Annotated in this window: 38 protein-coding genes; 13 read left to right on the forward strand and 25 right to left on the reverse strand. The window is 71.7% G+C overall.

Going from position 1 to position 42,322, the window contains the following annotated elements; genetic code table 11:
* The 3 genes from MHW47_RS06635 to MHW47_RS06645 all read left to right on the forward strand — a co-directional run.
* The coding region (locus tag MHW47_RS06635) for a molybdopterin-dependent oxidoreductase (RefSeq protein WP_239221698.1) at window positions 1–996 on the forward strand (996 nt) is incomplete at its 5' end.
* A gap of 137 nt (window positions 997–1,133) precedes the next feature.
* Window positions 1,134–1,781: a fasciclin domain-containing protein gene (locus MHW47_RS06640; protein WP_239221699.1), complete on the forward strand. Its 648-nt coding sequence runs from the start codon at window positions 1,134–1,136 to the stop codon at window positions 1,779–1,781.
* A 179-nt stretch (window positions 1,782–1,960) separates the two neighbouring features.
* Window positions 1,961–2,407, forward strand: a complete 447-nt coding sequence (locus tag MHW47_RS06645; RefSeq protein ID WP_239221700.1) for an SPW repeat protein — start codon at window positions 1,961–1,963, stop codon at window positions 2,405–2,407.
* 118 nt (window positions 2,408–2,525) lie between these two features.
* Here the strand turns inward: MHW47_RS06645 and MHW47_RS06650 are convergent, their stop codons facing one another.
* The 12 genes from MHW47_RS06650 to MHW47_RS06705 form a co-directional block, all read right to left on the reverse strand.
* Window positions 2,526–5,360, reverse strand: coding sequence for an RNA helicase (locus MHW47_RS06650; protein ID WP_239221701.1), 2,835 nt, complete (start codon window positions 5,358–5,360; stop codon window positions 2,526–2,528).
* 44 nt (window positions 5,361–5,404) lie between these two features.
* Window positions 5,405–6,325: a diacylglycerol kinase gene (locus MHW47_RS06655; RefSeq protein WP_239221702.1), complete on the reverse strand. Its 921-nt coding sequence runs from the start codon at window positions 6,323–6,325 to the stop codon at window positions 5,405–5,407.
* Between the two features lie 17 nt (window positions 6,326–6,342).
* Window positions 6,343–7,281: a twin-arginine translocase subunit TatC gene (gene tatC, locus MHW47_RS06660; protein ID WP_239221703.1), complete on the reverse strand. Its 939-nt coding sequence runs from the start codon at window positions 7,279–7,281 to the stop codon at window positions 6,343–6,345.
* A 50-nt stretch (window positions 7,282–7,331) separates the two neighbouring features.
* Entirely contained in the window at window positions 7,332–7,625 is a 294-nt protein-coding gene (gene tatA / locus MHW47_RS06665; RefSeq protein WP_239221704.1) for a Sec-independent protein translocase subunit TatA, read from the reverse strand.
* Window positions 7,626–7,844: 219 nt separating this feature from the next.
* Window positions 7,845–8,042, reverse strand: coding sequence for a hypothetical protein (locus MHW47_RS06670; protein ID WP_239221705.1), 198 nt, complete (start codon window positions 8,040–8,042; stop codon window positions 7,845–7,847).
* Between the two features lie 12 nt (window positions 8,043–8,054).
* Entirely contained in the window at window positions 8,055–8,333 is a 279-nt protein-coding gene (locus MHW47_RS06675; RefSeq protein ID WP_239221706.1) for a hypothetical protein, read from the reverse strand.
* Between the two features lie 18 nt (window positions 8,334–8,351).
* Window positions 8,352–9,308, reverse strand: a complete 957-nt coding sequence (locus MHW47_RS06680) for a YafY family protein (RefSeq protein ID WP_239221707.1) — start codon at window positions 9,306–9,308, stop codon at window positions 8,352–8,354.
* Between the two features lie 15 nt (window positions 9,309–9,323).
* Window positions 9,324–10,277, reverse strand: a complete 954-nt coding sequence (locus tag MHW47_RS06685) for a YafY family protein (RefSeq protein WP_239221708.1) — start codon at window positions 10,275–10,277, stop codon at window positions 9,324–9,326.
* 106 nt (window positions 10,278–10,383) lie between these two features.
* Entirely contained in the window at window positions 10,384–10,758 is a 375-nt protein-coding gene (locus MHW47_RS06690) for an FKBP-type peptidyl-prolyl cis-trans isomerase (protein WP_239221709.1), read from the reverse strand.
* A 43-nt stretch (window positions 10,759–10,801) separates the two neighbouring features.
* On the reverse strand, window positions 10,802–11,758 hold the full coding sequence (locus MHW47_RS06695; RefSeq protein WP_239221710.1) for an FKBP-type peptidyl-prolyl cis-trans isomerase: 957 nt from the start codon (window positions 11,756–11,758) through the stop codon (window positions 10,802–10,804).
* Window positions 11,759–11,958: 200 nt separating this feature from the next.
* A complete protein-coding gene (pafA, locus tag MHW47_RS06700) occupies window positions 11,959–13,320 on the reverse strand; it encodes a Pup--protein ligase (protein ID WP_239221711.1) in 1,362 nt (453 codons plus the stop codon).
* A 9-nt stretch (window positions 13,321–13,329) separates the two neighbouring features.
* Window positions 13,330–14,589: an MFS transporter gene (locus tag MHW47_RS06705; RefSeq protein WP_239221712.1), complete on the reverse strand. Its 1,260-nt coding sequence runs from the start codon at window positions 14,587–14,589 to the stop codon at window positions 13,330–13,332.
* A 132-nt stretch (window positions 14,590–14,721) separates the two neighbouring features.
* Between MHW47_RS06705 and MHW47_RS06710 the strand changes: the two genes are divergently transcribed.
* Window positions 14,722–15,750, forward strand: a complete 1,029-nt coding sequence (locus MHW47_RS06710; protein WP_239221713.1) for a LacI family DNA-binding transcriptional regulator — start codon at window positions 14,722–14,724, stop codon at window positions 15,748–15,750.
* A 64-nt stretch (window positions 15,751–15,814) separates the two neighbouring features.
* Here MHW47_RS06710 and prcA read toward each other — a convergent pair whose 3' ends face one another.
* From prcA to arc, 5 genes are all read right to left on the reverse strand, one after another.
* Entirely contained in the window at window positions 15,815–16,627 is an 813-nt protein-coding gene (gene prcA, locus MHW47_RS06715; RefSeq protein WP_239221714.1) for a proteasome subunit alpha, read from the reverse strand.
* Window positions 16,628–16,689: 62 nt separating this feature from the next.
* Entirely contained in the window at window positions 16,690–17,535 is an 846-nt protein-coding gene (prcB, locus tag MHW47_RS06720; RefSeq protein ID WP_239221715.1) for a proteasome subunit beta, read from the reverse strand.
* A gap of 237 nt (window positions 17,536–17,772) precedes the next feature.
* Window positions 17,773–17,991, reverse strand: a complete 219-nt coding sequence (locus MHW47_RS06725) for a ubiquitin-like protein Pup (protein ID WP_239221716.1) — start codon at window positions 17,989–17,991, stop codon at window positions 17,773–17,775.
* A gap of 130 nt (window positions 17,992–18,121) precedes the next feature.
* Entirely contained in the window at window positions 18,122–19,633 is a 1,512-nt protein-coding gene (dop, locus tag MHW47_RS06730; RefSeq protein WP_239221717.1) for a depupylase/deamidase Dop, read from the reverse strand.
* Window positions 19,634–19,872: 239 nt separating this feature from the next.
* Window positions 19,873–21,639, reverse strand: coding sequence for a proteasome ATPase (arc, locus tag MHW47_RS06735; protein WP_239221718.1), 1,767 nt, complete (start codon window positions 21,637–21,639; stop codon window positions 19,873–19,875).
* 242 nt (window positions 21,640–21,881) lie between these two features.
* On the opposite strand from arc, the gene MHW47_RS06740 reads away from it, so the two are divergent.
* Complete coding sequence (locus MHW47_RS06740; RefSeq protein WP_239221719.1) at window positions 21,882–22,193, forward strand: ferredoxin; 312 nt, start codon at window positions 21,882–21,884, stop codon at window positions 22,191–22,193.
* Window positions 22,194–22,239: 46 nt separating this feature from the next.
* On the opposite strand, the gene MHW47_RS06745 is transcribed toward MHW47_RS06740, so the two are convergent.
* The 3 genes from MHW47_RS06745 to MHW47_RS06755 all read right to left on the reverse strand — a co-directional run bounded on the left by MHW47_RS06745 (window position 22,240) and on the right by MHW47_RS06755 (window position 25,268).
* Window positions 22,240–22,830 carry a hypothetical protein gene (locus MHW47_RS06745; protein WP_239221720.1) on the reverse strand — a complete coding sequence of 197 codons (591 nt, stop codon included), beginning with the start codon at window positions 22,828–22,830 and terminating at the stop codon, window positions 22,240–22,242.
* A 207-nt stretch (window positions 22,831–23,037) separates the two neighbouring features.
* Window positions 23,038–23,943 carry a tRNA (adenine-N1)-methyltransferase gene (locus MHW47_RS06750; protein WP_239221721.1) on the reverse strand — a complete coding sequence of 302 codons (906 nt, stop codon included), beginning with the start codon at window positions 23,941–23,943 and terminating at the stop codon, window positions 23,038–23,040.
* A 74-nt stretch (window positions 23,944–24,017) separates the two neighbouring features.
* Window positions 24,018–25,268, reverse strand: coding sequence for a site-2 protease family protein (locus MHW47_RS06755; protein ID WP_239221722.1), 1,251 nt, complete (start codon window positions 25,266–25,268; stop codon window positions 24,018–24,020).
* Between the two features lie 183 nt (window positions 25,269–25,451).
* On the opposite strand from MHW47_RS06755, the gene MHW47_RS06760 reads away from it, so the two are divergent.
* Window positions 25,452–26,297 (forward strand): PD-(D/E)XK nuclease family protein, encoded by an 846-nt coding sequence (locus MHW47_RS06760; RefSeq protein ID WP_239221734.1) that lies wholly within the window; start codon window positions 25,452–25,454, stop codon window positions 26,295–26,297.
* A 9-nt stretch (window positions 26,298–26,306) separates the two neighbouring features.
* The gene (locus MHW47_RS06765; protein ID WP_239221723.1) at window positions 26,307–26,978 is read left to right on the forward strand and encodes a response regulator transcription factor; all 672 of its coding nucleotides are present in this window, start codon (window positions 26,307–26,309) and stop codon (window positions 26,976–26,978) included.
* Window positions 26,979–27,002: 24 nt separating this feature from the next.
* Here MHW47_RS06765 and MHW47_RS06770 read toward each other — a convergent pair whose 3' ends face one another.
* The 3 genes from MHW47_RS06770 to metH form a co-directional block, all read right to left on the reverse strand.
* Complete coding sequence (locus tag MHW47_RS06770) at window positions 27,003–28,580, reverse strand: ABC transporter substrate-binding protein (RefSeq protein WP_239221724.1); 1,578 nt, start codon at window positions 28,578–28,580, stop codon at window positions 27,003–27,005.
* 61 nt (window positions 28,581–28,641) lie between these two features.
* Window positions 28,642–29,334, reverse strand: a complete 693-nt coding sequence (locus MHW47_RS06775) for an HAD family phosphatase (RefSeq protein WP_239221725.1) — start codon at window positions 29,332–29,334, stop codon at window positions 28,642–28,644.
* A 119-nt stretch (window positions 29,335–29,453) separates the two neighbouring features.
* Entirely contained in the window at window positions 29,454–32,966 is a 3,513-nt protein-coding gene (gene metH, locus MHW47_RS06780) for a methionine synthase (RefSeq protein ID WP_239221726.1), read from the reverse strand.
* A 238-nt stretch (window positions 32,967–33,204) separates the two neighbouring features.
* Between metH and MHW47_RS06785 the strand changes: the two genes are divergently transcribed.
* The 5 genes from MHW47_RS06785 to MHW47_RS06805 all read left to right on the forward strand — a co-directional run bounded on the left by MHW47_RS06785 (window position 33,205) and on the right by MHW47_RS06805 (window position 38,973).
* Window positions 33,205–33,969, forward strand: a complete 765-nt coding sequence (locus MHW47_RS06785) for an IclR family transcriptional regulator (protein WP_239221735.1) — start codon at window positions 33,205–33,207, stop codon at window positions 33,967–33,969.
* A 265-nt stretch (window positions 33,970–34,234) separates the two neighbouring features.
* Window positions 34,235–35,026, forward strand: coding sequence for an MIP/aquaporin family protein (locus MHW47_RS06790; RefSeq protein WP_239221727.1), 792 nt, complete (start codon window positions 34,235–34,237; stop codon window positions 35,024–35,026).
* Window positions 35,027–35,065: 39 nt separating this feature from the next.
* Window positions 35,066–36,607, forward strand: a complete 1,542-nt coding sequence (glpK, locus tag MHW47_RS06795; RefSeq protein ID WP_239221728.1) for a glycerol kinase GlpK — start codon at window positions 35,066–35,068, stop codon at window positions 36,605–36,607.
* 6 nt (window positions 36,608–36,613) lie between these two features.
* The gene (locus MHW47_RS06800) at window positions 36,614–38,227 is read left to right on the forward strand and encodes a glycerol-3-phosphate dehydrogenase/oxidase (protein WP_239221729.1); all 1,614 of its coding nucleotides are present in this window, start codon (window positions 36,614–36,616) and stop codon (window positions 38,225–38,227) included.
* Between the two features lie 74 nt (window positions 38,228–38,301).
* The gene (locus tag MHW47_RS06805; protein ID WP_239221730.1) at window positions 38,302–38,973 is read left to right on the forward strand and encodes a FadR/GntR family transcriptional regulator; all 672 of its coding nucleotides are present in this window, start codon (window positions 38,302–38,304) and stop codon (window positions 38,971–38,973) included.
* Between the two features lie 12 nt (window positions 38,974–38,985).
* On the opposite strand, the gene MHW47_RS06810 is transcribed toward MHW47_RS06805, so the two are convergent.
* Window positions 38,986–39,765 carry an SDR family NAD(P)-dependent oxidoreductase gene (locus MHW47_RS06810; protein WP_239221731.1) on the reverse strand — a complete coding sequence of 260 codons (780 nt, stop codon included), beginning with the start codon at window positions 39,763–39,765 and terminating at the stop codon, window positions 38,986–38,988.
* Window positions 39,762–41,090, reverse strand: coding sequence for an enolase C-terminal domain-like protein (locus MHW47_RS06815; RefSeq protein WP_239221732.1), 1,329 nt, complete (start codon window positions 41,088–41,090; stop codon window positions 39,762–39,764). The genes MHW47_RS06810 and MHW47_RS06815 overlap by 4 nt, the downstream gene beginning before the upstream one ends.
* 228 nt (window positions 41,091–41,318) lie before the next feature.
* Between MHW47_RS06815 and MHW47_RS06820 the strand changes: the two genes are divergently transcribed.
* Window positions 41,319–42,322, forward strand: a 1,004-nt coding sequence (locus MHW47_RS06820; RefSeq protein WP_239221733.1) for a PAC2 family protein, incomplete at its 3' end; no start/stop codon positions are given.

Raw genomic sequence — 42,322 nt, forward strand, 5'->3', positions numbered from 1 at the left:
CAGGCGGGGGCGGCGGAGTCCCGGCGCGATCTGGTCCTCCCGGCGCCCGACTCCCCGGCGCCCGCCCTGCCGCGCGGAGTCGATCTGCGACTGCGCGGTCTGAGCCCCTTCGTGACGCCGAACAAGGACTTCTACCGCATCGACACGGCCCTGGTGGTGCCGAGGCTGGACGCCGGGGCCTGGCGGCTGCGCATCCACGGCGAGGGCGTCCGCACCCCGCTCACCCTCGGGCTCCGGGACCTGCTGCGCCGGGAGACCGTCGAGCGCGACATCACGCTCACCTGCGTCTCCAACGAGGTCGGCGGGCCGTACGTGGGCCATGCCCGGTGGCTCGGCGTGCGGCTGGCCGATCTGCTGCGCGAGGCGGGCGTACGGCCCCCGTCCCAGGGCGGACCGGCCGATCAGCTGGTGGCGCGTTCGGTGGACGGCATGACGATCGGCACCCCGGTCGAGGACGTCATGGACGGCCGCGACGCCCTGCTCGCCTTCGGCATGAACGGCGAACCGCTGCCCTTCGCGCACGGCTTCCCGGTCCGGATGGTGGTCCCCGGGCTGTACGGCTACGTGTCGGCCTGCAAGTGGATCGAGGACATCGAGCTGACCACCTTCGACGCGTACGACGCGTACTGGGTGCGGCGGTCCTGGGCCCGGCGGGCCCCGGTCAAGACCCAGGCCCGCATCGACACACCGCGCCCCTTCGCCTCCCCGAAGGCGGGCACCGTGCCGGTCGCCGGGGTCGCCTGGGCCCAGCACCGGGGCATTCTCCGGGTCGAGGTCCGGGTGGACGGCGGCCCCTGGCAGCCGGCCAGGCTCGCGGCCCCGGGCAGCCGCGACACCTGGCGCCAGTGGGTGTGGGAATGGCCCGCCACCCCCGGCGGCCACACCCTGGAGGTCCGCGCCACGGACGGCACCGGCGCCGTCCAGACCGGGCGGCGCACCGGCACCCTGCCCGACGGCGCGACCGGCCGGCACTCCGTGGTGGTGGACGTGTCCTGACCGGCGCGGCCCCGCCGCTCCCCCTGCCCGCCGCCTCCGCCCGCTCCACCTCCTCCGCGTACCGCCCGCCCGGGCCCGCGCACACCCCGAACCAACTACCGTACGTAATCAATCAGTTACCGATACAGGAGAACACCATGAAGGTCATCCACGCCCGTCGCGCCGCCGTCGCCCTGTCGGCCGCGCTCGTGCTGCCGCTGGCCCTGTCGGCCTGCTCCGGCGAGTCCGACAGCAGCGCGTCCGGGGCGAGCGGCACCTCCGCGAAGGCATCCGCCGCACCCTCCTCCGCCACCCCGGTGAACACCGACGAGCCGTTCGGCCCGGCCTGCGCCTCGGTCCCCAAGCGCGGCGCGGGGTCCTTCACGGGCATGGCGCAGGACCCGGTCGCCACGGCGGCCTCGAACAATCCGGCCCTGTCCACCCTGGTCACCGCGGTCGGGAAGGCCGGTCTGGTGGACACGCTGAACAGCGCGCGGAACATCACCGTGTTCGCCCCGACCAACGACGCCTTCGCCAAGGTGCCGAAGGCCGACCTGGAGAAGCTGCTCGCCGACAAGGAGGCCCTGACCAAGGTCCTCACGTACCACGTGGTGGGGCGGAAGCTGACGCCGCAGCAGCTGGCGAAGGGCTCCTTCGAGACCCTGGAGAAGGGTGAGCTGACGACGGCCGGTGCGGGCGGGGCGTACACCGTGAACGGCACGTCCCAAATCGTCTGCGGCAATGTGCCGACCGCCAACGCCACGGTCTACATCGTCGACACGGTCCTGATGCCGCCCGCCGCGTGACGCCGTCCCTCGCGGTGGGCTCCCGGCCCACCGCGAGCGGCCCGCCCGGTGCGCTTCCCACGGAAATCCAAAGGCCCCAAACCTACACATAAGCGACGGATAAGAGCAGAATGGGCACTGCGGGCCGCTTCCCGCAGCGACGGTGACCGGGTCCGCACGATCCGAAGGGGACGAACCTCATGTCGAACGTCTCGCATGCCGGCCATGACATGGCCGGGCACCCCGATGTGTCGGAGATGAGCGACCGCTACGCGCGTGTGATGGGCGGCCGCGACGTCGCGCTGGTGGACGCGCCGGTCTTCCTGCTCGGCCTGTACTGCGCCGTGTCTCCGTGGGTGCTGCACTTCACGACCTCGCAGTCCGCCCTGGTGACGCACAACCTGGTCCTGGGCATCGCGATCGCCGTGCTCGGACTCGGGTTCACGGCGATGCCGCGGCGCATGTACGGCCTCAGCTGGGCCATCTGCGCCGTGGGCGCCTGGATGATCATCTCGCCCTGGGTGGTGGGCAGCAGTCCGGACGTCGGGGTCGTACTGAACAACGTGATCATCGGTGGCCTCGCGGTCCTGCTCGGACTGGTCTGCGCGGGCGCCTCGATGAAAATGAGCCGGAACGGGCGGACCTGACCGGCCCTCCCCCGAAAGGAAATCGCGCACCACGCACAGACCACATACCGAAGCCGGCCGGACCGCTGTCCGACCGGCTTCCGTACGCGCGGTGCGCGCTCCCCCGCCGTGGCGGGCCTCAGCCGAGGGAGCTGTACGCCACCACGCCCCGCAGCACCTCGTCCACTGCCTTGCGGGCGTTGCGCGCCACCGAGCTGTTCTCCCTCGGCGCGGCGGCGGCCACCTGGCCCAGCACGTCGATGACCTGCTTGCACCACCGGACGAAGTCACCCGCCGGCATGTCCGCCTCGCGCAGCACCTCGTCCAGCGAGTGGCCGGACGCCCACATGTACACCGACCAGGCGAAGCCCAGATCGGGCTCGCGCTGGCCGACCCCCTCCGCCTGGTTGATCTTGAAGTCCTCCTCCAGGGCGTCGAGCCGGCCCCAGATGCGGACCATCTCGCCCAGCGCCGTCCGCGCGGGGCCCGAGGGCAGCTTCGGGGCGACGGCGTCGTCGGCCTGCCGCGCCTCGTACACCAGCGCGGAGACGCAGGCCGCCAGTTCCGCCGGGTTCAGCCCCTCCCAGACGCCGGCCCGCAGGCACTCGCTGGCCAGCAGGTCCAGCTCGCCGTAGAGCCGGGCGAGCCGCCGCCCGTGCTCGGTGACCTCGTTGCCGCGCAGGTAGTCCAGCTCGGTGAGCAGGGCGACGATCCGGTCGAAAGTGCGGGCGATCGTATTGGTGCGCCCCTCGATGCGGCGCTCCAACTGCCGGGTGTCGCGCTGGAGCCGGTGGTAGCGCTCGGCCCAGCGGGCGTGGTCCTCGCGCTCGTCGCAGCCGTGGCACGGGTGGGCGCGCAGTTCGGACCGCAGCCGCGCGATCTCGCGGTCGTCGGCGGCGGGGGCCCGGCCCCGGCGGTGGCGCTCGGGGACGATGTGCCCGGCCTTGGTCCGCAGCGCGGAGGCCAGGTCGCGGCGGGACTGCGGCGAGCGCGGGTTGAACGACTTCGGCACCCGCATCCGCTCCACGGCCTCCACCGGCACCGGGAAGTCGATCGCGGCGAGCCGCTTGACCTGCCGCTCGGACGTCAGCACCAGCGGGCGGGGCCCGTCGTGGTACTCCATGCCGCGGTGACCGTGCCCGTTGGTGCGCCCGGCGGGGAGGCCGGGGTCCAGGACGAGCGCGAGACCGGCGAACTTTCCGGTCGGCACATGGATGACGTCGCCGGGCTTGAGCTTCTCCAGGGACGCCGCGGCGGCGGCCCGCCGCTGGGACGCGCCCTGCTTGGCCAGCTCCGTCTCCCGGTCCTTGAGGTCGCGGCGCAGCCGCGCGTACTCCTCGAAGTCGCCGAGGTGGCAGGTCATGCCCTCGCGGTAGCCCTCCAGGCCCTCCTCGTTGCGCTGCACCTGGCGGGAGATGCCCACGACCGAGCGGTCCGCCTGGAACTGCGCGAAGGAGGTCTCCAGCAGTTCGCGCGAGCGGTGCCGGCCGAACTGCTCGACCAGGTTGACGGCCATGTTGTACGAGGGCCGGAAGCTGGAGCGCAGCGGATAGGTGCGCGTGCCGGCGAGGCCGGCCAGGGCGCCGGGGTCCATGCCGCGCTGCCAGAGCACCACGGCGTGGCCCTCGACGTCGATGCCGCGGCGGCCGGCCCGGCCGGTGAGCTGCGTGTACTCGCCGGGGGTGATGTCGGCGTGCTGCTCGCCGTTCCACTTGACGAGCTTCTCCAGGACCACCGAGCGGGCGGGCATGTTGATGCCGAGGGCCAGTGTCTCGGTGGCGAAGACGGCCTTGACCAGGCCCCGGACGAACAGCTCCTCGACGATCTCCTTGAACCGGGGGAGCATTCCGGCGTGGTGGGCGGCGATGCCGCGCTCCAGGCCCTCCAGCCACTCGTAGTAGCCGAGGACGTGCAGGTCCTCGGCGGGGATGGACGCCGTCCGCTCCTCGACGATCTCGCGGACCAGCCGGCGCTTGTCGTCGTCGTTGAGCCGGAGCCCGGCGTGCAGGCACTGCTGCACGGCGGCCTCGCAGGCGGCGCGGCTGAAGATGAACGTGATCGCGGGGAGCAGTCCCTCGGCGTCCAGCCGGTCGATGACCTCGGGGCGCGAGGGCGTCCAGATCCGGCTGCGCTGGCGGCGCTCACGCTCGCGGTCGGCCTCGCGGATCATCTTGCCGCGGCGGCGGTCGCGCGGGTTGTAGCCGCGCTGGTTCTCCATCCGGGCGAGACGGAGCAGGTCGGGGTTGACCTCGCGGCGGGCGACGCCCCGGCCGCCGTGGTCGCTCTCCTCCTCGAAGAGGTCGTACATCCGGCGGCCGGCCAGCACGTGCTGCCAGAGCGGTACGGGGCGCTGCTCGGAGACGATCACCTCGGTGTCGCCGCGCACGGTGTCCAGCCAGTCGCCGAACTCCTCGGCGTTGGACACGGTCGCGGACAGGGAGACCAGGGTGACGGATTCGGGGAGGTGGATGATCACCTCTTCCCAGACGGCGCCCCGGAAGCGGTCGGAGAGGTAGTGCACCTCGTCCATCACGACGTGACCGAGGCCGTTGAGCGCCTGGGAGCCCGCGTACAGCATGTTGCGCAGGACCTCGGTGGTCATCACGACGACCGGGGCGTCGCCGTTGACGCTGTTGTCACCGGTCAGCAGGCCGACGCGGTCGGCGCCGTAGCGCTTGACCAGGTCGGCGAACTTCTGGTTGGACAGGGCCTTGATCGGCGTGGTGTAGAAGCACTTGCGGCCCTGCGTCAGGGCGAGGTGCACGGCGAACTCGCCGACGATCGTCTTGCCGGACCCGGTCGGGGCGGCGACGAGCACGCCCTTTCCGGCTTCCAGCGCCTTGCACGCTTCGATCTGGTACGGGTCGAGATCGAAGTCGTACAGCTCGCGGAAGGGGGCGAGAGCGGTCGCCTGCTCGGCCGCCCGGAGCCGGGAAGCCTGGTATCGCTCGGCTGGTGAGAGGTCCTCTGTCATCTTGCTGTCGAGCCTACCCGCCGCCTCCGACAGTGACGCGATCTTTAACCGCCGGGGGCCGGGGCGGGGGCGGCGGCCCCCAGCACCCGCACCGCGTCCGGCACGCAGGTGGCCGTCAGCGGCAGCGCGCCGAGCGGTTCGCCGTCCGCGTAGGCGGTGACGCCGGCGGCCTCCAGCGTGATCGAGGAGACCCGGTGCACGGTGACGGCGGGGTGGCTCAGGTGCGTCCCCCGGTACACGCGCGGGAAGACTCTGAGCAGCGTCGTGCGGCTGCACTCGCCGACCACTGTGACGTCGAAGAGCCCGTCGTCCATGAGGGCGCCGGCGCAGATGCGCATGCCGCCGCCGTACGCGGTCCCGTTGCCGACCGCGACGAGCGTCGCCCGGATCTCGCGCGGCGCCCCGCCGTCCAGGGTCATGCGGTACGTGATCGGCCGGAAGGCGGCGAGTTCGGCGAGGATCGCCAGGTCGTACTTGAACCGGCCGCCCACCCAGCGCATCCGGTTGCCCCGGTCGTTGACGCGCGAGTCGAAGCCGGAGGCGAGCACGGTCCCGAACCAGCGGTCCCCGACCCGGCCGAGGTCGACGGCCCGCACGGGCGCCCGGCCCTTGAGCGCGTCGGCGGCGAGCCGGCCCGCCGCGCCGGGGTCGCGTACCGGCAGGCCGAGGGCGCGGGCGAAGTCGTTGCCGGTCCCCACGGCCACCACGCCGAGCGGCGTGAGCGTCCCTGCAACCGCCTGCAGCGCCAGCGACACCAGCCCGTCCCCGCCCACGGCGATCAGCGCCCCGGTGCCCTCCGCCACCGCCTCCCGCGCCCGGCGCAGCGCGTCACCGGCGTCCTCGCCGAGGACGGTGCGTACGGAGAAGCCGGCGTCCCGCAACGCCGAAGCGGCCGGCTGCGCGGCTCGCGCGCCCCGGCCGCGTCCCGCGGTGGGATTGACGAAGAGGGTGATCTCGCTGGTCACCCGCCGGACCCTACCGGTCAGGTGATGTCGTCGTAACCTTCGCGCTCGCGGTCGGACTGACCGGGCAGCGTCGGCGAGGCCGACACCTGCTCCATGTCACCGATGTCCTCGGGGGTCAGATCGAGCCGCGACGCCTCGTCGTCGTCCAGGTCGGCGTCGGGGTTGTTCCGCCTGCGGCGGCGGTCGTTGGCGACGCAGATGCCGAGCGCGACGAAGTACAGCACGACGATGGGCGCGGCCAGCACGAGCATGGTCAGCGGGTCGCCGGTGGGGGTGGCCACCGCGGCGAAGACCGTGATGCCCATGATCATGCCGCGCCACCAGGAGGCCAGCCGTTTGGCCGTGAGCACCCCGGTGAAGTTCAGCAGGATGAGCAGGAGCGGCAGCTCGAAGGCCAGACCGAACACGACCACCATGCGCGTGATGGTGTTGAGGTAGTCGTCGATGGGCAGGAGGTTCGTCGCGTCCTGCGGGGTGAAGTCGAGCAGCACCTCGGCGGTCTTCGGCATCAGCAGGTAGGCGAGGGCGCCGCCTGCCAGGAAGAGCGGCGCGCCGACGCCGACGAAGGAGAGCGCGTACCGCTTCTCGTGCTTGTGGAGGCCGGGGGCGAGGAAGGCCCAGAGCTGGTAGAGCCAGATCGGGCTGGAGAACGCCACCCCGGCCATGAGGGAGACCTTGAGGGCGATGGAGAAGGGGCCGACCAGGCCGTTCACCGTCATCTCGGCGCACGGCTTGCCGTTGAGCTGCCGCTTCTCGCCGTGGGCGCAACCGACCGTCTCCAGGATCGGCCGGATCAGGAAGTCGATCACTTCGCGGTAGAAGAACGCCGTGATCGAAGTGATGACGATGATCGCCAGCACCGCGATCATCAGTCGGTTACGCAACTCTCGCAGGTGATCAGCGAGAGGCATCCGCCCCTCGCTGTCCTTCTCCTGCTTGCGGGCAGACTTGAGCAACCCACTTCCCTCGTCTCGTGCGGCGGCTGACGGCGGGCCCGTCGGCGCGGTCAGCTCTGGGCGGTGGGCTTCGCTTCGCTCACCGGGCGGGAGCTCGTGACGTCACCGGGTGCGGCCTGGATCGTACGTGCTGCCTGCGAGGTGCTCTGGTCGGCGGCGGCGTCCGTGGCGGCGGGGGCGGCGGGCGACTGCTCGTCGTCCTTCCGCATGGCCTTGGCCTCGCTCTTCAGGATGCGGGCCGACTTGCCCAGCGAACGGGCCATGTCGGGGAGCTTCTTGGCGCCGAACAACAGGAGGATGACAGCGATGATCAGAACGATCTCGAGAGGCTTCAGATTGCCCATGGTGTGCTTCCTTCTAGCTGAGGCGGCTGGAGGTGGGCTCGCTGCCCTTGAGTGCCGGAGACACATCCGACCATTCGTCGGCAGCGATCGTAACCCGCGCGAGTAAACGCGGGGCAATGCCCGTGCATACTTTCGACAGCGGCCCGCACCTCCCTGCCTGGGCCGTCAGCAGCAGCGTACCCCTCGGGCTCCGGAAACTGGAGGCCGCCTCTGTGGCCCCTAGGGGAGCGACTTCCCGGTGGCGGCCAGCCGGGTGGCCGCGCGTTCCAGGTCCTCGGTGGCCCGGTTGACGCGTTCCGTGGTGCGGGTCACCTGGTGGCCCAGGCGCTGGGCCTCGATGAACACCCTGATCGCGAGCACGCCGAGCACGGCGATCCCGAGGAATCCCAGGGCGATGGCGAGCATGGGCCAGAACATGGGCGGAGCCTCTCAGGAACCGGTGTGCAGACGCAGCGTGCGTACGCCGCCGTCGGTGAGGAGTTCCACTATCCGCTCCCCCGCGGGCTTGCGGACGCAGGCGGCGCACTCGGGGCAGGTGAAGGAGTAGAAGGTGGTCCGGCTGGTGGCCCCGACGACCAGGCGGAACTCCGCCGCCGCCAGTTCGAAGCGGGCCCGGCAGTCGGGGCAGGCGGCCCGGAAGCGGGCCGACTGGGGCACCACCACGGTGGGTACGGTGGCGCGGCCGGGCAGCGCGGTCAGGTGTCCCATGTCTCCTCAGCCGTCCTCTCAGGCCGCGCCGTCGTAGGCGGCGAGCGCCTCGCGGGCCGCGCGCCGGGCGCTCGCGGCCAGTTCGGGGGGCGAGACGATGCGCCCTTCGCGGCCCAGCCGCAGCGCGAGCCGTCGCAGCGAGGCCGGGTCCGGGGTGCGCAGGGTGATCCGCAGGCCGCCGTCCGGCAGTTCCTCGGCCCGGTCGTGCGGGTAGTACTCGGCGACCCAGCGCCCGCCGGGGCCGACCTCGATCACCACTTCGGGGTCCTCGGCGGCCGGCTGGACCAGGCCCTCGGACAGGTCGCGCAGTTCCAGCTCGGGCGGGGCGGCCGGTTCGTCGAGCAGCCGGATCTCGGCGACCCGGTCGAGGCGGAAGGTGCGCCGGTCCTCGGAGGAGCGGCACCACGCCTCCATGTAGGTGTGGCCGACGGCGAAGAGCCGGATCGGGTCCACCTCGCGCTCGGTGAGCTGGTCGCGGGCGGGCGAGTAGTAGCGCAGCCAGAGCCGGCGCCGCTCGGAGATCGCCCGGTCCACCTCGGCGAAGACGCCGCCCTCGGACTCGAAGGTGACCGAGAGCCGGGAGCTGGCGGCCCCCACCTCGCCGGCGGCGGTCTCCAGCTTGGCAGTGGCGCGCAGCAGCGCCTGCCGGTCGCTCTCGCGGAGTCCGGGCAGGGTGGCGACGGCGCGGGCGGCGACCAGCAGGGCCGTCGCCTCGTCGGCGGCGAGCCGCAGCGGTTCGGCGACGTCGTCCGCGTTGTGCCACCAGATGCGGTCGCCGTCGGTGTCGATGTCGAGCAGGTCGCCGCCCCGGAAGCTGGTGCCGCACATGGGCAGCACGTCGAGGTCGGAGATCAGCTCGTCCTCGGTGATGCCGAAGGCGCGGGCGACGTCCTGGACGTGGGCGCCGGGGCGCTCGCGCAGATACGTCACCAGGGAGAGCATCCGGCGCGTCTGGTCGATGGCGTTCGTGGCCATTGCCTGTGAGTCCCCTCAGTCCTTGGCCACGGCGCGCAGCCGGTCCACCACGTCGGCCCGCAGGTCCTCGGGGCCGGTCACGACGACGTCGGGGCCGAACTCCACGAGCCAGGCGTCCAGGCCGTGTCCGTACGGAATCTCCAACTCCTCCCACCCGTCCCCGAGTTCCCGGACCGACAGGGCGCGGGCGCGCAGCGGGTAGCCGGAGTCGGCGCGCAGTTTGATCAGGGCGGTGCGGGTGGCCGTCTCACCGGCCCAGCTCTCGACGGTCTCGCGGACGGTGACCACGTCGGGCACCTCGGCGGTGAAGGCGCCGGTGCGGGAGCGGACCTTGCCGGTGATGCGGGAGAGCCGGAAGACGCGTTCGGCGCCGCGCTCGCGGTCCCAGCCGGCGAGGTACCAGTGGCCGCGCCAGCATTCCAGGGTCCAGGGCTCGACCTGGCGGGTCTCGGGCTGGGCGGCGTTGGCCTTGCGGTAGTCGAAGGTGACCGGGCGCCGGTCGCGGCAGGCCAGCATCAGGGGTTCGAAGGCGGCCTCGTGGACGGGGATGCGCGGTTCGAGGGCGCTGTGCACCTCGTAGGCGTCCTCCGTCTCGGGCATTCCGGCCGCCCGCAGCTTCTGCAGGGCGCCGCTGGCGGCACCGGCGAGGCGGGCCTGCTGCCAGACCTTGGCGGCCAGGCCGAGCGCGGCGGCCTCCTCGGCGTCCAGCGTGATGGGGGGCAGCCGGTTGCTGTCGCGGCGGGCCAGGTAGCCGGTCTCGCCGTCCAGGTTCTCCACGGTCTCGATGACCAGGCCCAGCTCGCGCAGATCGTCCTTGTCCCGCTCGAACATGCGGTTGAAGGCGTCGTCGGAGGCCGCTTCGAGGTAAGCCTCGATGGAGCCGCGCAGTTCGCGCTTGCTGAGCGGGCGCCGGGTTCCCAGCAGACACAGCGCCAGGTTCATCAGCCGCTCGGCCTTGGCAATCGCCATCGACGCCCTTTCCCTCGTGCTCTACGACGCTCGACCGTACCGTCCCGGCGTGTCCCGGCAAAAGCGAGGGCCCGCACCTCACGGCGCGGGCCCTCGTCCACACGGATCAGACGGCGACCAGGTCGCAGACGAAGATCAGCGTCTCGCCCGGGGCGATGCGGCCGCCGCCGGCGCCGCGCTCGCCGTAGGCGAGGTGCGAGGGGATGGTCAGCTGACGGCGGCCGCCGACCTTCATGCCCTGCACGCCCTTGTCCCAGCCCTCGATGACCTGGCCGGCACCGAGCTGGAACTGCAGCGGGGTACCGCGGTTCCAGGAGGCGTCGAACTCCTCACCCGTGGAGAAGGCGACCCCCACGTAGTGGACGGAGACGGTCTGGCCGGCCTTGGCCTCGGCGCCCTCGCCCACCCAGATGTCCTTGATCTCCAGGTCGGCCGGCGGCTCGCCACCCGGAAAGTCGATCTCGGGCTTGTCGATGCTCACTGACTTGCTCCTCTTACTGATGAACTGGGCAACCGGGACAGTCTTACATCTTCGCCAGGATGTCCACGGCGAACACCAGCGTGGAGTTGGCGGGGATGGACTGCTGCTCCTTGTCGCCCAGACCCTGGTCCGGCGGCACGACCAGCAGCACCCGGCTGCCGATCTTCTTGCCGATCAGGCCGTCCTTGAGTCCCTTGAGGGTGACCTGGGCCAGCGGGAAGGTGGCGGTCTTGCCCGTGGTGTAGGTGTTGTCGAACTCCTTGCCGCTCTTCCAGACCTTGGCCACGTAGTTCACGACGACCGAGTCGCTCTCCTTGACCACGTCGCCCTTGGACTCCAGGACGTAGGTGGAGACGAGCTTCTTCGGCGGGTCCACCTTGCTGGGGACGGTCACGGTCGGCGCCTTGCCGTCGGTGTTGGTGCCCACCTTCGGCAGGTCGGTGTTGTCCTGGGCGACGGCGGTGCCCTTCGCGGACGCCGGGATCTGCTGCGCCTTGAGGATGTCCACGACGAAGACCAGCGTGGCGTTCGGCTTGATGTCGCCCTGGCCCTGGGCGCCGTAACCGAGCTCCGGCGGGATGACGAGCTGGACCCTGCTGCCGACCTTCTGGCCGAGCAGGCCCTTGTCCCAGCCCTGGATGACCATGCCCGCGCCGAGCGTCAGGTCGAACGGCTGCTTGCGGTCGAAGCTGTTGTCGAACGGCTTGTCGGAGTCGAATGCCTGCCCGAGGTAGTTCACCTGGGCGACATCGCCGTTCTTGAGCTTCGCACCGTCGCCCTCGCTGAGGACCTTCGTCTTCAGCTCCTTGGGCGGCTTGCCCGTTCCCTTGGCCAGGGTGGGCTTCTCGCCGAACTTCGCGCCCGCGGTGATGGCGGGGAAACCCCCCTTGCTGGGGGCGGACGCGGCGGTGGAAGCGGAATCGGAGCCCTTGTCGTCACTGCCGCACGCCGCTGACAGCAGCAGCAGGGGGACGACGAGAAGGCCGGCAAGTCGGCGCACTGGTTCCTCAGATCTCAGACGGCATATGTGGGGGACACGGCCGGGTGCTCCCGGACCTCCGACACTCTAGGCGGTCTCCTGCCGATCCTCCCCTGAACGGTGGGAGAACGCCGGACCGTACGCGGCACGCGAAGGGCCCCGTACGACGCACGTACGGGGCCCGGGTCGCGAGCCGGGGCGGAGGGGTGTCCCGTCCCGGCTCACATGCCCGCGATCAGTTTCTCCACGCGGTCGTCGACCGAACGGAACGGGTCCTTGCAGAGCACCGTCCGCTGCGCCTGGTCGTTGAGCTTGAGGTGGACCCAGTCGACGGTGAAGTCCCGCCGCTGCTCCTGGGCCCGCCGGATGAAGTCGCCGCGCAGCCGCGCCCTGGTGGTCTGCGGGGGCACCGACTTGCCCTCGAAGATCTTCAGGTCGTCGCAGACGCGGGCGGCCTGGCCCTTGCGCTCCAGCAGGTAGTACAGCCCCCGCCGGCGGTGGATGTCGTGGTAGGCGAGGTCTATCTGGGCGACCCGGGGGTTCGACATGGTCATGCCGTGCTTGGCCCGGTACCGCTCGATGAGCTTGTACTTCATGACCCAGTCGATCTCGGTCTCGATCCGGTCGAGTTCCTCCGCCTCGATCGCGTCGAGCGTGCGGCCCCAGAGTTCCAGGACGCGCGCGACGTTGCCGGTGCGGATGCCCCGGCGGTCGACGAAGTCCACGGCCTTCTCGTAGTACTCGCGCTGCACCTCTATGGCCGACGCCTCGCGGCCGCTGGCGAGGCGGACCTTGCGCTGCCCGGTGGTGTCGTGACTGACCTCGCGGATGGCCCGGATCGGGTTCTCCAGGGTCAGGTCGCGCATCACCGTGCCCGCCTCGATCATGCGGAGCACCAGGTCCGTCGCGCCGACCTTGAGCAGCATGGTCGTCTCGGACATGTTGGAGTCCCCGACGATGACGTGGAGGCGGCGGTAGCGCTCCGCGTCCGCGTGCGGCTCGTCGCGGGTGTTGATGATCGGCCGGGAACGCGTCGTCGCGGAGCTGACGCCCTCCCAGATGTGCTCGGCACGCTGGCTGACGCAGTAGACCGCGCCCCGGGGGGTCTGGAGGACCTTGCCGGCCCCGCAGATCAGCTGCCTGGTGACGAGGAAGGGAATGAGGATGTCCGCGAGGCGGGAGAATTCTCCGTGCCGGGCCACGAGGTAGTTCTCATGGCATCCGTAGGAGTTTCCCGCCGAGTCGGTGTTGTTCTTGAAGAGATAGACGTCGCCGGCGATTCCCTCCTCGTGCAGGCGGCGTTCGGCGTCGACGAGCAGGCCCTCGAGAATGCGCTCGCCGGCCTTGTCGTGGGTGACCAGTTCGGTCAGGTTGTCGCATTCGGGGGTTGCATATTCCGGATGCGATCCCACGTCGAGGTAGAGGCGGGCGCCGTTCCGCAGAAACACATTGCTGCTGCGGCCCCATGACACAACACGGCGGAAGAGGTAGCGCGCCACTTCATCAGGGGACAGTCGGCGCTGTCCCCTGAACGTGCACGTGACGCCGTACTCGTTCTCCAGCCCGAAAATGCGGCGGTCCATGACTGAACATTACGCCTGATGGCCCGAGCTGAAACCGGGTTCGACGGCACCGTTTCGATCATTTTCCGATCCTCGCACCGCGACGGCCGTACGGGCGGGAGCCGCGAGCACCCTTCCGGTGGCCAGCAGGACGAGCAGGGCGGCCACTCCACCGGCCCCCGCCACGGCGAAGCTCCACGCCGTTCCGCCCAGTTCGACGGCCGGCCCGGCCGCCGCCGTACCCGCCGCCGCGCCCACCCCGAAGGTGGTCACCAGCCAGGAGAACGCCTCGGTCACCGTCCCGCGCGGCGCGTGCCGGTCCACCACGATGAACGAGCAGGCGACCGCCGGGGCCAGGAACACCCCTGAGACGGCCGCCAGCACGGTCATCGCCACCGGACCCGGCGTCAGGATCAGCGGCAGGTAGCCCAGCGCGAGCAGCCCGACGATCACCCGCAGCCGGCGCTCCGGCTCCCCCGCCCAATGCCGCGCCCCGTACACCGCGCCGCCGATCAGCGCGCCGAGCCCCAGCGCGGCCATCAGCCAGCCGTACACGGCCTCCCGGCCGTGGTCGTCGGCGTACGCCATGGCGGCCACCGTGATGGAGCCCAGCGCGAGGCCCACGAAGAAGAACGAGCCCAGCAGCGCGAGCAGTCCGGGCGAGCGCAGCGCGCCCAGCCAGTGCGCCTCGCGCGGGGCGGAGCGCCAGGCGCGCGAGGGCTCCGACAGCACGACCGACAGGGCCCCGAGCACGCCGATCGCGTTGATGACGAGCAGGGCGGCGGCGGGCGACCACAGCGAGACGAGCAGGGTCACCAGGAGCGGCCCGGCCGTGAACATGACCTCCTGCGCCACCGCGTCCATGGCGTACGCCCGGTGCACCCGGTTCTCGCCGCCCAGCACGCTCGGCCACAGCGCCCGCAGCCCGCCCTCCAGCGGCGGCGTGAACAGTCCGGCCACGGCCACCGCCGCGTAGGCGAGCGGGAGGAAGCCGCAGCCGGCCACGGCGAGCACGCCCATGCCCAGCGCGGAGACGACGGCCGCGGGCAGCTGGACGCGCGGCTGCCCGTACAGGTCCACCGCGCGGCCCAGGAGCGGCTGCCCGACGGCCGTGGCCAGTCCGTACACCGCGGCGAGCGCTCCGGCGAGCGTGTAGCTGCCGCCCTCGGCCCGTACGAACAGCACGATCGCGATGTTCGCGGTGCCGTTCGGCAGCCGGCCCACCAGGGTGCCGGTGAGCAGCCGGGCCGCGTGCCGCGCCCGGAGGATGTCCAGATATCCCGCGGCCATGTCCCGCCCCTCTCCCTCGGGTGCCTGTGCGGGCCTGCGAGGTTTTACGTATAACTACCGGGTTCATACGTACCATGAGCGCGTCCCCAGGTCCACCTCACGGGCCTGCCCCGACCGGTCCGGAGGCCCCGCGTGACCACCCCAGCACCGCCCGGCCCGGCCCGGCCCACCAGCCGTGACGTGGCGCGGGCCGCCGGTGTCTCCCAGGCCACGGTCTCGCTGGTGCTCGGCGAGAAGTGGCGCGGCCGGGTCTCCGAGACCACCGCCGACCGGGTGCGCGGCGCCGCCCGCGACCTCGGCTACCGGCCGAATCTCGCCGCCCGCAACCTGCGCCTGGGCCGCACCCGGACCGCTCTGCTCGTCGTCCCGGCCCTCACCAACGAGTTCTTCGCGCGGGTGTACACGGGGGCGGCCGCGGTCGCCGCCGAGCACGGCTTCGGGGTCGTCCTGTACCCCTCCCCCGACGGCACGGGCCCGGCCCGCGACCCCTTCCCCTCCGCCCGGGCCGCGCTGGACGGGGTCATCGCCTCGTCCATGGCCGCCGACGCGCTCGACGCCCTGCACGGCGCGGACGTGCCCCTGGTGATGCTGGACAGCGACCCCTCGGCGCCGGGCCCCGCTGCCCGCGTCAACCTGGACATCGGCGACGGGATGCGCCAGGTGGCCCGCCATCTGCTAGCCCTGGGCCACCGGCGCTTCCTGCACCTTGCCTCGGCCGTGGACACCTGGACCTTCGGCTGCCGGGCGGACGCCCTGCACGAGGAGCTGCGCACGGTCCCCGGCGTCGAGGTGCGCACGGTGACCTCGGCGCTGGACGTGCGGGCGGGGCGGGACGCGGCGGAGCGTGCGCTGGCGCTGCCGGGGCCCCGGCCGACGGCGATCGTCTGCGACGACGACATCCTGGCTGCCGGGGCGTGCAAGGCCGCCCGCCGGTCCGGGCTGCGGGTGCCCGGCGATCTGTCGGTGACCGGTTTCGACGACCTGGCCCTGGCGACCGCGGTGGAGCCGGAGCTGACCACCGTACGGCTGCCCGCCGAGCAGGTCGGCGAGCGCGGGATGGCCGCGCTGCTCGCGGTCCTGGACGGGCGGGAAGCCGAACCGGGCAGCCTGCCGGTGCGGCTGGTCACGCGCGGCTCGACGGCGCCCGCGCCGCAGGTGTGACGGAGCCCCGGTCCGCCTGGGGCGGGCCGGGGCTCGGGGTGGGCCGGAAACGGCGCGCGAGGCGCTACTCCACGTCCCCGCCGGAGTCGGTCGTGTCCCGGGTGGCCGTGGGGGTGTCCGGGGCGGCGTCGCCGTCCTCGGTGTCGGACGGGGCGTCGGTCGGCGTCGAGGAGGCGGCCTCCGCCTCCAGCAGCCGGGCGAGCTGCCGGCCGACGATCCGCTTGAACTTGCGCTGCTGCGGCCGGGTGCGGTCCAGGACGGCCACTTCGAGCCGGTCCGCGGGAATCTCCCGCTCACTGCCGTTGGGGTCGCGGGAGAGGGCCTGCACCGCCAGTCTCAGCGCCTCGGCGAGCGACATCCCGTCGCGGTGGCGCTGGTCCAGGAAGGTGGAAATCTGCTCCGCGTTGCCGCCGACCGCGACCGATCCGTGTTCGTCCACGATCGAGCCGTCGTGCGGCAGCCGGTAGATCTGGTCGCCCTCGGGCTCGGAGCCGACCTCGGCGACCACGAGTTCCACCTCGTACGGCTTCTCGGCCGCGCTGGAGAAAATCGTGCCGAGGGTCTGCGCGTAGACGTTCGCCAGTCCACGGGCCGTCACATCGTCGCGGTCATAGGTGTATCCGCGCAGATCCGCGTAGCGCACTCCGCCGATGCGGAGGTTCTCGTACTCGTTGTACTTACCGGCGGCGGCGAAACCGATCCGGTCGTAGATCTCGCTGAACTTGTGCAGTGCACGGGACGGGTTCTCGCCGACGAACACAATTCCGTCGGCGTACTGCAGCACAACCAGGCTGCGACCACGGGCGATGCCCTTCCGGGCGTATTCCGCCCGGTCGGCCATGGCCTGCTGGGGTGAGACATAGAACGGCGTCGACACCGGCTATCCGTCCCTTTCTGTCAGTGGCGGGAGCATCCGGGAAGCGGGAAGGGAACGCATGCTCAGAGCAGCGCGGCGCGCGGGCCGTCGGGCTGTTCCAGACGGCGGTCCAGAATCTCGCGGGTGATCTCGGCGGATTGCGCGTCGGTCAGCCTCCGGAAGCCCTCGTCCGTGATGACGGTGACGATGGGGTAGATACGGCGGCCCACGTCCGGGCCGCCGGTCGCGGAGTCGTCGTCGGCGGCGTCGTACAGCGCCTGCACGACCAGCGTGAGCGTCTCCCGCTCCGTCAGGTCGTCGCGGTAGAGCTTCTTCATCGAGCCGCGGGCGAAGATGGAGCCGGAGCCGGTGGAGGCGTAGCCGTGCTCCTCGGAGCGCCCGCCGGTGACGTCGTAGCTGAAGATGCGGCCGCGTTCGCGGTCCACGTCGTAGCCGGCGAAGACCGGGACGACGGCGAGGCCCTGCATGGCCATCGCCAGGTTGCTCCGGATCATCGTGGAGAGCCGGTTCGCCTTGCCCTCGAAGGAGAGCTGGGCGCCCTCCACCTTCTCGAAGTGCTCCAGCTCCAGCTGGAACAGCTTGACCATCTCCACGGCGAGACCCGCCGTGCCGGCGATGCCCACCGCCGAGTACTCGTCGGCCGGGAAGACCTTCTCGATGTCGCGCTGCGCGATCATGTTCCCCATGGTCGCCCGCCGGTCACCGGCCAGGACGACACCGCCGGGGAAGGCCGCCGCCACGATCGTCGTGCCGTGCGGCGCCTCGATGGCCCCCTTCAGCGGGGGTGCCTGCCGGTTGCCCGGCAGCATCTCGGGCGCCTGGTCGGACAGGAAGTCCATGAAGGAGGACGATCCCGGCGTCAGGAAGGCAGCTGGTAGACGCCCGGTGCTACGAGTGTTGGCTTCCACGCGTTTCCCTCCAGGTATGCGATGGCCCTGAGCAAGGTGTCAGGAACATCCCCAACTTGCCGATGGCCGGATTCCAGTTGAAGCGGTATGCCCCGGACCCTACCCGCCCGGGGGCGGTGATCCACATCCGCGGCGGGGGCAAATCGGGCCGCCGCGGCGCTCCTGTCGCCCGCGGTGTGCGGTACGGGCGAGCCGCCCGTACCGCACACCCGCCGGGGGCCTCCGGCACGGGGCCGGTTACTGGCCGCCCTTCTGCACGAACGAGCGCACGAAGTCCTCGGCGTTGGCCTCCAGGACGTCGTCGATCTCGTCCAGGACGTCGTCCACGTCCTCGCTCAGCTTCTCCTGGCGTTCCTTGAGGTCCTCGGACGCCTGCGCGTCCTGCGCCTGCTCCTCGACCTCCTCGGTGGAACGCGTCGCCTTCTGCTGTCCGCCGCCGGTGTCCTTGGTCGCCATCTAGCTCACCCCGCTCGGTTCGAAGCACTTGATCAGACCCTACCCACGGGGTCCGACATTGGCCCGGTACTTGTCTCAACGTCCGGAGGTCATCGGAATGATTCCCAGCCGGGAGCCCTTTCAGGCGCCGTCAGCCGCCCGAGAGCACCTGGACCAGCTCCTGCGCGGTGCGGCAGCGGTCCAGCAGCGACTTCACGTGCTCGCGGGTGCCCCGCAGCGGCTCCATCGTGGGCACCCGCTGCAGCGAGTCCTGGCCCGGCAGATCGAAGATCACCGAGTCCCAGGAGGCCGCCGCGACGTCGTCGGCGTACTGTTCGAGGCAGCGGCCGCGGAAGTACGCCCTGGTGTCGTCCGGCGGCGCCGTCCGGGCCCGCTCGACGTCGCGCTCGTCGAGGAGACGTTTCATCCGCCCCCGGGCCACCAGCCGGTTGTACAGCCCCTTCTCCTGCCGCACGTCCGCGTACTGCAGATCCACCAGGTGCAGCCGGGCCGCGTCCCAGTCCAGGCCGTCCCGGCGCCGGTAGCCGTCCATCAGCTGCCGCTTCGCCACCCAGTCCAGCTCGCCGGCCAGGCTCATCGGGTCGTTCTCCAGCCGGTTCAGGGTGTCCTCCCACCGGCTCAGGACGTCCTTGGTCTGCTCGTCGGCGTCCGCGCCGTACCGCTCCTCGGTGTACTTGCGGGCCAGCTCGAAGTACTCCATCTGGAGCTGCACCGCGGTGAGTGTCCGGCCGCTGCGCAGCGTGATCAGCTGCCGGAGGCCGGGGTCGTGGGAGACCTGGTGCAGCGTGCGCACCGGCTGGTCCACGGCCAGGTCGACGTTGATGAAGCCGTCCTCGATCATGGACAGCACCAGCGCGGTGGTGCCCAGCTTGAGGTAGGTGGAGATCTCCGAGAGGTTGGCGTCGCCGATGATCACATGGAGCCGGCGGTACTTCTCGGCGTCGGAGTGCGGCTCGTCGCGGGTGTTGATGATGGGCCGCTTGAGCGTGGTCTCCAGGCCGACCTCGACCTCGAAGTAGTCGGCGCGCTGGCTGATCTGGAAGCCGTGCTCCTGGCCGTCCTGGCCGATGCCGACCCGTCCGGCGCCGGTGACCACCTGGCGCGAGACGAAGAACGGCGTCAGATGACGCACGATGTCCGAGAAGGGGGTCTCCCGCTTCATCAGGTAGTTCTCGTGCGTCCCGTAGGAGGCGCCCTTGTTGTCCGTGTTGTTCTTGTAGAGGTGGATCGGCTGGGCGCCGGGAAGCTGCGCCGCGCGCTCGGCCGCCTCGGCCATGATGCGCTCGCCGGCCTTGTCCCACAGGACGGCGTCCCGGGGGTTGGTGATCTCCGGGGAGCTGTACTCGGGGTGTGCGTGGTCGACGTAGAGCCGGGCCCCGTTGGTGAGGATCACGTTGGCCAGGCCGATGTCCTCGTCCGTGAGCTGGCTGGAGTCAGCGGTCTCGCGGGCGAGGTCGAAGCCTCGCGCGTCCCGCAGCGGGTTCTCCTCCTCGAAGTCCCAGCGGGCGCGGCGCGCCCGGTGCATCGCCGCCGCGTAGGCGTTGACGATCTGGGACGAGGTGAGCATGGCATTGGCGTTGGGGTGCCCCGGAACGGAGATCCCGTACTCCGTCTCGATGCCCATTACTCGCCGTACGGTCATCCGGCCCTCCTTGCCCGGCGGCGCTCCCTTCCGGGGGCGGCGCTCAAGTACCGCTGCTTGTTCGTGGGTGCGCGGCCCGCCCCTCCCGCGCTGCCTGGACGGGCGGTACGCCAGAGCCTAGAACGCGTCCGTGCCGGTGGGGAGATCAATTGCGTGGTCGTGACCGCGGTGTCGCCGCGGCTGTCCGGAAAGCAACCGGCTGCGGATGCCCGGCCGGGCATCCGCAGCCGGTGTGCCTTCTACAGGTACTGCCCGGTGTTGGCCACCGTGTCGATGGAACGGCCGGTGTCCGCGCCCTGCTTTCCGGTGACGAGCGTGCGGATGTAGACGATCCGCTCGCCCTTCTTGCCGGAGATGCGGGCCCAGTCGTCCGGGTTGGTGGTGTTCGGCAGGTCCTCGTTCTCCTTGAACTCGTCCACGCACGCCTGGAGGAGGTGGGAGACGCGCAGGCCCTTCTGGCCGTGGTCGAGGAAGGCCTTGATGGCCATCTTCTTGGCCCGGTCGACGATGTTCTGGATCATCGCGCCGGAGTTGAAGTCCTTGAAGTACAGGACCTCCTTGTCGCCGTTGGCGTACGTCACCTCGAGGAAGCGGTTCTCCTCGGACTCGGTGTACATCCGCTCCACGACGGACTGGATCATGGCGTGCGCGGCGGCTTCCTTCGAGCCGGTGTGCTCGGCCAGATCGTCCGCGTGCAGCGGCAGCGAGGCGGTGAGGTACTTGGCGAAGATGTCCTTCGCGGCCTCCGCGTCCGGACGCTCGATCTTGATCTTCACATCGAGCCGGCCGGGGCGCAGGATCGCCGGGTCGATCATGTCCTCACGGTTGGAGGCGCCGATGACGATGACGTTCTCCAGGCCCTCCACCCCGTCGATCTCGGCGAGCAGCTGCGGGACGATGGTGTTCTCCACGTCCGAGCTGACGCCCGATCCGCGGGTGCGGAAGAGGGACTCCATCTCGTCGAAGAAGACGATGACGGGGGTGCCCTCGCTCGCCTTCTCGCGGGCACGCTGGAAGACCAGGCGGATGTGGCGCTCGGTCTCGCCGACGTACTTGTTGAGGAGTTCGGGGCCCTTGATGTTGAGGAAGTAGCTCTTTCCGGCGGGCTGGCCGGTGACCTCGGCGACCTTCTTCGCCAGGGAGTTGGCGACGGCCTTGGCGATGAGCGTCTTGCCGCAGCCGGGCGGGCCGTAGAGCAGGATGCCCTTGGGCGGGCGCAGCTCGTGCTCCCGGAAGAGGTCCGGGTGGAGATAGGGGAGCTCGACCGCGTCGCGGATCAGCTCGATCTGGTCGCCCAGGCCGCCGATCTTGTCGTAGTCGATGTCGGGGACCTCTTCGAGGACGAGTTCCTCGACCTCGCTCTTGGGCACGACCTCGTACACGTAGCCGGAGCGGGGTTCGAGCAGCAGGGCGTCGCCGGGGCGGATGGTGGTGTCCAGCAGCGGCTCGGCGAGCCTCACCACCCGTTCCTCGTCGGTGTGCCCGATGACCAGGGCGCGCTCGCCGTCCTCGAGGATCTCCTTGAGGGTGACGATGTCCCCGGCGCGCTCGAACGCCATGGCCTCGACCACGTTGAGCGCTTCGTTGAGCATGACCTCCTGGCCGCGCCGGAGGTCCTCGAGTTCCACGCTGGGGCTGACGTTCACCCGGAGCTTGCGGCCCCCGGTGAAGATGTCGCAGGTGCCGTCCTCGTTGGCCTGCAGGAACACCCCGAAACCGGCCGGCGGCTGTGCGAGCCGGTCGACCTCCTCCTTGAGGGCCACGATCTGGTCGCGGGCCTCGCGGAGCGTGCTGGCGAGCCGTTCGTTCTGGGCGGACACGCCTGCGAGGTTGGTCTGCAACTCGACGATCCGCTCTTCGAGAATCCTCGTATGCCGCGGAGAGTCGGCGAGCTTGCGTCGCAGGACGGCGATTTCCTGCTCGAGATAGGCAACCTGGCCGGCTGGGTCGTCGGACCCCCGCACGGGCCGGATGCCGCGGTTGATGTCGTCGTCGTGGGCTGCCACGGTCCTCACCTCCTCCAAGGGGAGCTGGACGCTTCCTGACCCTACCTGCGTGGGTGGTGATTGAAACCCCTAGATCACAAAGACTGCGGGGTGTGTCCGATCTTCACCCTTGCGCTCTCCCCCGTTCCGAGGGAATACCCACCGTTCAACGTCGGAATGCGGCCGGTTGTATCGTCGAAGCGTTCAACACCCGTCAGGGCTGGCTCTTTCCCGGTCCGGATACGCAGGAAACGGCAGGCGACATGACCGTGCGGCAGGACGCTCCCACCGATGGCGAGGCGCAGGACCTGGAGGTCTGGATCGACCAGGATCTCTGCACGGGCGACGGGATCTGTGTGCAGTACGCCCCCGAGGTGTTCGAGCTGGACATCGACGGCCTGGCGTACGTGAAGAGCGCGGACGACGAGCTGCTCCAGGACAAGGGGGCGACCACGCCGGTGCCGCTGCCGCTGCTCCGGGACGTGGTGGACTCGGCGAAGGAGTGCCCGGGCGACTGCATCCATGTGCGGCGCGTCTCGGACCGGGTCGAGGTGTACGGGCCGGAGGCGGCCTGATCCCGCGGGCGCCCCGCCGCCGGGGTGCCGGGCCGGGGTGCCGGGGTCAGATGCCGGTGTCGACGGGCTCCGCGGTCTGGCTGTTGCGGACGAAGGCGCCGTTCTGCCACTGCCAGGTGACCTTCTCCTGCTGGTCGGGGCAGCACGAGGGCACCGAGGGCGAGGAGTAGCCGAGGAGCGTGGCGGAGATGACGCCGTCGCGCACGGCGAAGTCGCCGACGCTGAACTGCTGGGCGGGTTCCACCAGGGTCGCCACGATCCTGGGAGCGGACCCGCTCTGCTGTGTGAGGACGTAGACGCCGCTGGGCGGGGTGCCCGATCCGGCCGCGCAGTGGACCACGGCGACGGTCTCGGGCCGGCCGTCGCCGTCGAGGTCGCCGGGGGCCTGCTTGGCGACGGTGGTGCCGACGGTGCCGCAGTCCAGGGGGAAGTCCGCCGCGGACGGGTCGGGGGCGGCGGCCGGCTGCGCGTGCCGCTGCTGGACCGGGGGGCCGCCGGAGGTGGAGGCCGAGGCGCTGGCGTCCGGCTGGAACAGGCCGGCCAGCGCGACGACGGCCGCCATGGCGGTCGCGGTGGCGAGCCAGTGCATCGGCCTGCTGTCGTTGTGCGCGAGGTCCGGGAGGGCGGAGGTCTGCACGCGGGCTGTCTCCTGTTGTTCCTGTGGGGCGGCCGTCGGCGTCGGCGGAGCGGGGGTGGCCAGCATCGTGCCACACCTCACACGGCGGCGGAACGGTGGGGGGCGCACGCGGGTGCGGGCGCCCGGCGCGGATACGGCAAGGGCGCCGCCGCCGGGCGCCCGGGTCGGTCCGGGGCCCGGCGGCGGCGCCGGTCTGTGGGGTCGGGGTCAGTCGCGGGCGGAGCCGCTCCGGCCGCCGGGCCCGTCGTAGTCCTCGCCGTAGGCGCCCTTGGAGGGGCGGCGGCGCCGGGCCGGGGCCTCGACCCCGTCGGCGAGCCGGCGGGCGGTGACGAGGAAGCCGGTGTGCCCGATCATGCGGTGGTCCGGGCGGACGGCCAGGCCCTCGACGTGCCAGTTGCGGATCATCGACTCCCAGGGCTGCGGTTCGGCGAAGCAGCCGATCTCGCGGATGGACTCGACCGTCCGCGAGAGCTGGGTGGTGGTGGCGACGTACGCGCAGAGGATGCCGCCGGGGACGAGCGCCTTGGAGACGGCGTCCAGGCACTCCCAGGGGGCCAGCATGTCCAGCACGACGCGGTCCACGTCGGTGTCCGTGAGGTTGTCCTGGAGGTCACCGACCGTGAGCTGCCAGGCGGGGTGGGGGTTGCCGAAGTAGCGCTCGACGTTCTGCCGGGCGATCTCGGCGAAGTCCTCGCGGCGCTCGCAGGAGTGCAGCATGCCCTGCTCGCCGATGGCGCGGAGCAGGAAGGTGGAGAGCGCGCCCGAGCCGACGCCCGCCTCCACGACGCGGGCGCCGGGGAAGATGTCGCCGAAGGCGAGGATCTGGCCCGCGTCCTTCGGGTAGACCACGGCGGCGCCGCGGGGCATGGACAGGACGTAGTCGGGGAGCAGGGGGCGCAGCGCGAGGTAGGCGACGTTTCCCGTGGTACGGACCACACTGCCCTCGGGGGCGCCGATCAGCTCGTCGTGCGGGAAGGAACCCTTGTGGGTGTGAAAGCTCTTCCCGGCTTCGAGCGTGAAGGTGTGGTGGCGTCCCTTGGGATCGGTGAGCTGGACCTGGTCCCCGACCTTGAAGGGCCCGCGTCGGCGGGCGGCACCGGTCGGTTCAGACATGTGACCAGCGTACCCGTGTTTCGGGGGCCTCCGACCGCGCCGCCCGTACGGCTGTGCGACCGTCCGGCCGCGGTTCAGGCGGCGGGGCGGGCCATGGCGGCGACGAAGGCGCGCTCGACGTCGGCGGTGGAGAGCACCCCGTAGATCTCGCCGGTCTCCTCCACCACCAGGTACTCCGTGGCCGGGGTGGCCTTGAGGTGGTCCAGGAGCGCCTCGCCGGCGAGTTCGGCGGAGACCCTCATGCCGTCCGTGAGGTCCTGGGAGAGGCCGCTGACGGCGACCCAGGGCCGGCGGTGCTCCGGGACGGCGACGATCGCGGTCTCCCGGACGAGGGCCTTGGGCGTGCCGGTGCCGTCCACGACGACGAGGGCGCGGGCGCCCGCCTCGTTGGCCCGGCGCAGCGCCTCGGAGAGCGGGGTGGCGGCCTCGACCGGGACGGCCCGCCGGGTGAGGCTGCGGGCGCGCAGGTCGGGGAGGTGTTCGCGGAGCCGGGCCATGCGCAGGCTGTTTCCGGCGCCGGTCCAGATGATGGCGGCGAGGATCGCGGCGAGCAGGGCGTCGGTGACGGTGTCCATGCCGCTGATCTCGCCGGCGTCGTTGCCCAGGGAGCCGCTGCGGGTGAGGAGCGGGAGGCCGACGAGCGTGACGACGGCGAGGGCGCGGCCGACCCAGGCGGCGGCGACGGTGCCGCTCATGGGCTTGCCGGTGATCTTCCAGACGACGGCCCTGAGCATGCGGCCGCCGTCCAGCGGCAGGCCGGGCAGCAGGTTGAAGGCGGCGACGATGAGGTTGGAGATCATCAGCCCGCCGAGCAGGACGGCCGGCACGGTGCCGCGTTCGACGAAGCGCAGCGGTACGTAGAAGAGGCCGCCGAGGACGAGCGAGAGGAGCGGGCCGACGAAGGCGAGGACGAACTCGCGGCCCGGGGTCTCGGACTCCTTCTCGATCTCGGAGACGCCGCCGAAGAACTGGAGCTGGATGCGCCGTACGGGCAGCTTGTAGCGCAGCGCGGCGATGGTGTGCGCCAGTTCGTGGACGAGCACGGAGGCGTAGAAGGCGATCGCGAAGAAGAGCGCCACGAGGTAGCGGGCGGCGCCGAGGTCGGGCAGCACCCGGTCGAGCTGGCCGCCGAACACCCAGGTGATCAGGGCCGCCACCAGGAACCAGCTGGGGGCGACGTAGACGGGCACGCCGAAGGGGCGGCCCATGAGGATGCCTCCTCCGGGCTCGTCCCGGCGCCGGGGCCGGCCCTTTCCGGGGCCGTCGCCGGGGCCGGTGCCCGCCGGTCCGGCCTGCGGCCGCCGGCTGTCGCCGCTCTCGTCCACGAGGTCCCTTCGGTTCGTCGTCCTTCGCGGTGTCTTTCGCCACGATGATGCAGTGTTGGAGGGTCTGTGGTCGATGGTATGCCGATCGGTGTCGGTGGCGGGCCGTAGGGTCTTCGCATGACCTCCGTTCCGTCGCCGTCCCAGCCGCCCTCGTCGCTCTCCCCGTCGCGGGCGGGCGACTTCATGCAGTGCCCCCTGCTGTACCGCTTCCGGGTCATCGACAAGCTGCCCGAGAAGCCCAGCGAGGCGGCTACCCGCGGCACGCTGGTCCATGCGGTTCTCGAGCGGCTCTTCGACGCTCCCGCGGCGGAGCGGACGCCGGGGCGGGCGACGGCGCTGATCCCGGGCCAGTGGGACCGGCTGCTGGAGTCCCGGCCGGAGCTGGCCGGGCTGTTCGACGGGGACGAGGGGGGCGAGCGCCTGGCGCGGTGGCTGGGTGAGGCGGAGCGGCTGGTGGAGCGCTGGTTCTCGCTGGAGGACCCGACGCGGCTGGAGCCCGCGGAGCGCGAGCTGTTCGTCGAGACGGAGCTGGAGTCCGGGCTGCGGCTGCGCGGTGTGATCGACCGCGTCGACGTGGCGCCGACGGGCGAGGTCCGGATCGTCGACTACAAGACGGGGAAGGCGCCGCGTCCGGAGTACGCGGAGGGGGCGCTGTTCCAGATGAAGTTCTACGCCCTGGTGATCTGGCGGCTGAAGGGCGTGGTGCCGCGCCGGCTCCAGCTGGTCTACCTCGGCAGCGGCGACGTGCTCACGTACGACCCGGTCGTGGCGGACCTGGAGCGGGTGGAGCGCAAGCTGCTGGCGCTGTGGGAGGCGATCTCGCTGGCGACGCGGACGGGCGAGTGGCGGCCGCGCCCGACGAAGCTGTGCGGCTGGTGCGACCACCAGGCGCTCTGTCCGGAATTCGGCGGGACTCCCCCGGTCTATCCGCTGAGCGTCCGCCCGGCCGGTGACGGGCAGGATGACCAGGGCAGAATGGACCCGGTCCGGGCCGGGGCCGACCGGCCTGTGGCCCTCGACGGGCATTGAGGAGATCTGGTGGCAATCCGCGTCCTTCTGGTCGACGACCAACCGCTGCTGCGCACGGGCTTCCGGATGATTCTGGAGGCCGAGGGCGATCTGGTGGTGGTGGGCGAGGCCGGTGACGGTCTCCAGGCGCTGGACCAGGTGCGCGCGCTGCAGCCGGACGTGGTCCTGATGGACATCCGCATGCCCCGGATGGACGGCGTCGAGGCGACCCGGCAGATCACCGGACCCGGCCGGGACGGCCCGGCGAAGGTCCTGGTGCTGACCACGTTCGACCTCGACGAGTACGTGGTGGAGGCGCTGCGGGCCGGGGCCAGCGGCTTTCTGCTCAAGGACGCGCCGGCCGACGAGCTGGTGCAGGCGATCCGGGTGGTGGCGGGCGGCGAGGCGATGCTCGCCCCGAGCGTCACGCGCCGGCTGCTCGACAAGTACGCGGACCATCTGCCCTCCGGCGAGGAGCCGGTGCCGGACACGCTGCACACGCTGACGGACCGCGAGGTCGAGGTGCTGAAGCTGGTGGCGCGCGGCCTGTCGAACGCGGAGATCGCGGCGGACCTGTTCGTCAGCGAGACGACGGTGAAGACGCATGTGGGCCATGTGCTGACGAAGCTGGGGCTGCGCGACCGGGTGCAGGCCGCGGTGTACGCCTACGAGAGCGGCCTGGTGCGCCCCGGCGCGCAGTGACGCGGGGGCGCGGGCGCCGTCGGCTCAGTCGGTGCCCCGGCGCAGCTCCCACAGCCGCAGGTCGGCGCCCGGGCCGACCGCCCATTCGACCCCGCCGACGTCCTCCCGGGACGCCGTGTAGCGCGTCTCCTGCCAGAGCGGGAGCACGGGCACGTCGCGGGCGGTGAGGTCCTGGAGCCGTTCGAAGTCGGGTACGGCGGCGGCGCGGTCGGCCCGCCGGCGGGTCCGGTCGACGAGGGTGCGGGCCTCGGCCGGGGTGGCGGACGGGCCGAGGAGGGGCGCCGTGTAGGCGTCGGGGTCCGGGAAGTCGGGGACCAGCCGCATGCCGTGGACGGCGTAGTCGCCGCGCAGCAGTGCGGGGCGGTAGCGGGCCCAGGGCACGCCCTCGGCGGTGACGTCGAAGAGTCCGGTGCCGTTGAGCTGGTCGGCGACCGCCTCGAACGCGGCGGCGGTCCGCGGGCCGTAGCGGTCGCTCGGGTAGTGCAGGGTGAAGCGGACCGGGGTGCGCACGCGGGCTTTTCGCAGGAGGGCGGCGGCCCGGTCGGCGGCGGGTTCCCCGTAGGCGTCGTGGAAGGCGTTGGCGTGGCCGGTGACGCCGGACGGTATGGGTGAGTACAGCGGTTCGACGGTGCCGGCGTGGGGTCCGCCCGCGAGGCGGCCGCGGTCGACGGTCTGGGCGACGGCCTGGCGGACGGCCTTGTTCCGGACGGCGGGGCCGGCGGTGTCGAAGCCGAGGTAGCCGATGGCGAGGCCGGGCATCTCGGTGAGCCGTACGCCGTCCTCGGGTGCGTCGAGCAGGCTTCGGGCCCGGTCGGGGGACATGGCGTGGGCCATGACGTCGACGCGCCGGGCGTCGAAGGCCTTCTCCATGGCGGCGGCGTCGGGGAACAGGTCGAGTTCGACCGTGTCGTCGCGTATCTCCTGGCTCCCCCGGTAGTGCGGGTTCCGGGTGAAGGAGACGCGCACGAGCCGGCCGGACTTCACCTCCGGCTCCATGGTGTACGGGCCCGAGCCGTCCACCCGGAAGCCGCTGCGGGCGGCGTCGGCGGGGTAGTGGGCGCGCGGGACGATGCCGGCGGCCGGGGTGGCGAGCTTGTACGGGAAGGCGGCGTCGGGGGTCCGCAGGTGGAAGACGATGTCGCGGTCTCCGGCGGTCTCGACGGTGTCGATGCTGTCGAGGAGGGCGGCGACGCCTTCGGCGCCGATGCGGCGGACGCGGTCGATGGAGTACGTCACGTCGTCGGGGGTGACGGGGCTGCCGTCCGCGAAGGTGAGCCCGGTGCGCAGCCGGCAGCGGTAGCTCTCGCTCCGGCTGTCCGTGAAGCGGCAGCTCTCGGCCGCGTCGGGGAGGGGGGCGCCGCCGCCGCGCGGGGTGGCCATCAGGGTCTGCACGGTCTGCCGCAGCACGTTCCAGGCGCCCGGTCCGTGGCCGGTGGCCGGGTCGAGCGGCGCGGGGGCGGTGGTGGTGGCGGCGATCCGGTCCGTGGTGCCGACGACGACGGGGCCGGTGCCGGTGCCGCCGCCGTCCGGCGCGCCGCAGCCGGCGAGCACCGGCGCCAGCAGGCCCGCGACGGCCGGCAGCACCAGGGTCTTGCGTTTCATGGGGGCCGTTCTCCCTGTGGTTCGGGGAGAACGACCCTATCGGGGCGGGTCCGGGGCGCCCTCAGCCGATGAGTCCCCGGAGGAAGGCGAGGTCCACCTCTTCCAGCGAGCCCACGACGACCCGGCCCTCGGCGGGGGCGATCGGGGCGACGGAGGGCACGGCGACCACCCGGCATCCGGCGGCCTCGGCCGCGGCCACCCCGGTCGCGGTGTCCTCGATGACGGCGCACAGTCCGGGGTCGACGCCGAAGCCGCGGGCGGCGGTGAGATAGGGCTCGGGGTGCGGCTTGGTGCGGGTGACCTCGTCGCCGGCGACGGTGAGCGCGAAGTGGTGGCGGCCCACCGAGTCCAGGACCCGTTCGATGATGCGGCGGTGCGAGGCGGAGACGAGGGCGGTGGGGATCTCGTGGCGGCGCAGTTCGGCCAGCAGGCGGGCGGCGCCCGGCATCAGCGGGACGCCGTGGGCGATGCGCTTCTCGAACCGGTCGTTGAGCAGGACGGCGGCCTCGTCGAGGGTGATGTCCGCGCCGGTCGCCTCGATGAGGTATCCGGTGCTGCGTGACATGGGCCCGCCGACGACCACGTCCCGCCATGCCTCGTCCAGCCGGTGCCCGAGGTCGGCGAAGACCTCGACCTCGACCTCCCACCAGAAGCCCTCGGTGTCGACCAGGGTGCCGTCCATGTCGAGAAGGACGGCCCGGAGGGCGGCGCCCTCCGCCGTGCGGGTCAGGGACGCGGGAACCGTACTGGTCATCCGGCACACCTTCCATGAGGGACGAGAAGGCCGGCCGCCCGTCCCGGAGGATGGGCGACCGGCCTGCGCTGGACCGACCAGTGTACGACGTGATCGGCTACGACACGTCGAACGGCGTCTTACCGCGCGTTGAAGTACTTCGCCTCCGGGTGGTGGATGACGATCGCGTCGGTGGACTGCTCGGGGTGCAGCTGGAACTCCTCGGAGAGGTGGACGCCGATCCGCTCCGGCTCCAGCAGGGCCGCGATCTTGGCGCGGTCCTCCAGGTCGGGGCAGGCGCCGTAGCCGAGCGAGAACCGCGCGCCCCGGTACTTGAGCGCGAACATGTCCTCGACCTGCGCCGGGTCCTCGCCGGCGAAGCCCAGCTCCGAGCGGACGCGGGCGTGCCAGTACTCGGCGAGGGCCTCGGCCAGCTGGACGGAGAGCCCGTGCAGCTCCAGGTAGTCGCGGTAGGCGTTGGCCTCGAAGAGCTTGGCGGTCTCGGCGCCGATCTTCGAGCCGACGGTGACGACCTGGAGGCCGACGACGTCGGTCTCGCCGGACTCCTCGGGGCGGAAGAAGTCCGACAGGCACAGGCGGCGGCCCCGGCGCTGGCGCGGGAAGGTGAAGCGAGTGCGCTCCGAGCCGTCCTCGTGGAGCAGGATCAGGTCGTCGCCCTTGGAGACGCAGGGGTAGTAGCCGTAGACGACGGCCGCCTCCAGCAGGTTGTCCGTCTGGAGCCGGTCGAGCAGGCCGCGCAGGCGCGGGCGCCCCTCGCTCTCGGCGAGCTGCTCGTACGTCGGTCCGTCGCCGGCCCGGGCCTGCTTGAGGCCCCACTGGCCCTTGAACAGGGCGCCCTCGTCCAGCCAGGAGGAGTACTCCTTGAGCGGGATGCCCTTGATGACGCGGCTCCCCCAGAACGGCGGGGTGGGCACCGGGTTGGTGACGGAGACGTCGGAGCGGACGCCCTCCTCCGGCTCCTCGACCTCCAGCAGGGCGGTGTCCCGCTTGGGGACGCGGCGCTGCTTGAGCTCGGGCAGGGTGGCGCCGGGGACGCCGCGCTTGACGGCGATGAGGGCGTCCATGAGGCGCAGGCCCTCGAACGCGTCGCGGGCGTAGCGGACCTCGCCCTCGTAGATCTCGTGGAGGTCCTGTTCGACGTAGGCGCGGGTCAGGGCGGCGCCGCCGAGGATCACCGGGTACTCGGCGGCCAGCTTGCGCTGGTTCAGCTCCTCCAGGTTCTCCTTCATGATCACGGTGGACTTGACGAGGAGGCCGGACATCCCGATGACGTCCGCCTTGTGCTCGTCGGCGGCCTCCAGGATCGCGGAGACGGGCTGCTTGATGCCGATGTTGACGACGTTGAACCCGTTGTTGGACAGGATGATGTCGACGAGGTTCTTGCCGATGTCGTGGACGTCGCCGCGGACGGTGGCGAGGACGATGGTGCCCTTGCCCTGCGCGTCCGTCTTCTCCATGTGCGGTTCCAGGTAGGCGACCGCGCTCTTCATGACCTCGGCGGACTGGAGGACGAACGGCAGCTGCATCTGGCCGGAGCCGAAGAGTTCGCCGACGACCTTCATGCCCGCGAGCAGGGTGTTGTTGACGATGTCGAGGGCGGGCGTGTCCTTGAGGGCCTCGTCGAGGTCCTCCTCCAGGCCGTTCTTCTCGCCGTCGATGATGCGGCGCTGGAGGCGCTCGTCCAGCGGGAGGGCGAGGAGTTCCTCGGCCTTGCCCTCCTTGAGGGACTTCATGTTGACGCCCTCGAACAGCTCCATCAGCCGCTGGAGGGGGTCGTAGCCCTCGGCGCGGCGGTCGTAGATGAGGTCGAGGGCGACCTTGACCTGCTCCTCCTCCAGCCGGGCGATGGGCAGGATCTTGGAGGCGTGCACGATGGCGGAGTCCAGGCCGGCCTTGACGCACTCGTCCAGGAAGACGGAGTTCAGGACGACGCGGGCGGCCGGGTTGAGGCCGAAGGAGATGTTGGAGAGGCCGAGCGTGGTCTGCACGGCGGGGTGGCGCTTCTTCAGCTCACGGATGGCCTCGATGGTGGCCTCGCCGTCCTTGCGGGACTCCTCCTGGCCGGTGCAGATGGTGAAAGTGAGAGTGTCGATGAGGATGTCCGACTCCTGGATGCCCCAGTTGCCGGTGAGGTCGGCGATGAGCCGTTCGGCGACGGCGACCTTGTGCTCGGCGGTGCGGGCCTGGCCCTCCTCGTCGATGGTCAGCGCGATCAGCGCGGCGCCGTGCTCGGCGGCGAGCCGGGTGACCTTGGCGAAGCGGGAGTCGGGCCCGTCGCCGTCCTCGTAGTTGACGGAGTTGAGGACGGCGCGGCCGCCCAGCTTCTCCAGGCCGGCCCGCAGCACGGGCAGTTCCGTGGAGTCCAGGACGATGGGGAGCGTGGAGGCGGTGGCGAACCGGCCGGCCAGCTCCTCCATGTCGGCGACGCCGTCGCGGCCCACGTAGTCGACGCACAGGTCGAGCATGTGGGCGCCCTCGCGGATCTGGTCGCGGGCCATCTCGACGCAGTCGTCCCAGCGGCCCTCCAGCATGGCCTCGCGGAACTTGCGCGAGCCGTTGGCGTTCGTGCGCTCGCCGATCGCCAGGTACGAGGTGTCCTGGCGGAAGGGGACGGTCTGGTAGAGCGAGGCGGCGCCGGGCTCGGGGCGCGGCTCGCGGGCGGCCGGGACGGTGCCGCGCACCCGCTCGACCACCTGGCGCAGGTGCTCCGGGGTCGTACCGCAGCAGCCGCCGACCAGGGAGAGGCCGTACTCCTGGACGAAGGTCTCCTGCGCGTCGGCCAGCCCTTCCGCGTCGAGCGGGAAGTGCGCGCCGTCCTTGGTGAGGACGGGCAGTCCGGCGTTGGGCATGCAGAGCAGCGGGATGCGCGAGTGGCGGGCGAGGTAGCGCAGGTGCTCGCTCATCTCGGCGGGGCCGGTCGAGCAGTTCAGGCCGATCATGTCGATGCCGAGGGGTTCCAGGGCGGTCAGGGCCGCGCCGATCTCGGAGCCGAGGAGCATGGTGCCGGTCGTCTCGAAGGCCAGCGAGCACAGCACCGGCAGGTCGGCCCCGAGGGCGTCCAGGGCGCGGCGGGCGCCGAGGACGGCGGCCTTGGTCTGCAGGAGGTCCTGGGTGGTCTCGATGATCAGCGCGTCGGCGCCGCCGGCGATCAGGCCCTCGGCGTTGGCCTGGAAGCCGTCGCGGACGGTGGCGTAGGGGATGTGGCCGAGGGTGGGCAGCTTGGTGCCGGGGCCCATGGAGCCGAGGACCCAGCGCTGTTCGCCGGTGGAGGCGGTGTACGCGTCGGCGACCTCGCGGGCGATGCGCGCGCCGGCCTCGGAGAGTTCGTGGACGCGGTCGGCGATGTCGTACTCGTTGAGGGCCGCCGTGTTGGCGCCGAAGGTGTTGGTCTCGACGCAGTCGACGCCGACGGCGAAGTACGCCTCGTGCACGGAGCGCACGATGTCCGGCCGGGTGAGGTTGAGGATCTCGTTGCAGCCTTCGAGGTTCTCGAAGTCCGCGAGCGTGGGGTCCTGTGCCTGGAGCATGGTGCCCATGGCACCGTCGGCCACCACCACTCGGGCGGTGAGCGCCTCACGAAGGGCGGCGGAACGGGTCCGGCTGTCGGCGGAAGGGGTCGGCGACGAGGCCATGGATGTACTCCCTGGGATGCGACGGCTGTCGGCTTTGCGGCTTCGGCGGAAGGCGCACCCGGCCAGGGTAGCCGGGTCGCGGCCCGCCCCGTCACTCTGTCCCACGAGCCGGACTGCATGCTGGTCACGGGGGTGTCCGGGGTCATCGAGTGCTGCGGACTTCCGTTGCGGGCGAGCACGGGTCGGCATGGGCCGATAGTGTTCAGCATTGTCGAACAAGGTGGAGGAGTACGGCGCCATGGCCAAGAACATCCAGTCGCTGGAGCGGGCCGCGGCGATGCTGCGCCTGCTGGCGGGCGGCGAGCGGCGGCTGGGTCTCTCCGAGATCGCCTCCTCACTGGGCCTGGCCAAGGGCACCGCACACGGCATCCTGCGCACCCTCCAGCACGAGGGCTTCGTCGAGCAGGACGGCGCCTCCGGCCGCTACCAGCTGGGCGCGGAGCTGCTGCGCCTGGGCAACAGCTACCTCGACGTCCACGAGCTGCGCGCCCGCGCCCTGGTGTGGACGGACGACCTGGCCCGGTCCAGCGGCGAGAGCGTCCACCTGGGCGTGCTGCACCAGCAGGGCGTGCTGATCGTCCACCACGTCTTCCGCCCCGACGACAGCCGCCAGGTGCTGGAGGTGGGGGCCATGCAGCCGCTGCACTCCACGGCCCTGGGCAAGGTGCTGGCCGCGTACGACCCGGTGGCGCACACCGAGGCCATGGAGGTCGAGCGGCGCCCGTTCACGCCCCGGACGGTGACCGGCGCGGAGGAGTTCGAGGCGGTCCTGGACCTGGTGCGGGCGCGCGGCTGGGGCTCCGACGTGGAGGAGACCTGGGAGGGGGTGGCCGCGGTGGCCGCCCCGATCCACGACCGGCGCCGGATGCCGGTGGGGGCCATAGCCGTGACCGGTGCGGTGGAGCGGGTCTGCAAGGACGGGGAGCTGCGCCCGGAGCTGGTCGCGGCCGTACGCGACTGCGCCCGCGCCGTCTCCCGCGATCTGGGCGCCCGCCGCTTCTGAGCCGCCCGTCCGGCCGGGCCCAGGGCCGCTCGCGTACCCGGCCGGCGTCCCCGTGACGAACGATTCGTAGGTCACACCCCTCTTGACGCTGCCTTCACCGGGACGAAACACTGCCGTTCACCGGTCGGCATTGTCGAACACTTAACGGAAATTCGCGTTAGGGTGTGACCCGTGCCAAGGGCCGGCCAAGCCCTCCCACGAGGGCGCGGACCACCGGAGGGATTCGGGGTTCGGCTTCCCTGGACGAAGGACAAAGGAGTCGCGGGTGTCCAGCTCCGACATCTTCATCGGCGAGACCATCGGTACCGCCGTACTCATCCTGCTCGGCGGCGGTGTCTGTGCCGCCGTCACGCTCAAGCACTCCAAGGCGCGGGACGCCGGCTGGGTCGCCATCACCTTCGGGTGGGGTTTCGCGGTCCTCACCGGCGCCTATCTGGCCGGCGGCGTGTCGGGGGCGCATCTCAACCCGGCCGTCACCATCGGCCTGGCCATCGAGGGCGGCACCGCCTGGGGCGACGTTCCGCTCTACCTGGCCTCGGAACTCCTCGGCGCGATGATCGGCGCGGTGCTGGTGTGGCTGACGTACTACGGACAGTTCCGGGCCCACCTCACCGACCCGGAGGTCCTGCGCACCCATTCGGGTGAGGAGGGCATGGTCGACCAGTCCGCGGCGCCCAAGGCCGGCCCGGTGCTCGGTGTCTTCTCGACGGGCCCCGAGATCCGCAACGCCGCGCAGAACGTCCTCACCGAGGTCATCGCCACCGTGGTGCTGGTGCTCGCCATCCTCACCCAGGGCCTGAACGCCGACGGCGACGGGCTCGGCACGCTGGGCGCGCTGATCACCTCGCTGGTCGTCGTCGGCATCGGCCTGTCGCTCGGCGGCCCGACGGGGTACGCGATCAACCCGGTCCGCGACCTCGGTCCGCGTATCGTGCACGCGCTGCTGCCGCTGCCGAACAAGGGCGGCTCCGACTGGGGCTACGCCTGGGTTCCGGTCGTGGGCCCGCTGATCGGCGGCGCGCTCGCGGGCGGCCTCTACAACCTCGCCTTCGCCTAGGCCCACCACCCAACCCCCACAGACCTCCGGGAGCACACCGTGACCGACGCACACACCACCGGCAGCCACGGCACCGGCCCGTTCATCGCGGCCATCGACCAAGGCACGACCTCCAGCCGCTGCATCGTCTTCGACAAGGACGGGCGGATCGTCTCCGTCGACCAGAAGGAGCACGAGCAGATCTTTCCCAAGCCGGGCTGGGTCGAACACGACGCGGCCGAGATCTGGGTGAACGTCCAGGAGGTCGTCGCCGGCGCGATCGAGAAGGCGGGCATCACCGCCGCCGACGTCCAGGCCATCGGCATCACCAACCAGCGCGAGACCACCCTGCTGTGGGACCGCCACACCGGTGAGCCCGTCCACAACGCCCTCGTCTGGCAGGACACCCGTACCGACGCGCTCTGCAAGGAACTCGGCCGCAACGTCGGCCAGGACCGCTTCCGCCGCGAGACCGGGCTGCCGCTCGCCTCGTACTTCGCCGGACCCAAGGTGCGCTGGCTGCTCGACAACGTCGAGGGGCTGCGCGAGCGCGCCGAGCGCGGCGACATCCTCTTCGGCACGATGGACTCCTGGGTCATCTGGAACCTGACCGGCGGCACCGACGGCGGCGTCCACGTCACCGACGTCACCAACGCCTCGCGCACCCTCCTGATGAACCTGCACACCATGCAGTGGGACGAGCGGATCTGCTCCTCCATCGGGGTGCCCATGGCCGTGCTGCCCGAGATCCGCTCCTCCGCCGAGGTCTACGGCACCGCCCGGGGCGGGGCGCTCGACGGGGTGCCGGTGGCCTCCGCGCTGGGCGACCAGCAGGCCGCGCTGTTCGGCCAGACCTGCTTCGCCGAGGGCGAGGCCAAGTCCACGTACGGCACCGGCACCTTCATGCTGATGAACACCGGCGAGACGCCCGTCAACTCCTACAACGGGCTGCTGACGACGGTGGGTTACCGGATCGGCGACCAGAAGGCGGTGTACGCCCTGGAGGGGTCGATCGCCGTCACCGGCTCGCTGGTGCAGTGGATGCGCGACCAGATGGGGCTGATCCAGTCCGCGGCCGAGATCGAGACCCTGGCGTCCTCGGTGGAGGACAACGGCGGCGCCTACTTCGTGCCCGCGTTCTCCGGTCTGTTCGCCCCCTACTGGCGCCCGGACGCGCGCGGCGTCATCGCCGGCCTCACCCGCTACGTCACCAAGGCGCACATCGCGCGCGCCGTGCTGGAGGCCACCGCCTGGCAGACGCGCGAGATCAGCGACGCCATGACCAAGGACTCCGGCGTCGAGCTGACCGCCCTCAAGGTGGACGGCGGGATGACCTCCAACAACCTGCTGATGCAGACGCTCGCCGACTTCCTGGACGCGCCCGTGGTGCGGCCGATGGTCGCCGAGACCACCTGCCTCGGCGCCGCCTACGCCGCCGGCCTGGCCGTCGGCTTCTGGCCGGACACCGACGCGCTGCGCGCCAACTGGCGCCGCGCCGCCGAGTGGACCCCCCGCATGGACGCGGACACCCGCGCCCGCGAGTACAAGAGCTGGCTCAAGGCCGTGGAACGCACCATGGGCTGGCTGGACGACGAGGAGTAGACAACCATGACCACCCTGCAGAGCGTCCCCGCCCTCGGGACGCACCCGGCGTCCGGCTCCCTCCCGAGCCGCGCCGAGACACGGGAGCAGCTGTCCAAGGCGACGTACGACCTCCTGGTGATCGGCGGCGGCATCCTGGGCATCTCCACCGCCTGGCACGCCGCGCAGTCCGGGCTGCGGGTGGCCCTGGTGGACGCCGGCGACTTCGCCGGCGCCACCTCGTCCGCCTCCTCCAAGCTGCTCCACGGCGGACTGCGCTACCTGCAGACCGGCGCGGTGAAGCTGGTGGCGGAGAACCACTTCGAGCGCCGTGCGGTCTCCCGCCAGGTCGCCCCGCACCTGGCCAATCCGCTCACCTTCTACCTGCCGGTGTACAAGGGCGGGCCGCACGGCGCGGCGAAGCTCGGCGCGGGCGTGTTCGCGTACTCGGCGCTGTCCGCGTTCGGCGACGGCGTCGGCCATGTGATCAGCCCGGCGCGGGCGGCGCGCGACGTGCCGGAGCTGCGTACGGACAACCTGCGCGCGGTCGCGGTGTACGGCGACGACCAGATGAACGACGCGCGGATGGCCCTGATGACGGTCCGCGCGGCGGTCGACGCGGGCGCGGTGGTGCTCAACCACGCCGCTGTGACCGGGCTGCGGTTCACCCGGGGCCGGGTGACGGGCGCCGAGCTGCGGGACGGCCTGGACGGTACGGAGTTCGGGGTGACCGCCCGGCTCGTGCTGAACGCGACCGGACCGTGGGTGGACCACCTGCGGAAGATGGAGGACCCGAACGCGGCGCCCTCCATACGCCTGTCCAAGGGCGCCCACCTGGTGCTGAAGCGGACGCGGCCGTGGAAGGCCGCGCTGGCCACGCCGATCGACAAGTACCGCATCACGTTCGCCCTGCCCTGGGAGGACATGCTGCTCCTCGGCACGACGGACGAGGAGTACGAGGGCGACCCGGCGGACGTCGCGGTGACCGAGAAGGACACCGCCCAGATCCTGGACGAGGCGGCGTTCTCGGTGCGCGACCAGCAGCTGTCGCGGGACCTGATCACGTACGCGTTCGCCGGGCTGCGGGTGCTGCCGGGCGGGCCGGGCGACACCTCCAAGGCCAAGCGCGAGACGGTCGTGACGGAGGGCCGGGGCGGGATGCTCTCGGTGGCCGGGGGCAAGTGGACGACGTTCCGGCACATCGGGCGCACGGTGATGAACAAGCTGGCCGCGCTCCCCGGGCAGCCGCTCGCCGAGGACATGGAGCCGATGGCCCGGCTGCCGAGGAAGCTGCCGCTGCCCGGTATCGCCAACCCGAACGCGGTGGCACACCGGCTGCTCGTGGACGGCGGGACGCCCGGCCCCCGGATGGCGGCCGACACCGCGCGCCATCTGGCCACGCACTACGGTTCGCTGTCCTTCGACATCGCCCGGCTGGCCAACGAGAACCCGGCGCTGGCCGGACGCGTCCACCCGGACGCCCCGGAGATCTGGGCGCAGGTCGTCTACGCGCGCGACCACGAGTGGGCCGAGTCGGTCGACGACGTGCTGCGCCGGCGCACGACGCTGACGATCCGGGGCCTGGCGACGGACGAGATCCGGGACCGGGTGGCGAAGGTGCTGGACGAGCGGCGCGGCTGAGCGGCTCCGGCGGTCGGGAGGGCTCTCGTCGGGACGCATAATGGGGCGATAGATCGGATGTCTGGAGGTCGCCCGTGGCTGTCACCGACGAAGCCATCGAGAAGATCAAAGCCATGATCGTCTCGGGTGCGCTGAGGCCCGGCGATCGTCTGCCCAAGGAGAGCGAACTCGCCGCGGAACTGGGGCTTTCCCGCAACTCGCTGCGGGAGGCGGTACGGGCGCTGTCGCTGATACGGATTCTCGACGTCCGCCAGGGCGACGGGACGTATGTGACGAGCCTGGACCCGCAGTTGCTCCTGGAGGCCCTGAGCTTCGTGGTGGACTTCCACCGGGACGACACGGTGCTGGAGTTCCTGGCGGTGCGCCGGATCCTGGAGCCGGCAGCCACGGCGATGGCGGCGGCGCGGATCGGCGAGGAGCAGCTGGACCTGCTCGGCGCGCAGCTGGACGCGCTGGGCGAGCGGCCCTCGGTGGAGGAACTGGTCGCCTGCGACCTGGAGTTCCACCGGGGCATCGTCCAGGCGTCCGGCAACTCCGTGCTGTGCTCGCTGCTCGACGGCCTGTCCGGGCCGACGACCCGCGCGCGGGTGTGGCGCGGACTCACCCAGGAGGACGCGGTGAGCCGGACGCTGCACGAGCACCGGGCGATCCTGTCGGCGCTGCGGGACCGGGACGCGGAGGCGGCGCGGGCCTGGGCGACGGTGCACGTGGCGAGCGTGGAGCAGTGGCTGCGCTCGACGCTGTAGCGAGGGGGCGGCTCAGGAGGATGCGGGGCGGAGCCGCAGGCCCTGCATGCCGCCGTCCACGGCCAGCGCGGTGCCGGTGACGGACGCCGCGGCGGGGCCGGCGAGGTAGCAGACCGCGGCGGCCACCTCCTCGGCACCGACCAGCCGGCCCAGCGGCTGCCGGGCTTCGAGGGCGGCGCGTTCGGCGGCCGGGTCGTCCGCCAGGTCGAGCAGCCGGCCGATCCACGGGGTGTCTGCGGTGCCCGGGTTGACGCAGTTGACGCGGATGCCCTCGCGGACGTGGTCGGCGGCCATGGCGAGGGTGAGCGCGAGGACGGCGCCCTTGCTCGCGCTGTACAGGGCGCGCCGGGGCAGTCCGGCGGTGGCGGCGATCGAGCAGGTGTGGGTGACCGATACGGCGCCGGGGCGTTCGGCGGCGGCCCGGCGCAGGTGCGGCAGGGCGTGCCGGGCGACGCGGACCATGCCGAGGACGTTGACGTCGAGGACCCGCGCCCACTCGGAGTCGTCGTTGTCCTCGACGGTGCCGACGGCGCCGGTGCCCGCGTTGGAGACCAGGGTGTGCAGGGAGCCGAACGCCGCGACGGCCCGGTCCACCCCGGCGCGCACGGCGGCGTCGTCGGTGACGTCGGCCTCGACGGCCAGGGCGCCCGGGGGTGTGCCGGTGGTGTCCCGGTCGAGGACGGCGACGCGTGCGCCGCGGGCCAGGAGCAGGGTGGTGACGGCGGCTCCGATGCCGGACGCGCCTCCGGTCACCAGGGCGTTCATCCCCTCGAAGTCGTGCGTGCCGGTCATCGGCTCTCCTCCTGCTGTCGCTCGGTGCGCGGGGTGGGCGGGTGGCGGTGTGCGGCGAGGGACTCGGGGCGCATCCTGGCCGAGAAGCCGGGGGCCTCGGGGGCGGTGTAGCGGCCGTCGGCGAGGACGACGGGGTCGGTGAAGTGCTCGTGGAGGTGGTCGACGTACTCGATCACCCGGTTCTCGCGGCTGCCGGAGACGGCGACGAAGTCGAACATGGCGAGGTGCTGGACGAGTTCGCAGAGTCCGACGCCCCCGGCGTGCGGGCAGACGGGGACGCCGTACTTGGCGGCCAGCAGCAGGATCGCCAGGTTCTCGTTGACCCCGGCGACGCGTGCGGCGTCGATCTGGACGAAGTCGACGGCCCCGGCCTGCAGGAGCTGCTTGAACACGACCCGGTTGGCGGCGTGTTCGCCGGTGGCGACGGGGACCGGCTGTCCGGCGCGCACGGCGGCGTGGCCGAGTACGTCGTCGGGGCTGGTCGGTTCCTCGATCCAGTGCGGGTCGTACGGGGCGAGCGCGGTCATCCAGGTGATGGCTTCGGCCACGTCCCAGCGCTGGTTGGCGTCCACGGCGATGCGGACGTCCGGGCCGACCGCCGCGCGGGCGAGGGCCATGCGGCGGACGTCGTCGTCGAGCCGGCCGCCGACCTTGAGCTTGATCTGGGTGAAGCCGTCGGCGACGGCCCGCTCGGCGAGCCGGACCAGCTTCTCGTCGGCGTAGCCGAGCCAGCCGGGCGAGGTGGTGTAGGCGGGGTAGCCCTCGGCGCGCAGTCGGGCGGCGCGGGCGGCCCGGCCCGGTTCGGCGGCGCGCAGGATCGCCAGCGCCTCGTCGGGGGTGAGGGCGTCGGTGAGGTAGCGGAAGTCGACGAGGGAGACCAGTTCCTCGGGCGCCATCCCGGACAGGAACTCCCAGACGGGCCGCCCGGCGAGGGTGGCGGCCAGGTCCCAGGCGGCGTTGACCACCGCTCCGGCGGCCATGTGCATCACGCCCTTCTCGGGCCCCAGCCAGCGGAGTTGGGAGTCATGGGTCAGCTCCCGGTAAAGGGCGCCGAGGTCGGCCGCGGTCCGGGGCACGGGGCGTCCGGTGAGGTAGGGGCGCAGCGCCCCGATGGCGGCGGCCATGACGTCGTTGCCCCGGCCGATGGTGAAGCAGAAGCCGTGCCCCTCGGCCGGTTGGCCGTCGTGTCCGGGGGCGTCGGTCCGCAGCACGACGTAGGCGGCCGAGTAGTCGGGGTCGGGGTTCATGGCGTCCGAGCCGTCCAGGTCCTGCGAGGTCGGGAAACGGATGTCGTGGACCTCGACGTCCGTGACGGTCTGACTCATGCGCCCCCCAGGAAATAACATCGGACCTCTTCATCGGTCATCCGATGTATATCCGCCGAACGGCCGCCAGTCCAGAGAGATGGGCCATATTTCGGCAGACAGCTCGGATGTATGAGTAGGCGTGGTGCAACTGGGCAGGTTCACCCGGCCACGCACGGGGCTGCGGTCAAGGACGCCGCAGGCCGTAAGGTTGTCCCGTACGCAAGGGAACTTCGGAAGGAGGCTGGGGTGATCGAGCTCGAGGGCGTTCCCGAGCTGATCGACCCGGTCATGGTGGCCGCGTTCGAGGGGTGGAACGACGCGGGTGACGCCGCCTCCACAGCGGTCGCACATCTGGACCGGGAGTGGAAGGGGGAGGTGTTCGCGGCGCTCGACGCCGAGGACTACTACGACTTCCAGGTCAATCGCCCCACGGTGTGGCTGGACGGCGGGGTGCGCAAGATCACCTGGCCGACCACCCGGCTCTCCGTGGTCCGCATCGGCGGGGAGAAGCCCCGCGACCTCGTCCTGGTCCGGGGCATCGAACCGTCCATGCGCTGGCGTTCGTTCTGCAACGAACTCCTGGGCTTCGCACACGAACTGGGCGTCGAGATGGTGGTGGTGCTCGGCGCGCTGCTGGGCGACACCCCGCACACCCGCCCGGTCCCGGTCAGTGGCGTGACGTCCGACCCGGACCTGGCCCGCACCATGGACCTGGAGGAGACCAGGTACGAGGGCCCGACCGGCATCGTCGGCATCCTCCAGGAGGCGTGCACCCACGCGGGGGTGCCCGCGGTCAGCCTGTGGGCGGCGGTGCCGCACTACGTGTCGCAGCCGCCCAACCCCAAGGCGACGCTGGCGCTGCTGAACCGGCTGGAGGACCTGCTGGGGCTGCGCATCCCGCTCGGCGAGCTGCCGGAGGACGCGCGCGCCTGGCAGGTCGGGGTCGACCAACTGGCCGCCGAAGACAGCGAAGTGGCCGAATACGTGCAGACGCTGGAGGAGGCCCGCGACACCGCGGAGCTGCCCGAGGCGAGCGGCGAGGCCATCGCCCGCGAGTTCGAGCGGTATCTGCGGCGCCGCGATCCGGGCCCGGCCCAGCCGCCCGGCGGGCACGCCACCGAGTCCGGTGACGCCTCCTACCTCCGGGACGCCTCCAGCGGGCGCACCAGGCCGCCCAGGCCGCTGCGCCCGGAGACGGGCCAGGGCAGGCCGGGCGGCGCGGGACCGGCCCGGCCGGCCTCCGACGATCC

It is taken from the genome of Streptomyces sp. OfavH-34-F, from assembly GCF_022347745.1.
In the GTDB taxonomy this organism is placed as follows: Bacteria; Actinomycetota; Actinomycetes; order Streptomycetales; family Streptomycetaceae; genus Streptomyces.

Coding starts and splice junctions, on each gene's coding strand:
- MHW47_RS06640 (WP_239221699.1), top strand. CDS start 1,134: ATGAAGGTCATCCACGCCCGTCGCGCCGCCGTCGCCCTGTCGGCCGCG.
- MHW47_RS06645 (WP_239221700.1), top strand. CDS start 1,961: ATGTCGAACGTCTCGCATGCCGGCCATGACATGGCCGGGCACCCCGAT.
- MHW47_RS06650 (WP_239221701.1), bottom strand. CDS start 5,360: ATGACAGAGGACCTCTCACCAGCCGAGCGATACCAGGCTTCCCGGCTC.
- tatA (WP_239221704.1), bottom strand. CDS start 7,625: ATGGGCAATCTGAAGCCTCTCGAGATCGTTCTGATCATCGCTGTCATC.
- MHW47_RS06670 (WP_239221705.1), bottom strand. CDS start 8,042: ATGTTCTGGCCCATGCTCGCCATCGCCCTGGGATTCCTCGGGATCGCC.
- MHW47_RS06675 (WP_239221706.1), bottom strand. CDS start 8,333: ATGGGACACCTGACCGCGCTGCCCGGCCGCGCCACCGTACCCACCGTG.
- MHW47_RS06680 (WP_239221707.1), bottom strand. CDS start 9,308: ATGGCCACGAACGCCATCGACCAGACGCGCCGGATGCTCTCCCTGGTG.
- MHW47_RS06685 (WP_239221708.1), bottom strand. CDS start 10,277: ATGGCGATTGCCAAGGCCGAGCGGCTGATGAACCTGGCGCTGTGTCTG.
- pafA (WP_239221711.1), bottom strand. CDS start 13,320: ATGGACCGCCGCATTTTCGGGCTGGAGAACGAGTACGGCGTCACGTGC.
- MHW47_RS06705 (WP_239221712.1), bottom strand. CDS start 14,589: ATGGCCGCGGGATATCTGGACATCCTCCGGGCGCGGCACGCGGCCCGG.
- MHW47_RS06725 (WP_239221716.1), bottom strand. CDS start 17,991: ATGGCGACCAAGGACACCGGCGGCGGACAGCAGAAGGCGACGCGTTCC.
- dop (WP_239221717.1), bottom strand. CDS start 19,633: ATGACCGTACGGCGAGTAATGGGCATCGAGACGGAGTACGGGATCTCC.
- MHW47_RS06740 (WP_239221719.1), top strand. CDS start 21,882: ATGACCGTGCGGCAGGACGCTCCCACCGATGGCGAGGCGCAGGACCTG.
- MHW47_RS06750 (WP_239221721.1), bottom strand. CDS start 23,943: ATGTCTGAACCGACCGGTGCCGCCCGCCGACGCGGGCCCTTCAAGGTC.
- MHW47_RS06760 (WP_239221734.1), top strand. CDS start 25,452: ATGCAGTGCCCCCTGCTGTACCGCTTCCGGGTCATCGACAAGCTGCCC.
- MHW47_RS06770 (WP_239221724.1), bottom strand. CDS start 28,580: ATGAAACGCAAGACCCTGGTGCTGCCGGCCGTCGCGGGCCTGCTGGCG.
- MHW47_RS06775 (WP_239221725.1), bottom strand. CDS start 29,334: ATGACCAGTACGGTTCCCGCGTCCCTGACCCGCACGGCGGAGGGCGCC.
- metH (WP_239221726.1), bottom strand. CDS start 32,966: ATGGCCTCGTCGCCGACCCCTTCCGCCGACAGCCGGACCCGTTCCGCC.
- MHW47_RS06785 (WP_239221735.1), top strand. CDS start 33,205: ATGGCCAAGAACATCCAGTCGCTGGAGCGGGCCGCGGCGATGCTGCGC.
- MHW47_RS06800 (WP_239221729.1), top strand. CDS start 36,614: ATGACCACCCTGCAGAGCGTCCCCGCCCTCGGGACGCACCCGGCGTCC.
- MHW47_RS06810 (WP_239221731.1), bottom strand. CDS start 39,765: ATGACCGGCACGCACGACTTCGAGGGGATGAACGCCCTGGTGACCGGA.
- MHW47_RS06815 (WP_239221732.1), bottom strand. CDS start 41,090: ATGAGTCAGACCGTCACGGACGTCGAGGTCCACGACATCCGTTTCCCG.